Here is a 53,486-nt window from a genome sequence, read left to right as displayed (position 1 = left end):
TGGACAATGCCGACGCCACACGGCAGCTACTACAAACAGTTGAGTGAATTGCTTGACGATCAGGCGCAAACGCCACAGGTCGGCGTAGTCTGCGAGACGTTTTCAGCCTGTATCAGTCTGGTGGCAAAAAGCGATTTTCTCAGCATACTACCTGAAGAAATGGGCTGCGATCCCTTGCACGGACAGGGGCTGGTGATGTTGCCGGTTAGCGAAATTTTACCGAAAGCGGCCTATTATTTGATTCAGCGGCGTGATAGTCGCCAGACACCACTGACCGCGTCATTAATCACGCAATTTCGGCGAGAATGCGGCTATCTGCAAAGTTAAAACTGCATAAAAAAATAGAGTCTGTCGACATCCGCCAGACTCTACAGTACACACAGCAGTGCATCCGCGTCTTAAATCCGGCATTGTCTCCTCTGCGCCGGTGACTGTGTTATAACGGTTTTAACCTTTAGTTGCCAATTTTCTTCAGTGACAGATTTCACGAAAATATAAGTTACATTATTAATATCGTGAATGAATAATCATGCATAAGCATTTTGCTTAAAATATCGGCAATATTTGGAACTTATTACTGGAATTTTGGGTAATACGTTGTTGGACCGACCCGGTCTGGTTATCATATCGCGCTCTTAATTGCGGGAGGATGTAACATGAACCTTGACGACAAATCGCTGTTTCTTGACGCCATGGAAGATGTCCAGCCGCTGAAACGTGCTACAGATGTCCACTGGCATCCAACGCGTAACCAACGTGCGCCGCAGCGTATCGACACGCTGCAACTTGATAATTTCCTCACCACCGGATTTCTCGACATCATCCCGCTAAGCCAGCCGCTGGAGTTTCGGCGGGAAGGGTTGCAACATGGGGTGCTGGATAAGCTGCGCAGTGGTAAATATCCGCAACAGGCGAGCCTGAATCTTTTGCGCCAGCCGGTGGAAGAGTGCCGCAAAATGGTGTTCAGTTTCATTCAACAAGCCCTGGCGGATGGTTTGCGTAATGTGCTGATTATTCATGGTAAAGGGCGGGAAGATAAATCGCATGCCAATATTGTCCGCAGCTATGTGGCGCGCTGGTTGACCGAATTTGATGATGTCCAGGCATATTGTACCGCGCTACCGCATCATGGCGGCAGCGGGGCGTGTTACGTCGCACTACGTAAAACGGCGCAGGCAAAGCAAGAAAACTGGGAGCGCCACGCTAAGCGCAGTCGTTGATCTCGAGACGCATCCGCGGCTTATGCCGCCAGCACGCGGTTGCGTCCATCATTTTTCGCCCGATACAAAGCATCATCAACGCGTTTAAACAGTTCATCGATGCTTTCATTTCCTTCGTGATGCGCCACACCAATGCTGACGGTAAAGCGTGGTAAGCCCGAAATACTCACTTTTGTCACGCTTACGCGGATAGTTTCAGCCAGCGAAAGCGCGGTATCCAGTGGGGTTCTTGGTAGCAATAAGACAAACTCTTCGCCTCCCCAACGAAACACCAAATCGCCTTTGCGAGCGCAACTTTCGAGAGTGCGGGCGAGGGCGCATAACACCTCATCACCTTTAGAATGCCCATAGAGATCGTTAATGTGTTTAAAACGATCGGTGTCGATGAGCAATAAGCTGTAATCCTGAGTGATGGCGAGGTGCTGCATTTGGCCTGGCTCGGTAATGTGATAAAACTGGCGCCGATTCAGTAATCCGGTCATCGCGTCATGGTGGGCAGCATGTTCCAGCTGCTCCTCCAGCCGTTTTTGCTCCGTAATATCATGCACAATACATAACATGAGCTTGTCGCCATAAATTTCAATCGGCCCAGCATAGGTCTGCACATGACGAGTCGAACCATCCGCCAGTTTATGAACAAAATTCAAAGGCTTATGACCACCGGGTAAATGCGAGATTTCATGCATGATAGGCATGACGCGACGCCCGAGCATATTAATTTCCCAGGTATGTTTCTGGCACATCGTTTCATGGTTATAACCATAGAAATTGAGCGCGGCGAGGTTAGCATCGACGATTTGGCCATCTCGTGAGGGGTCAATCAACAACATTGGTGCAGAGTTAGTCAGAAAAAAGCGCGCATAAAAACCTTGTTTTTTGCGCTGATAATTTGCCGAGCGACTGGCTTTTAAACCCAGCGTTGCCGGTGCTTCGATACCTTCGAAAATAATCACCGGTTCTGCTTCTGTCAGCTCTCGCAAAACAAGCCGACAGCTTAATGCTGTTTCCTCTTCTTTACGTTGAACGGTGAGGATTTCGATAATATCGTGTTGGTTTTGCAGATCGGAGAGGTATTTCGGCAGTTCTTTTTGTGAGGAGACGGAATAGGGACCGGTTCGTAGCTGACTAAACGTGAGGTCTTGCATCAACAGTCGCGCCGCGCTGTTGGCATAAATTAACTGTTCCTCAAAGGGCGAAACGATCCAGACAGGACTGGTGAGTAAGTCCAGGGTATTGAAGTTGTGCGTAATCATTGAGATCCCGTTATTTTTATCAATTTTTGTTGCTATCCGATCGCAATAAAGCCACGTCATATGATCAGATAATTCTGATAATGATAGACGCTATTTAACACTTCACACGGTTTGTATATGGAAAAGCATTTTGCTTTTTGTATTCAATTTAGACAGAATTTTATTAATCATTTCAGGGTAATGGGGTGATGAGATGTTGCGTAACAGGGCCAGAAGGCTAGACTACAAAATAATGCGTTGATGATGGAGGCACTGTGGAAGCGATTAAGGGATCGGACGTTAATGTCCCGGATGCAGTATTTGCCTGGATGCTGGATGGTAGAGGCGGCGTTAAACCGCTGGAAAATACAGATGTGATTGATGAAGCGCATCCCTGCTGGCTCCACCTTAATTATGTACACCATGATAGCGCCCAATGGCTGGCGACAACACCGCTGCTTCCCAATAACGTACGTGATGCGCTGGCGGGCGAGAGCACACGGCCCCGAGTCAGCCGTCTCGGTGAAGGTACGCTGATTACATTGCGCTGTATAAACGGCAGCACCGATGAACGCCCCGACCAACTGGTCGCCATGCGTGTATATATGGACGGGCGGTTAATTGTTTCGACCCGACAACGCAAAGTGCTGGCCCTGGACGATGTGGTGAGCGATCTGGAAGAGGGTACAGGTCCGACCGATTGCGGTGGCTGGCTGGTGGATGTGTGCGATGCGTTGACCGATCATTCCAGCGAATTTATTGAGCAGCTGCACGATAAAATTATCGACCTTGAAGATAATCTCCTCGATCAACAAATTCCACCGCGTGGATTTCTGGCGCTGCTGCGCAAACAATTAATTGTTATGCGTCGCTATATGGCACCGCAACGTGATGTTTATGCTCGTCTTGCCAGTGAGCGTCTGCCGTGGATGAATGATGATCAACGCCGCCGAATGCAGGATATTGCCGATCGCCTTGGGCGCGGCCTGGACGAAATTGACGCCTGTATAGCACGGACTGGCGTGATGGCGGATGAAATCGCTCAGGTGATGCAGGAAAATTTAGCCCGTCGCACCTATACAATGTCATTAATGGCAATGGTCTTTTTACCCAGTACGTTTCTGACCGGGTTATTTGGTGTCAACCTTGGTGGGATCCCAGGTGGCGGGTGGCAATTCGGATTTTCAATTTTTTGTATTCTGTTAGTCGTTCTTATTGGTGGTGTTGCTTTATGGTTGCATCGTAGTAAATGGTTGTAACAACAGCAATTTTCCCTACTATCTGTATACAAAAACGCCGCAAAGTTTGAGCGAAGTCAATAAACTCTCTACCCATTCAGGGCAATATCTCTCTTGCAGGTGAATGCAACGTCAAGCGATGGGCGTTGCGCTCCATATTGTCTTACTTCCTTTTTTGAATTACTGCATAGCACAATTGATTCGTACGACGCCGACTTTGATGAGTCGGCTTTTTTTTGCCTGTTATATATCAGCGTCTACCCTTTAAGAGTCCACCCAATGACCGGAGGGAAATATGACGACACTCATTTATTTGCAAATTCCTGTCCCTGAACCGATTCCTGGCGATCCTGTTCCCGTGCCCGATCCAATCCCTCGCCCGCAACCCATGCCTGACCCACCACCCGATGAAGAACCGATTAAATTGTCGCATCGTGAGCGTAGATCTGCGAGGATACGCGCTTGCTAATTTTTGCGTCGATGACCACGAGAACAGATTGTGACCGCTTTTTCTACCCTGAATGTTTTGCCTCCCGCCCAACTCACGAACCTTAATGAGTTGGGTTATTTAACTATGACGCCGGTGCAGGCTGCCGCGCTTCCGGCGATCCTTGCCGGAAAAGATGTTCGCGTGCAGGCGAAAACCGGCAGCGGCAAAACGGCGGCTTTTGGCCTCGGGCTGCTACAGAAAATTGATGCGTCGCTATTTCAGACCCAGGCTTTAGTGCTGTGCCCTACGCGTGAACTGGCGGATCAGGTGGCAGGTGAATTGCGTCGGCTGGCGCGTTTTCTGCCAAATACCAAAATTTTGACTTTGTGCGGTGGTCAACCGTTCGGTATGCAGCGTGATTCGTTGCAACATGCGCCGCATATTATCGTGGCAACCCCGGGGCGTTTGCTGGACCATCTGCAAAAAGGCACGGTATCACTGGATGCGTTGAATATGCTGGTGATGGATGAAGCCGATCGCATGCTGGATATGGGATTTAGCGATGCCATTGATGATGTTATCCGTTTTGCGCCAGCATCTCGACAGACGCTTCTGTTTTCGGCAACCTGGCCGGAAGCCATCACCGCAATCAGCGGACGAGTTCAACGCGATCCATTGGCGATTGAAATTGACTCAACAGATGCTCTGCCTCCCATTGAACAACAATTTTATGAGACATCCAGCAAAGGCAAAATTCCGCTGTTGCAACGGTTATTAAGTTTGCATCAGCCATCCTCTTGCGTGGTGTTTTGCAATACCAAAAAAGATTGTCAGGCTGTCTGCGACGCGCTGAATGACATAGGGCAAAGTGCATTGTCGTTACATGGCGATCTGGAGCAACGTGACCGCGATCAGACCCTGGTACGTTTTGCTAACGGTAGCGCTCGTGTGCTGGTCGCGACGGATGTTGCTGCGCGTGGTCTTGATATTAAATCGCTTGAGCTGGTAGTGAACTTTGAACTGGCGTGGGATCCTGAAGTTCATGTACATCGCATCGGTCGTACAGCGCGTGCAGGAAATAGCGGTCTGGCGATCAGTTTCTGTGCCCCGGAAGAAGCACAGCGGGCCAATATCATTTCTGACATGTTGCAGATAAAACTTAACTGGCAAACGCCGCCAGTTAATAGTTCCATTGTGCCGCTGGAAGCAGAAATGGCAACGTTGTGTATCGATGGCGGGAAAAAAGCCAAAATGCGCCCGGGTGATGTATTAGGTGCGCTGACAGGAGATATCGGGCTTGATGGCGCAGATATTGGCAAAATCGCCGTGCATCCGGCGCATGTCTATGTCGCGGTGCGTCAGGCTGTTGCTCATAAAGCATGGAAACAGTTACAGGGCGGGAAGATTAAAGGAAAAACGTGCCGGGTGCGGTTATTAAAATAATGAAATGTTGAATCGCAGGGTGCAAGAGTAAACATCTTCTTCGGGATTGCCGGATGCGACGCTGGCCGCGTCTTATCCGGCCTCCATAAGAGTAGCCCGATAAGCTTGCGCATCGGGCGCTATCCGGGTTATTTCACTTCAACCACATTCAGTCGTAACTCATCCAACTGATTTTCATCTTCTTCAGGCTGCCAACCCGCCGGTTGTAGAGGGATCTCTTCGCGATCAAACGCCAGATCACCCCCGTTAACCACTTCAGAACCGTGGGTAATGCCTTTGAAATCGAACAGGTTGGTATCGCACAGATGCGACGGCACCACATTCTGCATCGCGCTGAACATCGTCTCGATACGCCCCGGATAACGTTTATCCCAGTCACGCAACATGTCAGCAATCACCTGACGTTGCAGGTTAGGTTGTGAACCGCACAGGTTGCACGGAATAATCGGGAACGCTTTTGCATCGGCAAAGCGCTGAATATCTTTCTCGCGGCAGTAGGCCAGCGGACGAATCACAATATGTTTGCCATCATCGCTCATCAGTTTCGGAGGCATACCTTTCATCTTGCCGCCGTAGAACATATTTAAGAACAACGTTTGCAGGATATCGTCACGATGGTGACCCAGCGCGATCTTCGTCGCTCCCAGTTCCGTTGCGGTACGGTAAAGAATTCCGCGACGAAGACGAGAACACAGTGAGCAAGTGGTTTTGCCCTCCGGAATCTTCTCTTTCACGATACCGTAAGTGTTCTCTTCCACAATCTTGTACTCAATGCCCAGCTTTTCAAGATACTCGGGCAGAACGTGTTCCGGGAAGCCCGGTTGCTTTTGATCGAGGTTAACAGCCACCAGCGAAAAATTGATTGGCGCGCTTTGCTGCAAATTGCGCAGAATCTCCAGCATGGTATAGCTGTCTTTACCCCCGGAGAGGCAAACCATGATGCGATCGCCTTCTTCAATCATATTGAAGTCAGCAATGGCTTCGCCCACGTTACGACGCAGACGTTTTTGTAATTTGTTCAGATTGTATATCTCTTTCTTCGTATTCTTTTGATTTTCTTGCATTATTTCAGTTCTCTGGTACTAAATGGGGCAAATTGGGGGCAAACTTTGCAACTACGATAACCGCGCATTCAACATAGCTACCTGTTCGTCGTTCATGTCATCAATCCACATACCGTAAATTTCATACACCATCTGCGCAGTTTCATGCCCCATCTGGCTGGCTATAAATGCCGGGTTCGCTCCTGCCGTCAACAGCCAGCAGGCAAAAGTATGTCGCGTATGGTACGGATTACGGCGGCGAATACCAGCACGTTTTACAGCTGCATTCCATCTCGCACCCAAACTGCTTACCGAGTAATAAGGTTTCTGTTTTCCGTTACACATCCTGGGCATGAAAACAAAATGCAGTTTTTGCTTTTCGGTTCTGCCGTACTCCCGATGATAAAAAGTGATTTCGCTTTTGCGATGATGCCCGGTCAGTTTGTATTGCTCTTTCAGTGCTTCAAGAGCAGGCTGTAGTAGTGTTACCGTCCGGATCCCCGCATTTGTTTTTGGGGGACCGAACATATCAAGTATCGTCAGGTTTCTTCTGACATTCACAATTCCCTTCTCGAAATCCACATCCTCCCACGCCAGAGCAGCCAGTTCCCCGTGACGAAGCCCGGAGTAAACGGCAAATTTCCACAAGTTCTGGCTCTGTCCTTTTTCACTTTCCATTAATGTATTGAATTCTGTTTTAGATAACGGATCAGGCTTTATTCTGTTTCGCTGTAATTTTTTTACTCCTTCAAATGGTTTGGTTGATATAAATCCCGACTGATATGCAAAACGTAACAACGAACAGAGCAGGGCGATATAGTTATCAACTGTGCGCACAGTTCTTCCTTTTTTGTTGGATCTTGGATTATCCAGGTAAAGCGTTTCTCCATGCAGCAGTTCATTCCGATAGTTTAAGATATCGCTATAACGAATATGTGATATTGGGGTGCTCTCACAAATTATTATTCTGAGTGTTTTTAATTGTGATTTCGTTTTCTTCATTGTGTTTGTTGTTAACTCTGTCTCTTTAATTTTTGTCCAGATATCACAAAGCTCCCCGAACGTTTTTATGATCCTCGTTGTCACCATTTTTGCCCCAGTGCTGGACTGGGGAAAACGTCTTAAATACTCAAATTCACCGGAGTTTATTTCATGAACTATCAGCGCTCTTAAATTTCCGGCCTTTTTAATATTACTGTTTGTAATCTCCCAGCCTTTTAATGTTTCCCGACATCGTTTTCCTCGAAACATGAACCAGATGCGAATGTTTCTACCTCTAATCTCGACACCCGTTGGTAATTTAGACATATCATGAGTCTTTGATAAACTGATTTATCTTTGGATAGTTGTACCAGATAATTCCTCGTTTGCTGTCTGGCTTACCTAAAGGAGATACTCGTTTGAAGTGGAAGCCCTCCACCCAACAGTTCTGGCGGTATGCTTCAATTTGTCTGGCCCCCAGACCAGTGCGAAGCATCAGGCCGTATTCAACCATCCACTCTTCATTAAAAATTACTTGTGCCATCGCATCACCTCTGGCAGGCGCCAATGTTAGACTGAAATTGACGCCTGATGTTGATTATTAATAATCAGCTATGAAGTTTTAATTTGAATACAATGCAATTCACGAGGACTGAAGTTTCTCGCAATTAAAATTTATCAGTTTTACTTTCTGCTCTCTGGAAACGCCTGCTTCTTTTTTACCTGAGAGCATTTTTTCGCATTCTGATTTCGTTAGTTTAGATTTTGAATATCTTGTCCAGTTAGTAGGAGTGCCACCTTCCTTTTCAATTGTAGCGGTAATTTTATACATGAACGCCTCCATTAATATTTTCAGTGGTTCGTTTATTCCATCTTTCGAGCGCTTCTTTTTCACTTCCACCATAGCCAGTTCGGGATTCGCATCCGTTGCATTTTGCCCGGTAATATCCTGAAATGTCTTTCACCGTTACTGATGGACAACCACAAAACGGACATGGTTTAACATCGTCATATCTCAAAGTTTTTGTCATAAAAACTATCTCACGTTGGCGGTGCATTACACCGCCAGGCTGGATTATTCTTCTGGATTATCGATTACACTGTATTCCCCGGCTATAACCGATATGTCGTCTGGATTAATTGTTTCCACCTCTTTTCCATCCATCGATACTGCACGCTGGATTTCAATAGATACCGGCAGATACTTGAACAGTTTTCGTATCACTGTCTTTTTGGCCATGTCTTCAAAGTGTTCATCCCAGATGGACGACGCCCCTTTTGACGCTGCGTTTTTTGCCGCCTTGCTGTGCGTGTCGCGAACTTTTTCTACTTGTTTGCGGGTCATGACTTCAAACTGCACTCCTCCGTCTTTCAGTTTTGCAACAGCATAGACATGGGTTATAGGGGCATCTTCGTTTTCACCGGGACGATGAACCAGTTTTTCATCAAGGCCAAGTTCATAGCTGAATTCATCACATTCACGGACAACACGAGCTGACAGACTGATGATTTGACCTGATCGACGGGCAAGGTCGATCATGCCGCGATAACCGATGATCAGCTGTACGTTCTTCTTACCGTTTTTTGCTTTTCCGTTGCCGAACGGTAGCAGATATGCATGACCGAGGGCGCTACCTGGCTCAAGTCCGAGCTGTGAACACTGTACGATGGCACCGATAAAACTCGTCGAGTCACAGTTTCTTAGTTCCGGTACTTTACGGATTTCTGTTGTAGCAATGCGGATCATGCGTTCCGCTGTCATGTGACGTGGCAGAGCTGCTGCCAGTTGCGCTTTCATTGCCGGGCTGTTAATCACGCACAGCACATCCTTATCGTTAACTGCTGCTGGTGCACGGTTTCCCTGAGTTTTTTGCAGATCGGCTTTTGCGATAGGTGGTTGCTTAGTCATTTGCATACTCCTTAGCCCAGCGGGGCAGTGATAACGTCTTAATAGCTGGCCATTCATCGGTATTTAGGCAGTCAGCCAGGGTCCGCAGATTGCGGTGATATTCCTGCTGGCCTGCCAGTTTTGCTTCTTCGCCCATCATGAAAATCTCAACCGGATAACGTCCGCATTCAACAGTTGTGCTGGCAACCAGAAAAACGAAAGTTGGCTGCACACCAAACTGTGCTTCATAACCGTCACTGTAGAATGCATCCTGAACGTGATAGCGGTAGTCGTAATAAGCCGTTTTGAATCGTTGAATATCCGCTGTGGTTTTCACGTCCATGATCCAGTGAAATTCAGGAATAATTTTGTCCGGACGGCACCGACACAAAATTCCTGTTTCCGGATCTTCCCAGTAAATTGATGATTCAGCGTGTCCGGCGCTTTCAACAAGCCATTGCCCCAGCGGCAAAGCCATAACGCTTTGATACATTAGTTCAATTTTCCGGCCTTCTTCCGCAGTGATAACCGTTTTTCCTGTGCTTGCGCATTCCATCAGAAACGCTTTTTCTTCTTCTTTTCCGGCGTTTGTACGGCGGTTAAATTCAGGTGCTACGATAAAGCGGTTACTGAATTCTTCCGGTTCAAGTACCCGGCAGTGGAAAGCGGTTCCTAAATCGAGCGTTTTTGTCTTTGTAGTGTCCACGGGGGCATTTTTACGCCACAAATACAGTGCCGGAGTATCAGCAATGTCATCGAGCTGAGACTTACTGACACCGGGACCCGCGTGGTAATTCTCATTCGAAATTCCGTAATAAATACCTGGCTCTATGTCTTCTACGATTACGGGATCTGCGACTTCGCCAGTTTCATCACTGCAATCGCGATGCGGATCGCTGCCAGCATTCTCATTGTGCGGATGTTCAGCGCCTTCCATTTCCTCCGGATCTTTTTCCTTAGCTTCAACCTGATTCTCTTCACCGAATGTTTCCTGGTATGTTGCGTCGCCCATTACCGCGCCACAGTCAGGACAGTTGCCGCCGCCAGCCTTACTGCAGGCGGTGCAAACTTTCTCCGTTTCCTGTTGTTGCACTACTGGCTCAGGCTGTTTCGTTTCTGGCTCGTTTTGTTGCGTATTTGGGTCGTTCTGTTCCGCTTTCTGGTCGTTCTGTTCCGTTTCTGGCTGATTCTGGTATATAGAGTCGCGGGTCTGGATCCCCTTAACCCATTTCGGATCATTCGGGTCGCTAATCCCTTCAACAAATTCTCCGCGAGAGGCAGCCAGTAATTTGTCTGCATCGACAGGATTTTTGGGCGGAATGTTTTTCCGGGCTTCATGGAGTTCTGCCCGCAGTTTCTGATATTTCGCATCAACAGAATTTACCTGTGACTGAGCATCCAGCGACTGCGTGTCCTGATGATGTTCAGTTGCATCCGGTTCCACTGTTTCAGCCGTTGCCTGTTCATCTGCCATTGCGCAAGATGGTTGCAGTTTTTCTTCTTCTGTTACACGCTGCGGCATCGGGGCAGAGGAACGACCGCAGGCAATATCCACGATTTCTGGATCAGGGTTGGCATGATCAGTTTCAGTCAGTACTTTGTTCAGATATTCAGTGACGTGTGCGGGGATAACCTCGATCCCAATTGGTGCTTCTTTTACGGACGCAACCACGATAGCGCGGGAATAATCCAGTCCACCAGGCATGGTGATGAATTTGTCGCGGAAAACAGAAAAGGGTGGTTTATTTTCAGCGATAATTTCCTCGACACGTTTAGCGTGTGCCGGATGAAGGTTATAAATGTCCACGTCCATTGAACGAGCTAGTACGCCAGTGGCTACGTCGCGCGCCAGTGACGTCAGATCGTGAACGAAACCTTCGCCGCGATCGGTGAGGTTCCCGCCGCCAGCATTAGCGCCGGAAGCCGTGCGCGTGATGCGTGAAACACGATTTCCTTTTCGCCATTCTTTTGTCAGAAGACCGCGATCAATGTGTTCGGTATCCAGCCAGGCTGAAATGAAATTCTTAAATTCATAGGGCTGATGTTTTTTCGTGATAGAGAACACTGCCTTAATTGCATCAGTCAGGCGGAGCAGGGCGGCATTATCCAGAGTTGTCGGTTCTGCCATGCTGCGTATGGCCAACAGCAGATTCTGGACATAGCTGTTTTCCTGATCCATCTCAAGAGCAGTAATGTGTTTCCGTTGTTCACGGGTGGCATGATGCAGGTATTTCCGATCCCCGGCTGCATACGTAAAAATGTGCAGAAGACGCTGTGTGAACCGCAAAGTGGCTACAGAGACTTCGCAATCCTGGCAATCCTCGTGGGCGTCTGCCTGCGCGTTTTCTTCCTGGCCTCCCGCCAGTTCTTTGGTTTCTTGAGCATTATCCTGGTGGTGAACGTCGTCTGGCGCTGCTCCCGGTTTTAGTTCCCAGGTCATTGAGTCTTTGCTGAGTTGATAGCGTTCACTCCAGGTAAAATCGATCTCACCTTCAGGGGGAAGGTCATTAACGACAGGAAAATTCGTGGCAACAGGTTTAAAATAGCTGCTCAGTTTTTTACCTGACTTAACGAGCAGGTAGTCCAGAGTGGCACAGGTCGATTCAAAATCGTCGCTTGCCCACAGGACGACGTCAGGTTCACCGGATGATTTTTTCGCTTTCCGTAACAGGAAGAGTGGTTTTGTGCTCATTGTTTTTTAACCTCAACTCAGATTAAAATTCGTTTTGTTCAGTGAATGATCTTGCCGGATACACACTGTTCATAGCCTGCGTATGGCGCAGGCTATTTCTTTCAGATTTCACCGCCTAATTTCATTGCAATCAGAGTTGCCAGAAATCCGGCTTTTTTTTCTGCGGGCAGATTCTTTCCGATGTGAACCAGGCACATTTTTGTGACACCTTCATCAAGTGTTTTTACGTTGCCTGATGGACCGTCGATATCAACCACAGTGAATGGGGTTTCTTTATTTTCTGTTTTAATCACGTAGCCAATACGCTTTCCTTCCAGATTAACCTCGTGAACAATGTCATCGGTAGTTACAACAGTGGCTTCATAATTGGTAATCATGTTTTTCTCCTTAATTAAGGTTGAGCGAATCCCTGCCATTGCTGGCATAAATTCAGTTTCGAATAGTCAGTTAATTAAAGTTCGTGTGCCATCTGGTCTTTTTCGGCACAACTTTCACTACAATATTTTTTCATTTCCGTCGTTGGGATAACTCCACGCATGAAATGAAGTGGTCTTTTAATGGTTTTGCTTTCTTCAACGTCTTTATTGCAAAGGTGATAAGCACATTTTATTTTCTTAGTCATTACCATGACTCCGCCTTTACAGGTAAACCATCACGACCGAGGAAGACTTTAATCATGCAGTCAGAAATGCATGTTTTTGTAGTCAGGCTACGAATATAAAGTTTTCGCTTTTTAATATTGTTTGCCGAGGCGATATATGTCCGGCCTTCATGAAGAACATAATCGCCAGGAGTCACACACTGACGTGGTATTTCATCAGTTCCGAAGTGATGAGCAATCATAATTATCTCCATTTTTACAAATGAATTTTGTCGATGCGGTGCCTGGTGCCTCTAGGTGACGTTAACCAGTTAACAATTAACGCCGGATAATCCACCCATAACACTGATGCTTTTAACTGTGCCGCGTGCGCTTAGCCGCATTCACCGCATCACAAAATTCACTTTAAAAAGGGCGGTAGAGCAGTCACGGAGTAAAACTGATACCGCCAAACGTCACCAGAAAATTGATAGCAGAGGGTGTTGCAGCGGAGTTGTCACTTAGGCGTATGGTCAACCTGACAACCCGGTGTCCTCAATGGGGAAGGAATCACCCCGCCATACTTACCGCCGCGCCATTTCGCGGAGCGCCACAACCGGAAGTGCACGGTCGAATTAAATTTAACGACATCGTACAGTGAGACGAACTTCGCCGTGTGCTTTCGTGTTGTGTGCCTGTCTTTTTACCACTTCAGGCTCGGTGGTCTCGGCTATACCCCTACAGCGAGAGTCTGTGATAGCATTTTAATACCCTTACAGTAGAGAGTTATTAATATGCCTGATGTATTCGGCTTGTTGAGCAAGTTATTCAGTAACGAACCCTTAGAGCGCCTTATGTACATGCTTATTATCTTTGTTTTGATATTGCTCTTTATGCCTGATTCTGTGCCGGAGTATGTTCAAGACAAAATCAGCATTCCTTATATTTACCCGGTATTCGTTTTTGCCTTTTCTTTTGTGCTGGCTATAAATCTCCAACGTTTAGCTTTATTTCTTCGTAAGATCTGGCGAAGTCACCGGAACAATACAAGAGAACAAAAAATAATCAGCCATATCAATGCAGTTATCGATTCCTTGACTGCGGGTCAGAAAAAAATTCTCATTACGGCATTATCGAGGAACTATCCTGTGATCCATGCTGTACGCAATGATTCTGATATAAAAAAACTGGTATCTGCTAATATTTTGCTCCCCATGGAAGGGCAACTCCTTCCCGATGAAAATCCATACTGCGTTTTGCACATAAACGATATTTTCTGGCGTGCCCTCATGCTCAGATGGAATGCCTATAGCGGTGAGATTGAGTAATCTTATTGCTCTCAAGCAATAATTTAACGCTCCTTACCTGCCTCTGGTTTATTGAGAGTTTGAAACAAACTCTCAATTCCATTATAAACTTCTCAGTTGTTAGCTTTTGCCGAACTGGAAAGCGCCTGTTTAAACTCACTGAAGCTGAGAGCTTCTTCGCCTTCGGCAAGGCCTTCGAAGTATTCTTCGTAAGCCTTTTCATGATTGTGTCGAAATCCATATCACTCACCTTAGTTTCTTTCCAACCAGCGACGTGCGCCAGCTTCGGTTTTAAACGTTTTGCTTTTGGTATACGTCATGGCGGTGAATGTGCCGTCCTGATTGGGAAACACGCCACATACCAGAGATTCGTTGTTGCCAAGATCGATAGTATCCATGTTGACCTCATTTCCCCTTAACGCCGGGTGGCGGAACTAAAACCTACAGCGCCGTGCTGTTCTTGATAAAAATATTAGTAATGCGGATATTTTAAGTCAACAGTATGGCGTATAATATTTTTGATTTGGTAACTATGTAAATGTTTTTTCAAGGGAAAAATATTAGTTATACAGCTGATTTGCCGAAGTTATGGCACAAAAAAAACCGACTAAGACGTCGGTTTTTTTGTTGTGGATGGGGTAGTGAGCGGTGGCTACTGGTTACGTTTCTTTAGTGCCAGCATGTTCTCGAAGGCTTCCTCGTAGAGCTTGTTTAGTCCACGTAGCTGGTTAAGGAGTTTGGCTTTTTCTGACGCAGGTAGAATTTCGAAGAGGTTAAGCAACTCTGCCTGTTCTTCATTGACCAGCCTCCATCCTTTTCCTGAAAAGCTATCATCATAAGTATCTGATGATCTTACATAATTCATTAAGTCTTTAAGGTCTTCTCGAATGTCCTCTGGTTTTACCTTTAACAGAGCCGCAAATTTTAGCGCAGCGTCGGTATTTACCGGTATCTTGCCGTTCAGATACTGGCTAACGGTGCCTTGAGATTCGAATCCCAACAACTCAGCCGCCAGCTCTTGAGTCAGCTTCAGCTCTTTTTTTCTTGCATTCCATGCGGCTTTTAAATTCTTGCTCGCTTCTGGAGTTGCAATCACTTCGCGTGTTTTTTTCATACATAGAGTTTATTTGTTTTACCAATATTATCAAAGATAGTTTGACTATTGATCTTTAAAATTAGTGGGGCTAATATTTGCTCGAGGCATAACGTAGAAGGTTGGCTATGAACTTAAGAGACTATTTAAAAGAGAAACATATCACCCAGCTACAGTTTGGGAAGCTAACGGGTTTATCTCAGGTGCATGTAAGTCGAGTGCTGGGGGGCTATGAAAGATTCAGCCCTGAAAAAGCATTACGTGTTGCTGAAGTAACGAATTTCGAGGTTACACCTCATGAACTCCGGCCTGATATCTACCCGAATCCAACCGACGGTTTACCTGTTGGATGTAAGGCTAACACACAAAATACACAGGAGTTGATTCATGAAAATCAGGCATGAGCACATCGAATCAGTGCTGTTAGCCCTGGCAGCCGAAAAAGGGCAGGCGTGGGTCGCTAACGCAATTACTGAAGAATATCTGCGCCAGGGGGGAGGTGAATTGTCTCTGACACCAGGCAGGGACTGGAACAATCAGCAGAATATCTATCACCGTTGGTTAAAAGGTGAAACGGAAGCGCAAAGGGAAAAAATTCAGAAACTGATCCCTGCAATTCTGGCAATTCTTCCGCGCGAGCTGCGTCACCGACTCTGCATCTTCGATACCCTGGAACGCCGTGCATTACTGGCGGCGCAGGAAGCGTTGAGTACGGCAATTGATGCGCATGATGATGCAGTCCAGGCCGTTTACCGGAAAGCACATTTCAGCGGTGGTGGAGCGTCCGACGATTCTGTTGTAGTGCATTGATTGAATAGGGTATCCAATAATGAAAATCAAACCGTACATAAATGCCGGAAATCTTACTCCCGGCGAACTACGAGACTGGATCCTGAAACTTGCAAAAAATGCAGAAATTGCGGGTTGGGGTACAGAAACTTCGGTTCGGAAGCTTCAGAGCGCAGAACTTAGCCTGCGCTCAGTTATGGACGATTTATCCCCAAGAATTAATTTTCTGGGGTCAGAGCAAATAATTCGTTCGGAAGGTCACTCCAGCGAAGTTGCGGAAGTTCTGAATACTCTGAGGGTAACTTTTGCTGCCGTTCGCGATATTCAACGAACCATTCTCTCATTGATTTCTCAGCTTCAAGAAATTGATAGTCGCATTCCTGACGGGGGTCATAGAGAGCGTCTTCCAGAATGTGAAGAGCAAGGACAGGGGAAACAGATAAGGGATCAGTAATACGTTTTTCACTTGCCTGGTATAGCAATCTCGCCAGCGAATCATAGCTACTGGGGCTCAGGAGAGAATCCCGTGAGTGATTTGTAAGAATCAGGTGGAAGCGGGTGAGAACTATAGCCCTGCATGTTACCAGGTTAACCATGTCGTGGTCGTGCTGGTTAATTTTGTACACAGTGCGCATGTGATTTTTAATTTTTTGGCAAACAGCCATTAAAGACATGTCGAACCTCCTTTGGTTCTGTTGATTGGGGAATCACAGATTATATCCGGAGGAAGGTTCGACACCAGATGAGGCAATTATGGTTAAGGCTAAAAACATGCCAAATCCCATGCCAAAAACTAAGGCAAACAATGAGCCTTATCGCAAGGTAAAAATAACGATATGGGATGATCCCAAATTTAGGGCGTTATCTCCTCTGCCTCCAAGTGGACAGAGTTTGTTTATTTATCTGCTGACCAGTCCATTTACCGGGATTATTCCTGGGTTGTTTAAAGCCGGGCGGGCAGCAATGGCTGAAGAGTTGGGGTGGGATATCGAAGCCTTTGACTTAGCCTTAGGCGAAGCCATGAATCTTGGCATGGTGAAAGCAGATATCAAAGCCAGAGTTTTTTGGCTCCCGAATGCTGCGAAACACAATCCGCCAAACTCGATAAATGTCATTAAATCCTGGGCAAAGGCATTCGCTTTAATTCCTGATTGCCCTCTCAAATGGGAGGCCAGGGAATCGCTGAGAGCCGCGTCCTACGGGGTTTCTGAGGCTTTGGGGATGGCATTCGATAAGGCAATCCATTTGCCTGAGGATAAGCCTAAGGATAAGGCTAACGCTTTGTCATGCGGTATCCAGATAACAGATAACAGATATATAAACCCCACACATAACGCGCGCGTGCGCGAGAGTGTTCCGGCCAGTGAGGCAAATGGCGTGCCGTTGCAGACAGCGGAACCTGATTACCTGGAAGGCCTGAGCGAACCCATCGGGAAATTTCCGATGACCGATAGCTGGCATCCGTCGCCGGATTTTCGACGACGGGCTGCGCTGTGGGGCGTGGCTCTTCCTGAGCCGGAATTTACACCAGCTGAACTTGCCGCCTTCCGGGACTACTGGGCAGCGGAGGGGAAAGTTTTCACGCAGGTTCAGTGGGAGCAGAAATTCGCCCGTCACGTACATCACGTCAGGGCGCAGGTTAAACCAGTCAGCAAGGGGGTGAGCCATGCAGCCGCACCAGGTGGCACCGCATCACGGGCAGTTCAGGAAATTCGGGCAGCACGTGAGCAGTGGGAACGTGAAAACGGATTTATCAGCGACGGAAACGGCGTGGAAGCTGTGGGAACTCATGGGGGAGGTTTATTCGAACCGCTGGACCCAGAAGAACGGGGCCGCACCTTCGAAGCTCTGGATTGCACAGATTGGCGCGATGACTGAGCAGCAAATCAGACAGGTCTGCCGCCAGTGCATGGACCGCTGCCGGGCGGGTGAAACATGGCCTCCGGACCTGGCTGAGTTTGTGGCACTGATTTCGGAAAGCGGAGCCAATCCATTCGGTCTGACGGTGGATGCTGTGATGGAGGAGTACCGCCGCTGGCGCAATGAGTCCTGGCGATACGACGGAAGTGATAAGTACCCGTGGTCTCAGCCTGTGCTGTATCACATTTGCCTCGAGATGCGTTCAAAGGGGATTGAGCGCCAGATGACCGAAGGGGAATTAAAACGGCTTGCAGAACGGCAGCTGACGAAATGGGCAAAGCATGTAGGTAACGGCCTGAGCGTTCCGCCAGTCCGGCGACAACTGGCGGCACCCAAACGCCCGTCGGGGCCAACGCCAATTGAGTTGCTGAAACAGGAATATGAACGCCGGAAAGCGGCTGGTTTTGTTTGAGTTGATAAGTAATTTTACCGGGAGGAAATTTTAATGGAGACTGTTTTTGACGCACTGAAAGCAATGGGAAAAGCCACGTCGGTAGAACTCGCTGCGCGACTTGATATCAGCCGTGAAGAAGTGCTGAACGAGCTGTGGGAACTGAAAAAGTCTGGCTTCGTTGATAAAAGCGTAAACACCTGGCGTGTGGCTGATAACAACGTTCAGCAGGAGCAGCCAGCGCCGGCAGAACTGCCGGAAGAAACTACCACGGCAACAGTCGCGAAAATTTCAGAGAGCGATTTAACTGCGACGATTGAACAACGTGGACCACAAACGGCGGATGAACTGGCTACGCTGTTCGGTACCACATCCCGCAAAGTGGCTTCAACGCTGGCAATGGCAATCAGCAAAGGTCGTCTGATTCGTGTAAACCAGAACGGTAAATTTCGTTACTGCATACCGGGTGATAATTTACCAGCAGAGCCGAAAGTTGAATCGGTAGCGGAAACCGATGGTAAAGCCTTTCCTCAGCCAGCAGGTGTTGCGTTACCAGTACAGGAAGCTGCAACACAGGAAGATATTAAAACAGAAACTGTGGCGGGCATTGTGCAGTCGCTACCATCGTTTACCGAAACGCGAGCGGATGACCTGGTTTTACCATCGCTGCACATGGCAAACCGTGAACTGCGCCGGGCGAAAAATCATGTCCAGAAGTGGGAGCGTGTCTGCGCCGCGCTGCGGGAGCTGAACAAGCACCGGGATATTGTTCGACAGATTACTGATTCTTCCCGCCGTGTTGTATCGGAAAAGTGATTGCCGGAGGCGCTTATGGCAAAAATTTTTACACAAGAAGAGCGAGAAAAAATTAAAGGGCAGGTTGTTGAGCTGGTACGCCGGAGTGGGCGCGAGACGTTACGGCAACTGGAAGCCAAGACAGGTGCGACAAGATATCTGATGAGCGTTCTCGCCAGAGAACTGGTCGCCAGTGGTGATGTTTACAATTCAGGCTACGGATTATTCCCGTCTGAGCAGGCGCGTAAAGACTGGCAAAACGCCCGCAAAAAACTATCAAGGGCAAAGGTGAAGAAACCGGTTGTGGTTGATCCTGATCTTATCTGGTCATTACCAGACGGAGAAATACGTCGTTACAACAGACGACAGAAAATAATCTGTCGCGAGTGCCGGAATAGTGAAGTTATGCAGCGCGTGCTGGCGTTTTATCAGGGGAAATTTCAGGAGGTGGTGCGGTGAGTGAATCAAAATGCCAGGTTAATGGCAACAAGATAGAACCGTGCGCGGCGTTGACGCAATCCCTGGAGCATGACGCTGAATACACGACGCGAAAAGGTCTGCTGAAATACAAAATCTATGACCATGCATTAATTCATTCACAAGACCTGATCATGCTGCGGTCTGGTGAATTTTCTAAATCGCCGATTCGAGTTTCATTTTGCCCGTTCTGTGGTGAAAGTCTGAAAACGTGGGAAGCGGAGGCAACCAGTGAACGGAAAAAGAATGACTAACAGAGAGCTTGTCGATGCCGCGATTAAGCTTGCTGGTGATTTTTATTCAATGATGGGGTACGCGCATCGCCCTGGATTCAAATATTGGGAATCACCGCATCCGCAAGAGCAGCAGGTATTTCAAATGGCCTGCCGTGCTTTTGAGGTTATTCGCGGTTCTGATGTGATGGACGCCGTTGCCGACCTGGAGGATGAAGAGTGAGCAAGATTGACTATCAGGCACTACGTGCTAAGGCAGAAAAAGCAACATGTGGCGAGTGGTCGCTCGAATATGGAAAGGGCCGATTTGATGGTGATGATGCACTAATTCATCGTGAAGTTGCTGGATATATTCCTGTTTGCAGAATTGAAGGAGCGCATCCAGAAAGCGGTTTCGATGAAGATTTCCAAATGGAACAGCAGGCCAATGCTGAATTCATCGCTGCAGCCAATCCAGCTACCGTGCTGACACTGCTGGATGAACGGGAAGCCCAAAGCAAACGCATTGCAGAGCTGGAGACTAATCTTGTTGCACTTGCGGCGGAGAATGCGGGAATAAAGTCTGCAATTCCTCAACTACGGGATATTGATGCTGACAATGACAATATGGATGACGTATCTCTTGCTGAAGACTTCGGATTCAATCATGCAATAGAACGGATGAAACGACGGGTTACTGAAATTCCGGCTGCTGACGCTTTCCTGGCTGATGTTCGAGCGGGGGCGCTTAACGACCTTTGCAAGGCGTTTGTCAGGCACGCAAAAGTTGCAGGACTGGATGATGCCGATACCGTAACGCTTAAGGAAGTGACAGAAGCATTGTTGCATTGTGCAGAACAGATTCGCGCGCCTGAATAATTAAATTTAGTGTTGTAAATAAAATTTAATCCTTAACCGGAGGGATTTCTGCACCCTCAGAACATCGGGAGGCCGCCTGAAAGGGCGGTAATGAAAAGTGACTGAATTAACCAAAGAGCAATTAATCGAAGAAGCCAAATTAAAAATAGCGATTGCGAAATGCCACCCCAATTCAGGGATGGCACGGGTAGAGGGCGAGTTATTCAAAATTGCACTGGCATCGCTGGTAGCAGAGCCAGCTGGTAAATTGCATGAATACAAACCAGTGGGATATCAGCGTCTGGTCGACGAGTTAACCATGCTGGTAAAGCGGTTAGCCTGGCAACTGAAGAAAGCGAAACCGGGCTGCAAATTGCCGGATAAAGCGATGAACTATCTGGAGCGAAACGGACTGATAGGCGTGGAGAATGTTTTACGATGACCTGGCCTGAAGCATTCACAACGGTAGGAATTGCGATGGCGGTAGCACTGGTGGCGTATTCGATTTGCCGCTGGGGTTGACGTAAACGGAGGTGCAAAGTTATATTTTCTCAGTGTGGTCGGTTACTCGATCACACGGTTTTTGTTCGTAAAAATACCAGATTGTTAGAATGTTGTATGCGGATTCATAAGGATAGATGATGAAATTCACAGGGTTACAGTCCTCGGCGTTACCTGATACTTCTGATTCAGTAAAAGAATGTGTGAATCTCGGGCAGTGGATGCTGTTCAAATCTTATGCGCATGAAATGACCACAACATTTGAAGTGGTGTTTTTTCTGAAAACTGACGATGAAATATTTGGTTTGAATGAAAGAGGACAAATAACGTCCACGCAAATTACTGAACATTTAAGCATAGATGAGCTTTTTTACTTTATTGATTTACCAAAGCCACCATCTTTCAGTAATGCTATGTTTCCTGAATATTTATAAATTTTCAATTTAACACATTCGAATCATAAGGATATGTATGAGCCTTAGGTCTGAGCGTACAAAATGGGTTATGTTTTTGCCTTGTTCTAAAGAAGAGGTTGAGCCGCGCCACGTTTTTGATATTGTTTTTGGTGTGCTATGCCTTGAGAAGGCTGGTATAAATCCCCAAGATATATCAATATATATTGACAGCCCTAACAGGAATTTTGATGGTTTTTTTTCATCAGCCTCGAAGTATCCTTATACGTCGAAAGCATCAGCAGATTTTTTTAATGACTTACATGATAATAACTACAGTAATATCGTTATGTTTGTCACCGGTCATGGTTGCCCGCAAGGGCTCGATGCAAAAAATCCTATCCCGCCTCATCAACTTCTTAAAGCTTTAAAAGGAACGCCTAATTTAAACAATGCTATTGTTTATCTTGGACAGTGTTATGCAGGTACATTCAATTTTGTTGGGGCGGGTAAAAGAAAGGATGGTGAACCCGAAGTTATTTTAATTGGGGCGACTAATCTTACTGAAAGCCTGAGTATAGGGACTACTGAAACGTTTCTTGATGGGAATGAATTTCCCTGGCCAGCCAATATTTTTCTTCTTCATGTTTTTAAATGGATGTCGGAACCGTCTGATATAGATGGCGATGGCCGTTATACCGTAATGGATTCTTATAAGCATGCGGGTATTTTTACTAACCTTGTGAATAAAAAAACAAAAACAGATATGTTTGGTGAGATAATTAATATCCATGCGGAATGTAATAAACTCATGGCTCTGGCTTCTTCGGGTACAGGGAATTGGATAGTTGATACGACAAATGAGTTAAATTATAAGGCCAAAAAAACTCAACTCCAAAACTTATTGATTGCGCACCACACCCATCAAGAATGTTGGATATTAAACGCAAGACCAGCGCAAAAAATTGAATTTTAATTGATCGTCATGTCAATTAATTACAATAACGAGTTATCTCCGTGAGAAAAAACGGTTTGCGTGAAAAGGAGAGTTAAGTAAAATTACTGCGGGTGCTTGAGGCTATCTGCCTCGGGCATGCCACCAAAGGCAGATAGATAAAAGCCCCACCCGACTATAAATCGAAGTGAGGCCCCTATATGCTCGTCACATATAGATTGCCTCTTGCGGACCGAAAGGTCAAGGAGAAGCAGGCTATGAAGCAGCAAAAGGCGATGTTAATCGCCCTGATCGTCATCTGTTTAACCGTCATAGTGACGGCACTGGTAACGAGGAAAGACCTCTGCGAGGTACGAATCCGAACCGGCCAGACGGAGGTCGCTGTCTTCACAGCTTACGAACCTGAGGAGTAAGAGACCAGGCGGGGTAAACCCCCGCCACCTCTGATGTGTCAGGCATCCTCAACGCACCCGCACTAAACTCGCTTCGGCGGGTTTTTTGTTTTTTTTTTCAGTGAGTTTGTTCCGTCTGCCTGTACTGGTGTGGGGGGCTAATTTTGTTATTCAGGTGGCTTATTGCTGTTGATCGGTATGTCTTCACGGCTAGAATCGAGGCTCTTAAGTAGCGCGCAGGGATAAGAGGGATGGACCCTGAGAAGGGGAGAGCTATTTATCTGGAAGGATTCTGAAGATGAAAATCGAAGAATTGCGTGAAATTTTTAGTGAAAATGGCCTCTATGCTGTGCGCGTTGAGAATGGGAAAGTTGTCTACACAACGTTAATTCCTGATGATCATGTGATTTTATCTATCGAGGCATTCATTGAATACCTGGAAAGGCTCGGTTTCAAGGTGGTTCGGGAATGAGTTATAATTCGTAAGCCAGCCTGAACAACTGGCAACCTACAGCGCCATTGGAGATAACAATGGCGCATATACAACTGGTCAAACAAACTTCTTCTGGTTTACTTCTCCCGGCGACGCCGGAGAGTTGTGATTTTCTGCATCAAATCAAAATAGGCGAGTGGATACACGCTGATTTTAAGCGCGTTCGTAACTACGCATTCCATAAGCGTTTTTTCAAACTTCTGCAACTCGGATTCGATTACTGGACTCCGGTCGGAGGGGCGATCACGCCTCGCGAACGAAAACTGGTTTCAGGATTCGTTGATTACCTGTGTGAATCAGTAGGCCGGGAACATACGCCAGCTCTGAGCGAAGCCGCAGAGCAATATCTGAATACAGTTGCGACACGCAGAACCCGGGATACGGCATTGCTAAAGTCGTTTGAGGCTTTCCGCGAGTGGGTAACCATTCAGGCCGGATTTTACACCGAGCATATTTATCCGGACGGTAGCCGCGGGCGTCGAGCGAAATCCATCGCGTTTGCGAATATGGACGAAACCGAGTTTCAGCAGGTTTATAAATCTGTGCTAAATGTGCTGTGGAACTGGATCCTGTTCCGTAAATTTTCCTCTCCGGAACAAGTCGAAAATGTGGCCGCGCAGCTACTGGAGTTTGCGTAATGGTGAATTTACGTAAAGCGGCGCGGGGCCAGATGTGCCAGGTCAGAATCCCTGGATACTGCAATCACAATCCTGAAACGTCTGTGCTGGCGCATTACCGACTGGCGGGAACGTGTGGAACGGCGATAAAACCACACGATATGCAGGCAGCGATTGCCTGTAGCTCGTGCCACGATTTAATCGACGGGCGGGTAATAACCAGCGATTACACCAAAGAAGAATTACGCCTGATGCATGCAGAAGGTGTTTTTCGCACACAAGAAATCTGGAGAAAGGAAGGTTATTTATGATTTACCCAACGAATACAGGAAAAAGCGGAGAACACCTTCGTCTCACCACGCTGGAAAGTGTCTGGATTCAGGGGAAACTGCGTATGTGGGGGCGCTGGTCGTATATTGGTGGCGGTAAGACGGGGAATATGTTTAACCAGATGTTGACCTCTAAAAAGCTGACAAAAACGGCAATTAACGAGGCGCTCCGGAGGATGAAAAAAGCAGGTCTGGATAAACCTGAACTTGAGGCTTTTTTGCGGGATATGATTAACGGCAAGCAAAAGAGCTGGCTGGTACATTGTACCGATTCAGAGGCATTAATAATCGACAGGGTTATTGGCGAAGTACTGGCGGATCATCCCGGGCTGCTTAATGTCCTGAGTCAGCGTTATGAGGGGCGAGGGATGAGTAAGAGAAGGATGGCCGAGTTATTAAACGAACAGTACCCAGAGTGGTGTTTTAGCACATGCGAAAAGCGAATTGCTAATTGGTTGGCTGTTGCTGAGTATGCGCTATACATTCCCATGCGAGAATCATTTGCTCAAAAAATGGCTTGATTTTTTACGCACAAACTGCTTCAATTCCGGTACGCTTCGCAAAGCTGTATCGCGAGGCGAACCAAGCGCATGAACTTTACCAGAACCCGCCATTGAGCGGGTTTTTTATATCTGGAAAGCGGTGCATAACGTTAAACGTGATGGCGATTGCTCAATGAGTTTCTCCTGCTCTGAAGTCTCTTGACTGCATGGAATCTCCTTTGTTATGTAAGGTGAGTTGATGTTTTAAAATTGTTAGAGAGATGGGTATGGATGACAGCACTTTGCTGAGGAACTCTTCACTTTTTATTGCTTATATGGGCTGTCTTGGATGGGGAAGCGCTTATTTCTATGGATGGGGGACTTCCTTTTATTATGGCTTTCCATGGTGGATCGTCGGGGCTGGCGTTGATGATGTGGCCCGAAGTTTGTTTTATGCTGTGAGCGTTATCGTTATATTCCTTACTGGATGGGGAGTAGGTATTGTTTTCTTTTTAGGCATAAAACAAAAAAACAATATACAGAATTTGAGTTTTATCAGACTTTTTCTGGCAATATTGCTGCTTTTTATTCCGCCTGTTCTGGAGTTTTCGGTAATTCATCAGCACGTTGAGCCAGATGTGCTGTTTTTTTGTGTTATTGCTGCCTTTACAATTACGCTTTTTGTCAGGTCAGGAAGAAGACTTATTTCAGTCAAATGTTTTTCGGAAGTGTCTTTTATTCGCCATCACCGGATTGAGTTTATTATGGCTGGATTCATGATTTATTTCTGGACATTCTCTCTTATTGCCGGTTGGTATAAACCCCAGTTTAAGAGGGAATATCAGACGATCCACTATGAGAATACTTGGTATTACGTTCTTGCTCGTTATAATAATCGTCTTGTTTTGTCGGAAAGTTTTGCTCCAGAAGAGGCACGGTTCATTATATTTAACACCGAGAATCATAATGACTATGAAGTCAAAATTGCCAGGGTGCGTTAATGAGTTTTATGAATATGTGTGAATGATTGTTTAGTGTTGATATTATATTGAAGGAATAGTGTGTGAAAAAAGTTCTCTCGATCTTACTTACTACTTTCGTTTTCTTTTCCGGAGCTGTGAAGGCTGAATGGACAGGAGATGTGGCAAATGATTTCTACTCTAATGCTGTGATTACAGACATGCATGTTGGACAAATTGACCAAAGTCCATATTTTTGTATAAAAGCACAACTTAATAACAATGAAACCATATCTGCATGTTCCATTCAAAAGCAAAGCATTTGGGGGCATTCCTATGAGACATTATTTTCACAGGCTCGATTTTTTTACTCTACCGGACAAAAAATAAGATTATATGTTAAGAGCAATGTATGGACATACGATAAGTTTTATTCCGTTTTTACACGAAATGCGTTGGTAGGCTTATCCACATGCGCAAACAATAACACATGCTTTGGTCCTTCGTACTATGAATAAAGCCATATGTCAATTAATTTCATTGATTGTATTTTTTTTTAGTATAACTTCACATGCTGTAGAGTTTGTTTATCGAGTTGATTCCCGACCTCCCGATGTTATTTTCAGAGATGGATTCACCGCACATGGATCAAACAGAAATCTTCAACAACACATCAGGGGAGACTCTTGTGCTGCAGGTAGCCGGGACAGTGCTTTTATAGCCACAACATCAGATATTAACGAAACATATAATATTGCTCGCCAGTATTATTCAAGCTCATTGTTTCATGGAGTGATGTATCGATATCGTATCAGGGCTGATGAAAATTTTTATAGTCTTGCTCCATCTGTTTCATATTTATCACGCAGAGGTGTGAGTTTTAACTCATTTGAACAGATAATGATGCATGAGCAAAGTGAATTAGTTGCTGTTGAGATGATACCAACTGAAAATATTGTTGAAGCAGTTCAGTTAAATTACGACAGATTTAATAGTGTTGTTACTGATGGGGTTGGCACATCTAATGCTCGTTATGTCAGTCTGAGGACCGAATCAAATTCTGGGGTTATTCCTGATTTGCCAGTGCCCCAGGTAAGTGTAAGAGACCGCATTAGTGCCTTTGGCTCGTTACTTACCGTGTGTTTTTCTCTGAGAGGTGTCAATCGGGACAGAGATAACAGGGAAATAATTGATAGTGTAAGTTTTTATGATGCCAGGCTGGTGATTAGCGACTTAATAAATCAGTAAACACCTTATTTAACTAATTCTCAGTAAAGTCCCATCTTTAAGAGCGTAAAGGATATCAATAGATGAACCTACAGGTAATGTGAGCAGTTTTTTATGGCTCGCTGGTGGTCTTTTTTATTTACAGGAGAAAAATGTATGTCTGAACCCTTATCCGGTTCCGGCACGGCTGCGGCGCTCGGCGGGGCGACGGTATTCGGGCTGTTTACCGGAACGGATTTCGGGATTGTGTTTGGTGCGTTCGCCGGGGCGTTATTTGTGGCAACGATGCCGCAGGCGCTTTCAGCCTGGCGTGTGGCGGCGCATTTTCTGGTGTCGTTCATTATCGGCGTGCTGGGGGCAGAGGTTCTGGCATCCTGGCTGGTCAGGCACACAGAGTTTAACGGTGCACCTGTTGACGCATTGTGTGCAGTACTGGTGTCAGTGGTGTCGGTGAAGATTCTCTCGTTCATCCACCAGCAGGATATTGCATCGCTGGTGTCCGGCCTGTTTTCCCGCCTGCGGGGTGGAGGAGGCGGCAATGTTAAGTAACCTTCCCGGATTGCTGAATGTGGCGTTATGCACGGTTATCGTGCTGACGCTCTTTTTTTATCGTCGTCGTGATTCAAGACATAAACCGTTGATGTCATGGCTGGCCTGGCTGTTGATGCTGCTGTATGCCTTTGCGCCCCTCAGCTATCTGTGTGGTCGCCCGTTAGCAACGGGCTGGCTGGAAGTGTTTTTTAATCTGCTGTTCTGCGTGCTGGTGATACGCGCGCGCGGTAACGTCACAAGAATCTTTCCATTGTTGAGGCACTGAGATGAAATCAAAGGACGTCATTTTTGATGAAATCCTCGGAAAAGAGGGCGGCTACGTCAATCATCCGGACGATAAAGGCGGGGCGACAAAATGGGGTATTACGGAAAAAGTCGCCCGCGCTCACGGATATCGCGGCGATATGCGTGACCTGACGCGCGGGCAGGCGCAGGAAATACTCGAGGCGGATTACTGGTTCGGGCCACGTTTCGACCAGGTCGCCGCATTATCCCCTGATATTGCCGCAGAGTTGTGTGATACCGGCGTGAATATGGGGCCGTCCGTGGCATCGAAAATGCTCCAACGCTGGCTGAACGTTTTCAACCTGCAAGGCAAATTGTTCCCGGATATGGACGCAGACGGGCGTATCGGCCCCCGCACGATTAATGCACTACGGACTTATCTGCAAAAACGCGGCAAAGACGGCGAACAGGTGATGTTGAAGGCGCTGAATTGCACGCAGGGTGACCGCTATCTGGAGCTGGCAGAAAAACGCGAGGCCAACGAGTCGTTTGTCTACGGCTGGATGAAAGAGCGAGTAGCAGTTTAAAAACTGACGCTGAAGTGCTGAACACCCTCAACTCATTCAGGCTCTTTTCTGGGGTTACGATGAGCGAAAGTAAGGGGTACAGCATCAGATAGCAAAAACCCCGGCTGCTGGAACAGTCCGGGGTTTTTAGTTTTCACGTCAAAGAGGAAATTGTGAGTAGTGAGTACGGAGAAAATCCTCGTGGGAAAGTATAAAAGATTCTTTTTGAGGTTGTCCATTATGAAAGGTATTGAAGTGGAAACTCCCGTGAGCCTTGATTTGACAAGGGCTGCGGCCTTTGCAATTCGCCTTGTGGCGGTCGCTGTTCTGATTTGGGCTGTGCGTTGGTGGTGATATGAGCCGAAAACACTGGACACACAGAATGTCGCGAACGGCGGCGAAATGGGCACTGGTAGCGGTACTGGTGCCTTTTTTATTGGTGGGATGCGTTAGCCTTGATAAGGCACGCCAGCTTTTCGATACAGCTTCTCAGGTCTGCCAGCTTATTGATGGCATTCGTCGGTGTGCGCAGAACTGATCACCAGCATTACAGCAGCCCTTCATGGTGAGGGGTTGCGATAATGCCAAAGCTCGTCATCGGCACCCGCCGCGCACCTAGCGCATTGGCCGATAGCGGGCTTTTTTATTCATAAAGCGAGGCTGTATGAGCGAGAAATTGAAGATCGTCTATCGCCCGTTACAAGAACTGTCTCCGTATGCACACAATGCCAGGACACACAGCCCTGAGCAGGTGGCACAACTGGTAGAAAGCATTAAGCAATTCGGCTGGACTAATCCGGTGCTGATTGACGAAAAGGGCGAAATTATTGCTGGTCATGGTCGCGTTATGGCGGCTGAAGTGCTCAAAATGGATTCCGTTCCGGTCATCGTTCTGTCTGGTCTGACGGATGATTCAGAAAAAGGCGTACCGCCTGGCAGATAATCGCCTGCCGATGAATGCTGGCTGGGATGAAGATCTGTTACGGATGGAGCTGTCGGACCTAATTAATGCTGATTTTGATGTCTCCCTGACAGGCTTCAGCCCGACAGAAATTGATGAACTGTTGACGGATATTTTGCCTGGTACAGGAAATGAGGAGGAGCCGTATACGACGAAAATTGATACGCCTGTTTATGAACCGTCGGGCGATAAACCGGATATCAGTGAACTGTACGACGATACGAAAACTCAGGAGCTGATCAGCCGGATACGTTCGGCGTCCATTGAGCCTGATATCGAAAAATTCCTCCTGTGCGCGGCAGAACGCCACACGGTGTTTAATTTCAGCAGAATTGCGGACTATTACGCCCACGCCCCCGCTGAAATTCAGTGCCTTTTCGAGGAGTCGGCGCTGGTGATCATTGATTATCAGCAGGCTATTGAAAATGGATTTGTCCGGATGACGCAGCGCATGGTGGAGATCATGCATGGCGGGGAGGAGGAATATGCGTGATGATTTTTGCGCCTTTATTCTGACTCACGGGCGACCGGACAAAGTTCTGACTTACCGGACGTTGCGTCGTGCTGGCTATACCGGGAAAATTTTTATCGTTGTTGATGATGAAGATAAGACACGGCATCAGTACATGGCTGAATTTGGTGAACAGGTGCTGGTGTTTTCCAAAGCAGATATAGCCAGTCGTTTTGACGAAGCCGATAATTTCGGTGATCGCCGCTCAATTTTTTACGCCCGTAATGCCTGTTTCGACCTGGCAAAACTGGTCGGGTGTAAATACTTCATTCAGCTCGATGATGATTATCACGAGTTCCAGTTTCGGGTGGATCGCAACTATGACCAGGCCTATTTCCCGATAAGGAAACTGGATGCGATCCTTTCTGAGATGCTGGCGTATTACGAATCAATACCTGCGCTTTCCATCGCTATGTCGCAGGGCGGGGATTTTCTTGGTGACAATGGCGGCCATGCTTCGTGGGTGAAACGCAAGGCAATGAACAGTTTTATCTGTTCCGTTGATCGACCGTTCTCATTCATGGGGCGCATTAACGAGGATGTGAATACGTACACGAATCTCGGTCGCTGTGGTGAATTGTTTATGACGATCGGTGCTGTCCAGTTAGGGCAGAAACAGACGCAGAAAAACAGCGGCGGAATGACCGAGCTGTATCTGGATTCCGGAACCTACGTTAAAAGTTTTTACTCCGTCATGCATGCGCCGTCGTGCGTAAAAATCTCACTGATGGGTGCCAGCCATAAACGCATTCACCATCAGGTCACCTGGAACAACGCTGCAGTAAAAATCCTTCACAAAAAATACAGGAAGAAGACACCCTGCATATCAATGGGGGTGACAAATGATTCCGTATTCGAAAGTCGAGTCTCTGGCAGCGTGCCGGATGACGGCACAACAAATCGCTGACGTTCTGGATGTTGATCTGAACCGACTGAAAGAAAATCGGGAAGCAATGACAAATTTTTACGCGTCCATCCGTAAGGGCAGAGCGAAAGGTGAAGCCGAGATACGGGCGGCATTGTTTAAGCTTGCCAGAAAAGGGGATGCCTTTGCCCTGCGCGAACTACTCAGGGTGGATAAAAATCAGGACTAACTGATGAGCAGACCAGACTGGGGGGCGTTGCAGCAGGAGTATATTGCTGAATACACCCGCTCCGGTATATCTCCGGTGGCATGGTGTGAAGCAAGGGGACTGAATTACGCAACAGCCCGTCGTTACATCAAAAAACCTCCGAAAAATGCGCAGACAGAAGTGCGCAAAACTGCGCAAAAAAGTGCGCAGAAAAAATTTGCGCAGACTGCGCAAAAGCGGAACGGAAAATCTCAGAAAAAAAAGTCAGTATCCGATGCGTGCTTGAATGAGGGCGACGCGGAGGAAACTTCATTCTGTCCCGATGAATTCGGCATTTCTGACCAGCAGGCAAAATTCGCCATGCTGGTTGCGCAGGGTAAAAACCTCATCGAGGCATACCGCCTAGCGGGTTACGAGGGAACGGGAAACGTAGCAAGTGCCGCAGCCTCACGTCTGTTAAGAAATGTTAAGGTTTATCGGGCTATCTCATGGTTCCGCAATCAGTACCAGAAACGCTATACCGCAGACCTGGATTTACTGGTGAGTCAGTTGATGGCCATTGTCCAGGCCGACCCCAATCAGTTGGCACAATTTCGCCGTGTTAACTGCCGTTATTGCTGGGGCGAGAATCATCTCTACCAGTGGCGCGATATAGCAGAATTCGACAAGGCAGCGGCGCAGGCTTCCAGAGATGGCAAACCCGAGCCGGAATATGGTGGCCTTGGCTTTGTTGATAACGCCATACCCAATCCGGACTGCCCGAAGTGCCGCGGTGAGGGAACGGGGCAGCTTTATATGGCTGATACCACTCTGCTTGATGGGGATGCGCGGCAATTATATGCAGGGGCAAAGCTCGGGAAATTTGGTGTTGAGATCCTGCTGGAGGATAAGGCTGCCGCCCGGCGCGAACTTATCAAGCTGATAATGGCGACGAAAGGAAGTTCTGCTGGTGGTGCAACTGACAGTCGCAATGATCTGGAGCTTGAAGGACTGAAGCTTCGCAATGAAAAGCTGCGCACTGAGATTGAAAACCTCAAAAAAGGCGTGGGTGGTGAGAATAACGAAATAATTATCCACAACTCTCTGCCGATGCCGGGAGTGGATAATGTCGATTGAAATCTACCTCCCAAAACCTCATGAGGGGCAAATAGCTGCATGGACGGCGGCAATAGAGGAACGCTTCCACGCGGTATGCTGTGGTCGTCGCTGGGGTAAAACGGTGATGCTGGTGAACATCGCTACCAGTTTTGCGACGCGGAAATTTGCCGTTCCTACCACCGGGCAGCTTATCGCGGGTAGGGTGGGGATTTTTACCGCACAATACCGCCAGTACCAGGAAATCTGGGATGAAATTAGCGCCGTTCTGCAACCGCTGATCCTCAGCCAGTCAAAAAATGAAAAGCGCATCATTCTCCGGAACGGTGGCCGCATCGACTTCTGGGTTACGGACAACAACAAACTGGCCGGACGTGGGCGTAAGTATCATGCTGTGCTGATTGATGAGGCCGCATTCACTAAATCGCCGGAAATGCTCGAAGAAATCTGGCCCCGCGCTATAAGCCCGACGCTTGTTGATTACCGCGGCTGTGCGTGGGTATTTTCCACACCAAACGGTATCGACGAGAGCAATTTTTTCTACGCGATATGCCACGATGAATCCCTGGGATTTGTTATGCACCATGCGCCAACTTCATCGAATCCGTATATTCCGAAAGAAGAACTGGAGGAAACGGAGAAGAAATCCGATCCGCGCGTCTGGCAGCAGGAATATCTTGCAGAGTTCGTAGACTGGTCCAAAGACGCGTTACTCGATGTCGATAAGCTGCTGGTGGACGGTCAACCAATTGAGATGCCGCCGCACTGCGACATGATTTTCGCAGTGATGGATACAGCGCTGAAAGGCGGGACCGAAAATGATGGTACTGGCGTGGTGTATTTCTCTTATGAGTCAACGTATTCGGACGAGCCAAAACTGACGATTATTGACTGGGATGTGACGCAAATTAAAGCGTCATTGCTTCCTGAATATATCCCCGGCGTTTATGACAACCTCGAGCGCCTCGCGAAATTATGCCGTCCGCGTCTGGGCAGCCAGGGAATTTTTATGGAAGACGCCGCGATGGGGGCAATCCTCAACCAGAAGGCGGAAACCGAAGGCTGGGATATGACGCCGATTAAATCGGCACTAACCAGCAAGGGCAAAGACGAACGGGCGGTGATGGCATCCAGCTACCACTATCAGGGGATGTGCAAAATCGTCCGGGAGGCTTACGACAAGACCGTTTCATTCAAACGCACCACCGCAAACCACCTCATAAAACAAATCGCCGGGTTCCACCTGGCAGACAAAGATGCGCATAAACGTGCTGATGACCTTTTCGATTGTTACACCTATGGATTGATCATCGCGCACGGTAATTACGCGGAATTGTAAAAATCTGGATTTTTTTCTGATGGCTGAGATCGAGATTTCTGTAAATCTCAGTTCTTCGCTGATGCGCATTCTTGAGGCTGAAGAAATTCAGCCGGGAACCGACATTGGCTATGAACTGTGTAAACTGCTGTGGCAGTACCACCCGCTGGGTGGGAAACTTGTCGAAAAACCCATACTTATGGCGATGTGTAAGCCGCGCCAGTACAACGTGGAGACAGACCCTGACGAGCGGGTTGTGCGGCGTTTCCAGGAGGTATGGGAACGTATGAAGGTTAACGAGAAGATTAAAAATCTGTTTTTTCTGTCTCGTTGTTACGGTGCCGCAGCGATCGGCGTGGGCACCGACAGTGTTTCATGTCGTGAACCGCTTCCGACGTTCGGACTGACAGAAGATGACGTGTATATCAACGCGTGGGACCCGTTGAACGCTTCCGGTTCGATGGTGACTGACCAGAACCCCAACAGCCCGTTTTTCCAGGAAGCCAATAAAAAACTGAAGATTGGCGGAAAAGACTGGCATCCGTCACGCACACTGAAAATCTTCAACGGCACACCGATTTATCTGGAGTTTCAGAGTTCATCGTTCGGATTCACCGGGCGAAGCGTGTTTCAGCGAGTTCTTTATTCCCTGAAATCCTATATCAATACGATGGAGGCGAATGATCTCGTCAGCCAGAAGGCAGGCGTACTGGTGGCTAAAGTTGTGCAGAACGGTTCGAAAATTGACGGGATCATGGCTGCTGCCACGGGGCGTAAAAGGGAAAACGTGAAAGCCGCCAAAAATAAAGGCGTGTTGAGTATTGGAAAAGACGAAGACGTAAGTTCACTGAACCTGCAAAACATCGACGGGGCGCTGAATACATCCCGCGACAACATCATTGCTGATATTGCCGCCGGGAGTGACGTTCCGGCCATTATTATCAAGGAAGAAGCGTTCAGTAACGGATTCGGTGAAGGTAAGGAGGACTCGAAAGCTATCAGCCAGTATATCGATGGTGTACGCCAGCAAATTGAACCTGTGATGGATTATTTCGAACGCCTGGTGCAGTACATCGCCTGGAACGAGGAATTTTATCAGTCGCTGAAAAATGATTACCCGGACATCATAACCGACGACTATAAAACCACGTTTTACCAGTGGCGACGTGAATTTACCGCGACGTGGCAGGAGCTGGTGGAGGAGTCGCCGGACAAACGCCGGGAAAGCGACAGTAAAGTGATTCAACAGGCGATAGCACTTTTCTCTGCCGTGTCGCCACAGGTTGATCCTGAAAACCGCGCCGCCCTCGCTGAATGGCTGGCAAGCCTTGTTAATGCCACGCAAACCTATGGCGAAGCTCCACTCATCATTGATGTGGACGCGCTGGCGAATTATGAACCACCGAAGCAGGAGACGCCTGATGGCAATTTCCAGCCGGGCGGTGAGGAAGAAGAAACGGATCAGGACGCTGTATGAGGTTCTGACGGATGCCGTTAACTACTACGTAAATCACGGGTGGGATAGCGAAAAATCATTGCTCGAATGGTGCCGGAAACTCCGTGTAGCCGCTCAGCGAGAAACCCCTGATGATACCGTAGCCAGAAAACATCTCACCGCTATCTACAGCCGTCTTGTCATCGACGGCGGGGCATTACGGGATCAGCCTCCTGATGGCCCTAAAAAAATCACTGTTGAAAAACTGAAACCTGAGTTTCGCAAGGAACTCGACAGGCGAATTTTCGCCAGTGCCAACCTGATAAAACTCAACCGCGAACAGGCCATCGAGAAAACCATACAGCGTTTTCAGGGGTGGGTTACGTCCATTCCGCCTGACGGGGTGAGCGAAATTGATCGCCGGGAAGTGAAGTCCGGTTTTCAGAAGTCCGTGAAGGATATGGATTTTATCAGTCGCCGGGTGGCAATTGACCAGGGACATAAGCTGGCGAGTAACGTTAAGTATCTGCTGGCTGTTCAGAGTGGTGCGATTGCTCTGCGCTGGCATTCTAACTGGCGGCGTCCGGGATACAAATACCGACAGGACCACAAAGAGCGCGACGAGAAAATTTATCTCCTTCGCGATTCGTGGGCGCTGGTGCAGGGGCTGATTAAGCCCGTATATGGTTTTTATGACGAAATCACTGCTGCCGGGGAGGAGGTTTATTGCAGTTGCGATGCAATGCCGATCTACGCCCCTCAGAAACTACCCGACGAATTTTTAACGGAGAAGGGCAAACGTGAGTTTAACCGAGCTTGAAGTGGCAGAACGCATCAGGGACGGAACCGTACCGTCTCCGGTGAAATTCTCCAACATGTGGCTGGTGAATTTGCGCATAACCGGAACCGGGCTTGCCTATCGCGCCGGGCTGAAAGAGCACGTCTGGCGTGATCCAAAGCTCTATCTGAACGAGGAGTTTTTAAGGCGATGCAATGGCCTTCCGGTTATCGCAAACCATCCTGACGACGCAGTTCTGACGGAGGAGGATTTTAAATCGCGGATCGTCGGCAGTGTCATGCTGCCGTATATCCGGGGTGACGAGGTATGGGCGGTGTGCCGCGTTTACCTCCAGAGCATTGTTGAAGAAATCACTGATGGTGATGTTTCGACAAGCCCGTCGGTGGTGTTCAACAGCACATCAGGAAATGTGGAAGTACAGGAAGGTGACACCAATTTTTTAATCGAGGGCGTTCCTTTCCTTGTTGATCACATCGCCCTGGTGACGAAAGACCACGGCTCGCTGGGCGTGTGGGATAAAGATCGGATCCCCGCAGGGGTTGAAGTGACAAACACAGGTGAAATCGAGATGGAAAAAGAAGAACTCCAAGCCCTGTTACAGGGGGTGGTGAGCGATGCCCTGCAAGGCATTAATCAGAAAATCGATGGTGTCGTTACGCGCATGGACTCACTGGAACAGCGGGACAAAGCGCGGGCGGATGCCGAAGAACAGGCGAAAAAAGAGGCCGAAGAAAAGGCCAAAGCCGATGAAGCCGCAGAGGAACAGCGTAAAGCTGATGAAGCTGCGGCAAAGGAGGCAGAAGAAAAAGCCAAAGCTGACGAGGAGGCAGAAAAAGAACGCAATGACTCTGCCCTGGCAGAAGCACAGGCAAAAGCCGACTCTGCATTCAGTGCCTGCGGTAAAAACGCGCCGGCCCCGTTTTCTGGTGAAAATGCGCTGGACTACCGCAAGCGTGCGCTAATCGCAATGCAGAAACACTCTCCGGCACATAAGGACGTCAATATTCGCGCGATTGCGGATTCTGCAACGCTGGCTGTGCTTGAGGACGCAATTTTCAGTGCCGCCCGTCAGTCCATCGAAAAAGAAATGATGAGTACGCAGGGGCAACTGCATAAACGCATCCGCAACGATGAAGCCGGGCGTCGCATTACTGAATATCAGGGCGATCCGAACGTCTGGCTGAGTGCCTTCAAAATTCCGGGGCGTCGTCTGGCAAAAATTAACACTCAAGGGAGCCTGAACAATGGCTGATATTAACTTTCATCCGTTTAAAAACCGTGGGGCGTTTGGTGGCCTTTTTAACGTCGAATCCCGTGGGCTGATGCAGGGCGATGCGCAGGATGATCCAGCAATTCGTCTGCAACTTTGCTCCGGACGACTGGACAGCAAAATCACTGAACCGGTATGGGGTGGCGTTGGAGTTATGGAGTGCATTGCTCCCACGAAAGACAGCGTTAACGGCGCGGTAATTAAGCAGGCTACACAAAACGCATGTAACGCCTTTACGGTCTTTAATCAGGCATTTCATGGCATTACCACGCCGGATAATCCGGTGCCGTTATATCTCGCGGGTGGCTTTGTTCACTATTACCGCGTTGGCTCAGGTGCCCGCATTCCTCTCCCTGTCAGTGCAGAAGTTGTTGCGTTGGCTGATGGCAATAACACCGTTGCTGCCGGTGGTTTTGTGTGGGATCTGACGAAAAACATGGTTGATGTTTATTCGGGATCACCCGGCACTAATCCGAAAGTGGATATTAAGCTGCTGATGGTTTCAGTTGACGGAAACCTGACGGTGAAAAAAGAGGATGGCGGTAACGTTGTCTGGGAAATCGGCAAACCGTGCGGCCTGTTTTTAATTTAAGGGGATATTAATTAATGAGCGCATTTACTCCTGCGACTACTATTGTGTCGCCGTCAATGGTGCTGCCGGAAATGATCGTGCAACAGAGCATGGCTTCCGGTGCGTTTGAAGTCCTGGCTGGCGGTGCTCCAGCGGTAAAAATCAGTTCCAGTGATTTGATGGTCTATCAGAAATATCTGCGCATGACCTCGCAGGCGCAGGTCGGCCAGTCTCTGCCGGGCCAGTTACCGTCTTCCAGTATCTCTGGCGGCTATGACGGGATGATGACTTACCGAATTTCTTCCCGCTCGCAATACAGCTATCTCGATACTGATGCAGCAGATCGCTGGGGCTATTCTCTGATTGAAGGCCTGCGCCTGGCTAACCGTCAGGGACACGCTCAAATGTTGCGTAATATGCTGCTGTATGGCGTGAATGCAGCTAATAACGAGGGGATCACCAACTCCCCGAACGCAGTGACGCTGAATCTGGGCAACGACAGCAAAGGGAATGATTCATATACCACCTGGGATTCCGGTGAGATGGCTAAATTTATGCTTGGCCTGATTGCTGACCAGAAAACCCGCATGTTGCTGCTGGGGCAGCCATTAACGACTGTTATTCTGAGCCCACAGCGATTCATGAAGGCGCTGGAGTGGACAGGAATTGTTGAGCTGACCAGTTACCAGCGTCCTGGTGGTGGTACCGGAACGGTGGGAACGATGGTTAAAGACGTCGCCGATAAGGCGACAGGCGACGACATCATTTTCTGCCAGGACGACACACTGATCGGTAAAGGCGCTGGTGGTAATGACCTGATCATCGTTACGAACCCGACGATTGAGGTTCCGGAAGCGCGTCACACCATTAACACCAATATTTTCTCCACGCTGGTACCTAACCAGCAGGCCGTCAACGTGATGTTCTGTGATATGGCAGCGCCGACGGAAATTCCGTCCCCTATGCCGGATGGCGGCCTGACAACGTTGTATACCATGCGCGCGACGCCGGGCTGGAACTTCCGCCCTGAGGGGATCACCCTGTTGTCTGCCAAATACGCATAAACGTTCAATCTGATAATGCGGGGAGCTGAATGCTCCCCTTTTTTGTGGGAAAAATTTATGAAGCTCTACATCGCTAACTGCTCACGTCAGCCGCACACGTTCAACTACAAACTCCCCGAAAAAACGCAGTCGTTCGGTGTGACAATTCCGTCCGGACGTCAGCATATGATCGAAAATCAGTCCGATATTATCGACCACATCATCCGACAGCATGAGCCTTACGGATTCCAGCGTTGTGACAAGGTGGACAAGAATTTTTCTGGTATCTGCTATTCCATCGATAAACCTGTGAGCGTCGGTCGCATTGAGGATTGCGCGGAGCAGAAAACGGAAAATCTGGAATCCCTGTCAGAAGAAATTCTCGCAGCCAGCGCCGTATCGCTGAATAACGCAGTGGATCAGGCAGTGATTCAGAGTGGCGAAAAACCTCAACCAGGTGGTATTGAAATGGAAATCACCGGGGAAGCGGTTAACACCGAACAGGAAAATCCGCCCAGCACAAAGCGAAATATTAAGGTTAAAAAATAATGACCCTGCGTCCGTCACTGGAGGGGTTTATTCGCTTTGTTCGTGACGACATGAAAGTACCGGTTCACGCTATTGCTGACGATGATCCGACGCTGGAATGTTGCTTTCAGTCTGCGATGGAGCTAATCCCTCACGATCAGGGGCTGGAGCGTTTACCCATCATCTATGTGCGAACGGTTTATAACGCTGCCGCCTCATTTCTCCTGAATTTCGCTCCCGGCTCGTGGTTTGCCAACCTGAGAAAAAAACTCAACCTAGGGAAACTGGCTACCGGGCTTGTCAGCGCGGCAGCAGACCAGGGGACATCGGGTTCGATCACCATCAGCGACGCGCTGAGTAATCTGTCTTTGCTGGATTTGCAGATGTTACAGGATCCGTATGGACGACAGGTTGTTGCGGTGCTGATGCAGATGGGCACGGTATGGGGTTACACGCCATGAAACTTTGTTTTGGGGTTATCGACCAGCCGTATGACTACGGCGACGAACCGGGAAAAACCACGTTTGACGTGGCCTGTGACCTCGAGGAGCGATACGAAATTTTTACGCACTTCTGGGAAATGCATAAGGACGAGATTATCCAGGAGACAGGGGAGATGGTTGCGTTCCAGCTCATTCGCCATCTCAAAAATAAAGTGCCGTTGCCACCTGTGCAGGTTATGGGCGATACCCGCGGGATTTTTCACCGTTTTCTGGAAGCCGAGGAAATGGCCGGGATGACGATTAACGGAAACCCTGTGCCAACTCAGGCCGCGCTACTGGGCGTTAACTCCAGGCTTAAGGACAAATATACCGGGGAGCGGCGTCCGTCATTCATAGACGGTGGCCTGTTTAAGGGCAGCTTTATAGCGTGGATAGATAATAATGCCGAGTCTTGAGGAATTAGCCGAACAGCACAGTTCGCAGCTCTCGTCCGTTCTTAAATCCGCAGTTGAAACCATCTCGTCAGACCAGGAAATCACGTTCAGGCTCTATGTCCGGCAGGTTCTGCCGCTGGATGGCTTTGTCTATTGGGTTAATGCGGAAATCATCAGTTGCGATGAACTGTGTCGCCTGAATATTGAGTCACCAACTCGTCTGAAAATCAAAGGCAGTCTGCATCGTCAGGTTATTGCGATTCAGGACGAGTCTGTCTCGAAGGATGTGAACAACATTATTTTCACGCCTGTTCAGCAGGTTGATGATTTTAATGTGGAAAATCCCGATGCGATCTATCTCGGTGAGTATGGCGGCGTCCAGTTTGCTTTTTCACGAATGGAGAGCCGTTATCAGCAGTCGGGTATTTTTCATTATCGCGGTATGGCGATTTTACCAACCATGCGCTCTCAGATTATCGACTGCGAGGAGGATATCAGCGACGAGCAGATCATCTCCAACAGCATCCCGATCTGGCTGCAAATGAAAGATGCCGCGACCGTGTATCCGTCTTACCTGGTACCGCAGAACCTTCGTCCTCCGTATATCGCAGTGGATGTTCGCAACAGTATTCCTTTGCAGGTGGCTCCTGTTGTTTTCGGCGGTGAGCGGTTTCAGCTCGTCCAGGATTCGGTTCGCCTGACGCTTTACGGATTCAGCAACAAAATGGCGCTGGATCTTGTCGACTCGGTGGTGAACAGGGCGCTGGAGGAGGAAAAGTTTGGCGTAACCAATATTCCGGTGGTTCAGGACGCAAAGTCGGGACAGGTTGAAATCAACGCTCTGGCGAAGAAAAAAATTGTCGATTTTGACGTGAATTACTACCAGAGCACCGCCCGGGAAATATCCCGGCAGTTGATTGAAAAAGTTATTTGTAAATATGAGGTTAAATAATGGGATTTAATATCGTCACGGTGAATGTGTCCCAGACCATCGGGGCCATACCCTCGAATCTGCAACAGATGGCTGCGATTCTCTCGTTTGGTTCCACGACTCATGAGCCGGGAAAGCCTGTATTACTCACCCGTAATCAGGATATTAACGATCTGGTTAAAAATCCGATTGCTGCGTTGTCGGCGGCTGCCGCAGGAAAATCTGCGGCAAACGTCACCGTTACGATGACGCTTCCGGAAGGGAGTAACATCCGACGCGAAAACAGTTCTGAGGTGAAAATTGTGGTGTCCGGGTGTTCGCCCGACGCGTGGAATGGCGAATATACTGCTACCGTCACGGATGAAAAAACACTGACCTGGACGATTGCTGATTCTCAGCTTTCCGGTTCGCCAGTGACACTGGGGCAGTTTTCCATTGTCGGCAGTGAAAATCTGGTGACGGCAGTAAACACGTTTTTTGCCCAGGGAAATTCAGTCGGGATTTACCTGCTGGAGCTGGGAGTACAGAAAGGCGGGGTCAGTAAGGAAATCGCTGCACTGAAAGCTTATATGGAAGATCCGCTCCTGCGTTTTTATGCGTATCTGGTGCCGCAGCCGTGGGATGGTGACGCAGAATTTATCAGTCTGGCAAAACTCCACACCGCCAACGAAGCGATGCAGTATTTCTTCGTGCTGACGAAAACGCCGGACGACACGAATTACGTTTCGCCTTATGCCGGTATTAAGTCGGTTATTGCAACGGCGGATGATACGTACCCGGCGACAAACGCGGCAGCAGCCGTAATGTGGAACTATGTTTCCGCATCACCTTCAGAAATCAACAAGGTGCCGCCGATGGCATTTCGCTATCTGCAGGCGGTAAACGCCCACAAGGGCAAAAATTCCATTCTGGCCACGATGACAAAGCAGAATATTAACTACGTCGATACGGGTGCTGAGGGTGGAATTTCCAACACGATTCTGGTGAAAGGCGTTACCAGTGACGGTAACGATATGACGTACTGGTATTCCGTAGACTGGGTGCAGATTAACGTCGATATGCAGCTCGCCAACACGGTGATCAACGGCAGCAATAACCCAATTAACCCGCTTTACTACAACCAGGACGGAATCGACCGTCTACAGCAGGTCGCACAGGCGGTGTTCAATACGGGCGTATCTTACGGCCTTGTCAACGGCCAGCCTGTCGTCGATGCAGTGCCTTTCCGCCAGTATATCAACACTAATCCGAATGATTACGGTATCGGGCGTTATGCAGGCCTTTCGGCCTCCTATACGCCGATGCGCGGATTTGTCGAAATCATTTTTAACATCAATGTGACAATGCAGCTTTCGTGAGGGACTGAACCGTGCCTAATCCAATGATCCCCGTTGGCACCCTTAACCGGGTTCGCGCCAGCGTTAAATTCACCTCTCATTCCGAACTGAATGTGTCCGCCTCATTTCTGGCAAAAGAAGGCGTCGAATTGTCCTTTCAGGGCAATATCACGGAGTTTTTACCCGCTATGACGGGAGCCGTGCAGTCGCCGCAGCCATACATGATTTTACAGGCGCGTGTTCATCTGTTGCGTAGCCAGGCGCTGGGAAAACAATTCAAGGCGCAATGGGAAAAGAATGCCACGATCGGCGACGCAAAAGTGTATAGCGACAGCACGGTATTCGGTGACTTCGATATCTATAACACGGCGATCACCAACGTGCAGGATATGACCTTCGCCGGGGGCGAGCCGGGTGTGGCCATCACCATTACCGGTACGTATTACATCAACTCTGAAATGTGGGATCTGGTATGAAAATCTCCCGAAATCTGAATCTGATTATTCCTGTCCGGACAGAAAAGGGTAATGGCTGGATCCATGCCACGCCGATCAGCAAAGAGGTGTTTAAAGAGCATTTCTTCATTCTGAGTAAAACTTTTTCTGCCATTTTTTCAGAAGGTCTTGGCGTCGTTGCGGGGCCACGTATCGCTTTTTTGATGCTGGAGCGGATCTCGCGTGATTCTAATGCCTGGGAAGGTGATAAAGGGGTCCGTAATACACTGGTTAATGAGGTCATTCGCCTGGCAAACCTTGTTTACCCAGTAGAGGGAAAAGGCTACGACACAATCCCTCTTGATATGGCGCTGGAGCGTGAAATCATTGATTTGGACGAAGTAGCGGGTGAGCTCATTTTTTTTACATGCGTCTCGTCGATAAATTCACCGGAGCAGGCGAAGGGGACTATGGATGTGGTCAATGGAATATGGAGCACTCAATGCTCGTCATTGAATCTTACGGAATGGATTGCTTCATTGCTGACATTGAAATCAGCCGCCAGTTCTGGCGCGACGGCGAACACGTCATCAGCGACATCCTCGACTACTCAGCCGGAGCCGGATTCAGAGACATCTGTGCAGATTCCGGTCTGAATGTAAAAACAGCAGCTCAGTTTCGTGAGCTGCTCAAACTCAAAAATCCCGCAGGAGTATTGTGATGGCTGGTAACCAGATGCCAGTTCTGACGCTGGATGTTAATGAAGAACACCTCAGGCGGCTTGAGGCGATATTTGAAAAGTATCGCAACGGACTGATGATTGGTCCTGCCGGGACGCCGCTTAAAATACCTTCAAATACAGGTCAGGGAGGTGGCGCCTGGCAGACAACCACAGGCGGAGAAGCCAATCAGGCTCCCAGGAAACCATCTTCACCTGCACCAGTTCCGGCTGCGTCCAGTGATGGACGTTTAAGGGATGAAAAAGGGCGCTTTGTCGGCAGCGGAAAAACAGCGGATTCGCTGGTGAGCAACTATAAAGGTCGCGGCGAAACGATGTTTGATAAGTACCTCAGCGGGCTGGGGAAAAACGCCAAACAGACGCTGAAAACTTACAAGCAGATCAATTCTACGCTACAGACGACCACTTCGAGATTAAACAACCTGTTTAAAACCACCGTATCGTGGGGGACAAAACTTGCGGTTATGGGCGTTGCCGGGCCGTTCGGCTTTGGCATGATGTCCCGTAGTGTTGTAGAGAAACAGAGAAATGCGGATGAATTGACGGCAACACCAGGAGAGTTAAAGGCGGCAGAAAGCACTTATTCGCCTTATTTTTCCGGTGTTGGTAATTTACTCAATACACTGGCAGCCGCGCAAAATGACACTCAGCATCCTGCCTACAACGGGCTAATTGGGTTAGGGATAAATCCTAAAAAAGGGGCAGCAGAAAATCTCCCTGTGTTGTTAGAAAGAGTCGCTGCTCTTGCAAAGGAGTATGAGGGAACAGGATTAACTCAAGGGATGTTAAACGGGATGGGGCTGGGTTGGGTTAACTTTGGCTTTGCTAACCAGTTAGTCAAATATCAGGACAAAATACCTGAACTCAACAAAGAGTTTTTATTGCGGGCTTCTCAGAATGACTCGTTGCTCACATCTGGACATACAAGTCAGTATCAGAATCTTACCAGTAACTTAGAAAATAACTGGGACCGGCTTACCAGCGGATTTCAGGGAGCGCTGGCCGGGAATGCATATCCCTTAATCAGAATGTCTAATGGTGCCACGAATGCTGCCCTGAATTTCATGAATGGTGAGAACTTTAAAAGGATTCTGACGGATGTAGAAACAGGTCTGGATAAACTTGGTAAGTACGTAAATGGCCCAGATTTTAATAACGACCTGAATAATTTTGCCGGAAATGTTGCAAAGGTCACTAAGGCTCTTGGCGGATTTGTAGGTTTTGCGGCTGAGCATCCCTGGCTTTTTGGGGCTGCGGTTATTGCCGGAGGAAGCGGGGCTTTCACTGGAGTGGCGAGTGCGGTTGTAACTGCGATGATGAGGCATCCGTTGATCTCTGCGGCAATGGCTTATGGTGCTTATGCGTATAAGGATCACGAAAATATCATCGCTTCGGCAAATTCATCATGGGACTACACCAAGAGAAATGTTGGTGATGCGCTTCGCTGGATAGGTATTGATACCGATCTTGGGCGTAAAAATACCGTTCAGGGAACGCCTGAAATTGCTATGGATATTCCGGGAGTGGCGACAGTAAACGGGTTGCAGGATTACGTAAGAAAGATAAACCGGGAATCATTATTGCCTGAGAATATGATGGCGGCAATTGCTGAAAAAGAATCAGGATGGAATCCAAATGCAATAAGCAAAGCTGGTGCGAAAGGTTTATTTCAATTTATTCCAGAAACAGCAAAAGCTTATGGGTTAGAGGGAAATGACGTTTTTGACCCAGTTAAGTCAACACATGCCGCTGCCAGATATCTTACTGATAGCATGAAGCGTTATGGTGGTGATATAGCAAAAGTTCTGGCCCAGTATAATGGGGGCAATGTTGCTGTAGGGAAAGATAATAACCTGAGGCTCAAAAGTGAAACGGTGGATTATCTCCTTAAGCTCATGGCACAGATACCAGCCATGAGAGAGCAGAGGCCGATGCTTGAAGGTAAATTACTAAATGCCCAGCAGGTACTTGCCAGTAATCCAGGCGGGAGAGCCCTTATTCAGCTTGAAGTTCTTCAAAAACCAGGTTCGGATATTTCGGCTCAACTGGCTGGGATGCAACAAATTCCGGGGTAAACCATGTCACTTAATTACTTTGGACAGGCTTTCAAACTGGCGTTTGAAGTCTCGCCCATTCTTTTGGTTGACGGCATAGCGTCGAAAATTCCAGGTGGGGTGATGCCGATTGCTGTTTTGACTGAAGGGCTAAGCATCACGAACGGTCTGCTGCATGGCGAGATACGCACACGCTCGATGGCGGCGTTTACCCCGATGGCGGGGACAACGTTAGTCCAGCAGGATCTTTGTAACCTGAATTTCTATAACCAGGTAACGGCAGCGAATGCGACCGTCAGGAAGCCCAATCGGGTAGTCATGCAGATGATCCGTCCGGCATCAACGGAGGACGGTGGCTACACCACGAAGGGAATGACGTTCACGGCTCTGAAAATGGCGCTTGATATGCATAACCAGTATGGCGGTTGTTACACCGTTCTGACTCCCTCGTTTATCTACACGCGCTGCCTGATGCGGTCGTTTATCGATACATCCGGTTTCTCTGAGCAGAACAAGCAGGTTCAGCACACCTGGCAGATTGAGTTTGAGCAACCATTGTCGTCTGTCGAACAAACGGTAAAAACGCTAGCGAGCGTTTTAGATAAATTTGATAAAGGGATGCCGTCAGACGGGCCGCTATCGTGGTCAGGTATTCGGAACCAGGTTGCGCAGGAGTTTGGTATTGGCTTATGACAACGTTAATTCCTTTCAAACCGGACGGGCGAGGTCCGTTTCAGTTCACGGCCAGAATCGGAGAATATGAAACATTCGCCCGCGTTCCGTTTAATCTGTATGCAAATCGTTACTACCTGGAACTGAAAGACAGTTCTGGCGACGTGATTGTGTACACCCCCCTAATTGCTTCCCCTGATGGTTACGACATCAATCTGGCGCTTCCATTTGCTCCGGGAAAGCTCATTTTTCGCGAAAGTACTAATCAGTTTGAGGTTTCGTAATGCGTTATTATCGATTAGAAATTATTAACCCTAAAACTGGAAAGCCACCTGTATGTCGGAATGGAAAGCCCATTGGACCTTTTGATACCAGTGAAACACCAGGATGTGGGTTGCATGTCGAATTTGACTTTGAAGTAACCGCTCTGGATATAGTCAGAGCGGGAACGATGTTGACGATCTACGGACTGCCAATCGACATGCTGGAGCAAAGCGTGAATTTGCAGGGATGTTTAGTTCGTATGAAGGCCGGATTTGTTAAGGGATTACCTTTGGCAAATCCACTGCAACAGGGGGAAGTAATTTATGGCGAAATTTATTTTGCCTACGCAAACTGGATAGGCACAAACCAGACATTAAATCTGGTAATAAACCCCACCATACGTAAAACCGATGATGGAAAACCTTTCATCTTAGAATTTGATGGTAGAACAGGTGAGAAACTGGGAGATGTTATATCCCGTGCTTTAAAAAAGGCATTTCCGAATAAATTGATCGATTGTACCGTCAGTGACAGTCTCGTTTTGCCTGAGCCGTGGAAGGGAACCTACGAAGATATTGGCTCGTTAGCGATGGTCCTTCGTAGTGCTTCGATTGCCATGATTCGCAGCGAAAAATACTGTGGTGTTGGTATTAGCATTCTTTCCGACAGGGTACGGGTTTACGACAACGCATCAGCTGACTGGGGAAAACCGAAGAAAATTGAGCTTTATGAACTTGTCGGTCAGCCTACCTGGATAGCCCCTTTTACCGTCAGTTTTAAATGCCCGTTGCGGGGAGATATACGATGCGGCGATGTGATCGAACTCCCGGAGGGGCTATATTCAGGCGCAGCGTCGATTGTGATGGCTAATACAACGGCACCCAGCGTTATCGCAAAAAATTCGACCACGTTCACCGGGAAATTTCTTGTGAAATCGGTCAGACACATTGGTTCGTATCTGACAGCTGATGGCGATGCCTGGGTGACGGTATTTGAGGCATATGCTGAGAACTGGGCGAGTGTGTAATGTCAAACGCTCAAAAATTACCGTTTCTCCGAACGCTGTCGGAGATGATGACCAGTTCTGGCAACCAGCAAGCCGAGCTTAAAGGCCGTGAATTGCCCTGCCATGTTGTCGGTGTCAGCGGGCAGATAGTGACAGTTCAGTTTGATATGCTGCCGGAGGGGATCAACTTTCCGCAGATAACAATCCCTGTCGCCACATTCCCGTATATTCGTTACCCGATACAGCCGGGCGATCGAGGAGTAACAATTGCCGCTGATGTATCCCTGCGCGGTGTGTCCGGATTGGGAACCGGTATGGCGACGCTCTCTTACTCGATGTCGCTCACTCCACTGTTTTTCGTGCCACTGGCAAACAAGGACTGGTCCGACGAAGATCCGCAAAAAATCGTTTTGTACGGTCCGGATGGCGCGATCCTCAAAACAGAGGACGGTAGTAGCTCGGTAACGGTGGCACCGGAAGAAATCAGGCAAAAGTCGAAAGCTGTTTACCTCGAGGCCGAAGATATTTTCCTTAACGGGAAAATTCACCTCAACGGACCGATCGTCCAGGACAAAGCCCAGATGAAGGATACAACCGCTTCGCTGATTGGCCCTCTCAAAGTCGAGAAGGATGCAGTTATCAACGGCGTGAGCGCCAGCGGTCACAGCCACGATGTGACTGGCGTTCAAAGCGGCAACAGCACGATCACGTCGAAGAAACCAAATCCGGGTTAATACCGGTTCACTTCAAACTCTAGCCATAAAGCAAAAACCCCGGTCTGTTCCAGCAGCCGGGGTTTTCTGTTTCCACACCTTGAAGGGAGCAAGGAGAGAACCTGTGTTCGATTTTAGCAAACTGATTCGGGAGATTCGAGTTATGGCTGAAAAATTATCCACCTGGAAGTTTTTGCTTATTTGGCTGGTCTTTCTGATTCTGGCGTCTGGATATTTTGTTGGGCAGATCCGCTGGTGGTGAGGACACGATGAGTCCCTTCTGATCTCGGCGTTTTCAATACACCTGGATTTTTTTATTCCCTGGTGAAAACCGACAAGTGACTTTCTTTCTAATGGTTCCGTAAACGCGGGGCTGTCTTCTGAATGCGCATTCCGCGCGCACGTTTAACTTCGAGCCTATCAGAAAGCTGAGCCTGAGAACTGCCGTTGATAACGGATCATCTCGAAGGGCGGCTTTTCTGCGGAACTGGCTCAGCTTTCTAATAGGAGTGATCCAAATGAACTATCCAACTTTAGTTAATGGTATTGATTTTCGTGACCTGGTGTTTGTTGCGGAGCATGAGCCGGTGACTGATTCGTTTATGGTTGCAAAGGCGTTTGCGAAGCGACACGACAACGTTGTCCGTGATATTGAACGAACTATAGCGGCCTGCCCTGAAGAGTTTGATACAAAACTCAATTTTGAGGTTTGCTTTAAAAACAATGAATTGCAGAATGGTAAGCCACAAAAATTCTACAGGCTTCGGAAGGATGGACTGATGCTTCTGGTTATGTCTTACACAAAGAAAGAGGCCATGAGAATAAAAGTTGCATACATAAACGCCTTTAACTGGATGTACGAAATGCTTCAGGTTGGCCGCCGTCAGTTTGAAGAGGAGCGCAACGCCGTCATGCTGGAGTATATGAAGGAGAAAGATGTAGCGAGTATGTCAGGTCGTTTGCTTAATCGATGGGGAAGGGTGAAAAAGCCACAATTGCTGGCCCGGATTGAGCGACTTGAGCAGCGGGGGCAAATTGCTTTTCCTGGCTTCGGGAAAGCGATAACACACTGAGATTGTGGGGGGGCGTTTGCCCCCCCAGTCTTTTTCTGGAGCATTAAAGGCATGAGAACATGGGGCCGCGTCACCGACGCGAACGGCAACAAAAAATGGGTTGCTGTAGAATCTGACGCCAACGGTGATTTCTCCTACGGCTGGCTGACGACGCTCATTCAGACGTTAAAGCTGGGGTTGGGGGAGTCGCCGTTTTACGCGAATTACGGTATTCCTGCGCAGCAGTGCATCGTGCAGCAGATTTACCCGGACTACTATGTGAACATGATTCAGCAACAGTTTGCCGGGTATTTTGCATCATTGGCAATTTCAAAGGTAGATGGGGCAGAGAACCCCACCTATAACATCGATGTTGTGTTTTTTAATGGGACCAGTTACCGGACGCAGGTTCCGGTTTGAGGCAAGCTTTCGGGCATCAGTTGGGCCAGTGGCGTGTTAAGAAGTTCATCGCGTGGCATGACAATCCATCCACTTTTGCGTAGTAAGTGAATTGCCCATTCTGTGGTGATAACTGAGCCTGATTTGTGGTGCTCAATGTGGGTAACTGAGCCGTTTCTGACGCGCATGATGATGTCAACATTCAGAGGGGATTGTGTGCTGGTGATATCCTCGCGCAGCTTCTTCTCGCACTCGATGAAGTATCGGCGGATCTGGCGGCCTTTTTCGTTGCGTTCGACCATAGCCAGTTCTTTGGCGGTGTCCAGGGTGAGGTGGTAGTCCTTTTTCCCTCGTCCGTGACCTATTTCCCGTTTTTGGGAAATAGCTATGTAGTCCTGATTTTCTATGAATTCATACTCGCCGATTCGCTCGGTGATCCAAGTAGCAAAGCGTTTACCTACTTCGAGAAAGGTGTGCAGATCGCGAGCGTTGCAGAGAAGGGTAGTTTCGTTTGAAACAATGCCGTTGAATACGGGAATTAATTGGCTGGTCATAGAAACCTCGTGAAATTTTTTCGAAATTGTGGTGCCAGGAGGTTCGAAACGGCTTCACGAAACCGCGGACTTATTTCCCTTTCGGGTGTTGTATTCGTCGCCCTCCCGACATTGATCGGGGATGTGACCGCACATTGTGCCATCACTGAATTGTAGGCATAAAAAATCCAACACTGACGGGGTTGGTCTAGGCCGCGTGAAAGAGGTTTCGACGCCTCATTCGCCCAATCATACTCAATTGGGCGCGGTTGTAAAGTCCAACAACTACTTATTTTCAGCCACACATTTTTCAAAATTTTTTATCGAGTCATTGAAAACTGAATTCATTATCTCATAAGCTTTATGATCTATCTTTTTGTCTAGATAATCTTTATTGTTTTTCTTTATTTTTTCCTTGGTATCTGCAATGGCTTTTTTACAAATTTGATAATTTATTTGCTGATCGTTTAAACCGCCCCCCATTGACAATTAGAGAAATGGCCGTATTCATGTCTTGTATATTGTAGGAATAATGTAATGTGTCATGGGTTGGATGGCTGGGATTATCATAATAAACATTACCGAATTTCATTAACATTATTCCCGATTTCCCATAAACAGAATCAGATAAGTATGCGGCATTCATATTTCCGGCAGTAAAATTATCAGTATGGCATATAAAACGCCGGCCATATTGAAGCTGTAATTTATGCATAGCATCGTTGCAGGCAGCTCTTATTAGACGGGTATGATAATTGTCTTCTTCTTGAGCGCATACTGAAAATGAAAGAGTGGATGCAATTAGCAATGAAATTAATTTCTTCATAAATTACCCTTGAGATTAACTATGTCAGAAATACCAATTACTATGACCAGTGCGGGTGCGCAGCCTACGCCACCCAATGATTTGCTTGCGAATCTTATCACCAGAGTTGCTGAAAAAGTACCTGGATATACAGCCAACCTTCCGGCGGGGCTTATTACGGACCTTGCCAGCACGGCAGTCGGGGCGCTGGCATTAATAGACCAGGCACGGGTGGACCTTATTAACTCCGTAAGCCCATACGGCGCGAATATTCCGTTACTGATGCAACTCGGAAACATTTATGGAGCACAGAAGGGATTAAGTACAAATACGGCGGTATACGTGGTGTTTGAGGCGTTGCCGGGGTTTGGTATCCCTAAAGGGTTTGTGGTTGGTGACGGTAACTACCAGTATGCAGTTTCTCGCGATACGGTGGTGCCGGAAAGTGGGCAGACTGAGCCAGTTTACTGTGTGGCCACAACGTCAGGCTCATGGGCTGTACCGGAAGGGACCGTGACGCAGGTCATTACATCAGTACCCAAAGACCAGCCTGTAAAATGCACCAACCTAACCGCAGGGATGCCAGGTCAGGAGGAGCAGACGTGGGCATCTTACCGCGCCGAAGTCATGGAGTCCGGCATGTTTGGTGTGCAGGGAACACCGGATTGCTTTAAAGCGATGCTCAAATCAGTAAGCGGTGTGCGAGAAAACCTGATTTCTTTCCGGCAGTCGTCGCTGGGGAAATGGGTTGCGGTTGTTGGTGGCGGCGATCCGTATGATGTGGCTTATGCGATTTACAAATCTGTACCGGACATTTCGAAACTGACCAACGATGTTAGCAATCCATCCGGTGCGGCAGTGGAAAAACGCACGGTTTCAATAACCGTTTCGCCGGACGTTTATCAGGTAGCGTTCGTTATCCCGTCATCACAAAACGTCATGGTGCTAATCACCTGGAACACGGTGTCCGATGATTATGTTGATCCGGCGGGTATTGCTATGGCAGTGCAACAAAACGTTGCTGATTACATCAATTCTATTGAAGTCGGTCACCCGATAAATTTGCTGCGAATCCAGGATATTTTTACCAGCTCCGTCAGATTGCTGGTTGATGCAACATTGATCTCAACAATCAGTGTGAGCATTGGCATTAACGGCCATATTGTTCCTCCGGCAAAAGACACAAGCCTGGTTTATGGCGATACATATTCCTATTTTTCAACGGTGGCATCACAGGTTCAGGTCAACAAGTATGCAATATCTGATTGAGAAAATTCTCCCTGCTTATCCATTTGTGCAGTACAGAGATGATCCGAATGTTGTTGCGTTCTTTGATGCATACAATGAAATTGCTCAGGAATACCTCGATTCACTCAACAATCTGGCATTGTCATGCTGGACATCGGAATCAATAACCGGGCAATTGCTGGACTGGATTGCACTCGGGATTTATGGCGTTGAAAGGCCTTTACTACAGGTTTCCGAGGAGGCTATTGCACGAGGCGCATACGATACCATTGAATACAATACGATCCCGTATGCAGCAATGCGGAATTATGTTCCGGGGCAGGCATCGTATGTACCTGATGATTATTTCAAACGAATATTAACGTGGAATTTTTATAAGGCTGACGGTTCGCATTTCTGCATTGACTGGTTAAAGCGACGTGTGGCGCGGTTCATTCATGGAAAAAACGGAATAGACCCGCCGTTGCAGCACACTTTTGATGTGAGTGTGACAGTATCGGACAGCGTTTTTTCTATTCAGATACCAGAGTATGGCGATGGTATAGGCTATTTTCTGAAAGATGCCATTGACCAGAAATATGTAAAACTCCCTTTTATTTATTCCTATGCAACAACGGTGATTCAAAAATGATTCTTGGATTTGGCAATAACGTTGTTTCAGCACTGGCTGGTGATATCACCACGATTCAGACTGATATTCCGGTAATGCCCGGTACAGGGGCCAAATTTGCAAAATTGCTTTCTGCCGATTTTGAAAATAAATCGAACGGGCAACGTGTCTATGCAAAAATTACGCTTACCGATAATAAAGAGTCTGCATTTGAGATTTGTCACCTGGTATCGGTAAGCGGTGATGTGTTGAAAGTCATTCGTGGGCAGGAAGGAACAACCGCGAAAGGTTGGTCCCTTAATGACGTTGTGGCTAACTTTGCCACGCGTGGTTCGGAAAACCATTTCGTACAGATAGCGCAGCTTCAGAGTGGTCATTATATTGCGGGAGTTGCTGGCGGCACTGCAAACGCGCTGACTCTGGAGCTTCCCGCGACGTTTTTTGTTAATGGAGGTACAGACTGGACGCTACGAACCCCGATTATCGTTTTCCCCGTTCAGAACAATACCAATGCCGCGACACTTCAATTAACACTGGGCGGAAAGGTTCTTGGTACGTTTCCACTTTATAAGGGGAACAAGTCCGAGCTGGTAGCGAATGATATCATTAAGGGTATTCCTTTGATTTGCCTTCTTGATAGCGAGAAAAGCTATTTCAGTGTTATAAATCCTGGAAATATCTATTCAGATTTTGATCTGCGATATGTAAAAAAATCTGGTGATTTGATGACCGGGGAGCTGAAAATCCGTGGTGTTAATGCGCTGAGGATTTTCAACGATGCTTTTGGCCTGATTTTTCGTCGTTCGGAAGAGAGCCTGCATCTCATTCCCACCCAGGAAAACCAGGGTGAAGACGGCGATATTGGCCCACTGCGACCGTTCAGCATTAACCTGCGGACGGGTGAAATATCCATGTCGCATAAAGTGTCT

The 53,486-nt window shown here is 48.0% G+C and carries 75 protein-coding genes and 2 pseudogenes (1 of these 77 running past the window's edge); 61 read left to right on the top strand and 16 right to left on the bottom strand.

The features are described from left to right. Both FQ015_RS10805 and smrA read left to right on the top strand, forming a co-directional pair. Nucleotides 1-327 carry the 3' end of a LysR family transcriptional regulator gene (locus FQ015_RS10805; RefSeq protein ID WP_160524047.1) on the top strand. The gene continues 582 nt to the left of window position 1, outside the view, so the window shows 327 of its 909 coding nt (coding positions 583-909); its start codon lies off the left edge, out of view; the stop codon is at nt 325-327. Between the two features lie 329 nt (nt 328-656). Then, nucleotides 657-1,220: a DNA endonuclease SmrA gene (smrA, locus tag FQ015_RS10800; RefSeq protein WP_001046832.1), complete on the top strand. Its 564-nt coding sequence runs from the start codon at nt 657-659 to the stop codon at nt 1,218-1,220. A 20-nt stretch (nt 1,221-1,240) separates the two neighbouring features. On the opposite strand, the gene dgcM is transcribed toward smrA, so the two are convergent. Next, nucleotides 1,241-2,473 (bottom strand): diguanylate cyclase DgcM, encoded by a 1,233-nt coding sequence (gene dgcM / locus FQ015_RS10795; protein WP_001353225.1) that lies wholly within the window; start codon nt 2,471-2,473, stop codon nt 1,241-1,243. Nucleotides 2,474-2,666: 193 nt separating this feature from the next. Between dgcM and ydaN the strand changes: the two genes are divergently transcribed. The 4 genes from ydaN to dbpA all read left to right on the top strand — a co-directional run bounded on the left by ydaN (nt 2,667) and on the right by dbpA (nt 5,563). After that, nucleotides 2,667-2,714: a protein YnaN gene (ydaN, locus tag FQ015_RS24185; protein WP_211180494.1), complete on the top strand. Its 48-nt coding sequence runs from the start codon at nt 2,667-2,669 to the stop codon at nt 2,712-2,714. A 13-nt stretch (nt 2,715-2,727) separates the two neighbouring features. Next, nucleotides 2,728-3,711 carry a zinc transporter ZntB gene (gene zntB / locus FQ015_RS10790; protein WP_000387385.1) on the top strand — a complete coding sequence of 328 codons (984 nt, stop codon included), beginning with the start codon at nt 2,728-2,730 and terminating at the stop codon, nt 3,709-3,711. Nucleotides 3,712-3,985: 274 nt separating this feature from the next. Continuing rightward, entirely contained in the window at nt 3,986-4,159 is a 174-nt protein-coding gene (gene ynaL, locus FQ015_RS24540; RefSeq protein WP_001296046.1) for a proline-rich small protein YnaL, read from the top strand. A gap of 30 nt (nt 4,160-4,189) precedes the next feature. Then, nucleotides 4,190-5,563: an ATP-dependent RNA helicase DbpA gene (gene dbpA / locus FQ015_RS10785; RefSeq protein ID WP_000123713.1), complete on the top strand. Its 1,374-nt coding sequence runs from the start codon at nt 4,190-4,192 to the stop codon at nt 5,561-5,563. A gap of 128 nt (nt 5,564-5,691) precedes the next feature. Here the strand turns inward: dbpA and ttcA are convergent, their stop codons facing one another. From ttcA to kilR, 10 genes are all read right to left on the bottom strand, one after another. Further along, entirely contained in the window at nt 5,692-6,627 is a 936-nt protein-coding gene (ttcA, locus tag FQ015_RS10780; RefSeq protein ID WP_074505624.1) for a tRNA 2-thiocytidine(32) synthetase TtcA, read from the bottom strand. Between the two features lie 51 nt (nt 6,628-6,678). Further along, entirely contained in the window at nt 6,679-7,914 is a 1,236-nt protein-coding gene (locus FQ015_RS10775; protein ID WP_160524046.1) for a tyrosine-type recombinase/integrase, read from the bottom strand. A gap of 1 nt (nt 7,915) precedes the next feature. After that, nucleotides 7,916-8,131 carry an excisionase XisR gene (gene xisR / locus FQ015_RS10770; RefSeq protein ID WP_000079604.1) on the bottom strand — a complete coding sequence of 72 codons (216 nt, stop codon included), beginning with the start codon at nt 8,129-8,131 and terminating at the stop codon, nt 7,916-7,918. A gap of 99 nt (nt 8,132-8,230) precedes the next feature. Further along, nucleotides 8,231-8,419 carry a DUF1187 family protein gene (locus FQ015_RS10765; protein WP_001302840.1) on the bottom strand — a complete coding sequence of 63 codons (189 nt, stop codon included), beginning with the start codon at nt 8,417-8,419 and terminating at the stop codon, nt 8,231-8,233. After that, nucleotides 8,412-8,606, bottom strand: coding sequence for a type I toxin-antitoxin system endodeoxyribonuclease toxin RalR (gene ralR, locus FQ015_RS10760; protein ID WP_072130784.1), 195 nt, complete (start codon nt 8,604-8,606; stop codon nt 8,412-8,414). Before ralR ends, FQ015_RS10765 begins: the two co-directional genes overlap by 8 nt. Nucleotides 8,607-8,662: 56 nt before the next feature. Next, nucleotides 8,663-9,496: a recombination protein RecT gene (recT, locus tag FQ015_RS10755; protein ID WP_000166322.1), complete on the bottom strand. Its 834-nt coding sequence runs from the start codon at nt 9,494-9,496 to the stop codon at nt 8,663-8,665. Next, nucleotides 9,489-12,167: an exodeoxyribonuclease VIII gene (recE, locus tag FQ015_RS10750; protein ID WP_160524045.1), complete on the bottom strand. Its 2,679-nt coding sequence runs from the start codon at nt 12,165-12,167 to the stop codon at nt 9,489-9,491. The genes recT and recE overlap by 8 nt, the downstream gene beginning before the upstream one ends. Nucleotides 12,168-12,268: 101 nt before the next feature. Then, nucleotides 12,269-12,544 carry a hypothetical protein gene (locus FQ015_RS10745; RefSeq protein WP_001351479.1) on the bottom strand — a complete coding sequence of 92 codons (276 nt, stop codon included), beginning with the start codon at nt 12,542-12,544 and terminating at the stop codon, nt 12,269-12,271. 74 nt (nt 12,545-12,618) lie between these two features. Next, nucleotides 12,619-12,789: a YdaE family protein gene (locus FQ015_RS10740; protein ID WP_086590414.1), complete on the bottom strand. Its 171-nt coding sequence runs from the start codon at nt 12,787-12,789 to the stop codon at nt 12,619-12,621. Further along, nucleotides 12,789-13,010, bottom strand: a complete 222-nt coding sequence (gene kilR / locus FQ015_RS10735; protein ID WP_000560226.1) for a killing protein KilR — start codon at nt 13,008-13,010, stop codon at nt 12,789-12,791. The genes FQ015_RS10740 and kilR overlap by 1 nt, the downstream gene beginning before the upstream one ends. Before the next feature lie 531 nt (nt 13,011-13,541). On the opposite strand from kilR, the gene FQ015_RS10730 reads away from it, so the two are divergent. Beyond that, the gene (locus tag FQ015_RS10730) at nt 13,542-14,075 is read left to right on the top strand and encodes a super-infection exclusion protein B (RefSeq protein ID WP_050483990.1); all 534 of its coding nucleotides are present in this window, start codon (nt 13,542-13,544) and stop codon (nt 14,073-14,075) included. 92 nt (nt 14,076-14,167) lie between these two features. Here FQ015_RS10730 and ydfB read toward each other — a convergent pair. The 3 genes and pseudogenes from ydfB to FQ015_RS10720 form a co-directional block, all read right to left on the bottom strand. After that, nucleotides 14,168-14,295 (bottom strand): annotated as a pseudogene (gene ydfB, locus FQ015_RS24535) (protein YdfB). A gap of 10 nt (nt 14,296-14,305) precedes the next feature. Next, nucleotides 14,306-14,452 carry a DUF1391 family protein gene (locus FQ015_RS10725; RefSeq protein WP_000379553.1) on the bottom strand — a complete coding sequence of 49 codons (147 nt, stop codon included), beginning with the start codon at nt 14,450-14,452 and terminating at the stop codon, nt 14,306-14,308. Between the two features lie 254 nt (nt 14,453-14,706). After that, a complete protein-coding gene (locus FQ015_RS10720) occupies nt 14,707-15,168 on the bottom strand; it encodes a helix-turn-helix domain-containing protein (protein ID WP_000753628.1) in 462 nt (153 codons plus the stop codon). Between the two features lie 107 nt (nt 15,169-15,275). Here FQ015_RS10720 and FQ015_RS10715 point away from each other — a divergent pair, with 107 nt between their 5' ends. The 51 genes and pseudogenes from FQ015_RS10715 to FQ015_RS10475 all read left to right on the top strand — a co-directional run bounded on the left by FQ015_RS10715 (nt 15,276) and on the right by FQ015_RS10475 (nt 49,382). Then, nucleotides 15,276-15,551 (top strand): YdaS family helix-turn-helix protein, encoded by a 276-nt coding sequence (locus FQ015_RS10715; protein WP_001053423.1) that lies wholly within the window; start codon nt 15,276-15,278, stop codon nt 15,549-15,551. Continuing rightward, complete coding sequence (locus FQ015_RS10710; protein WP_160524044.1) at nt 15,535-15,957, top strand: toxin YdaT family protein; 423 nt, start codon at nt 15,535-15,537, stop codon at nt 15,955-15,957. Before FQ015_RS10715 ends, FQ015_RS10710 begins: the two co-directional genes overlap by 17 nt. Nucleotides 15,958-15,976: 19 nt before the next feature. After that, nucleotides 15,977-16,390 (top strand): hypothetical protein, encoded by a 414-nt coding sequence (locus FQ015_RS10705; RefSeq protein WP_040092190.1) that lies wholly within the window; start codon nt 15,977-15,979, stop codon nt 16,388-16,390. A gap of 509 nt (nt 16,391-16,899) precedes the next feature. Next, nucleotides 16,900-17,814: a DnaT-like ssDNA-binding domain-containing protein gene (locus tag FQ015_RS10700; protein ID WP_160524066.1), complete on the top strand. Its 915-nt coding sequence runs from the start codon at nt 16,900-16,902 to the stop codon at nt 17,812-17,814. Continuing rightward, nucleotides 17,807-18,268: a replication protein P gene (locus FQ015_RS10695; protein ID WP_000139473.1), complete on the top strand. Its 462-nt coding sequence runs from the start codon at nt 17,807-17,809 to the stop codon at nt 18,266-18,268. The genes FQ015_RS10700 and FQ015_RS10695 overlap by 8 nt, the downstream gene beginning before the upstream one ends. Nucleotides 18,269-18,301: 33 nt before the next feature. Beyond that, nucleotides 18,302-19,063: a DUF1627 domain-containing protein gene (locus FQ015_RS10690; RefSeq protein WP_160524043.1), complete on the top strand. Its 762-nt coding sequence runs from the start codon at nt 18,302-18,304 to the stop codon at nt 19,061-19,063. Between the two features lie 15 nt (nt 19,064-19,078). After that, a complete protein-coding gene (locus FQ015_RS10685) occupies nt 19,079-19,501 on the top strand; it encodes a DUF977 family protein (protein WP_160524042.1) in 423 nt (140 codons plus the stop codon). Then, entirely contained in the window at nt 19,498-19,773 is a 276-nt protein-coding gene (locus tag FQ015_RS10680; RefSeq protein ID WP_160524041.1) for a hypothetical protein, read from the top strand. Before FQ015_RS10685 ends, FQ015_RS10680 begins: the two co-directional genes overlap by 4 nt. Next, a complete protein-coding gene (locus FQ015_RS10675) occupies nt 19,766-19,975 on the top strand; it encodes a hypothetical protein (RefSeq protein WP_001469652.1) in 210 nt (69 codons plus the stop codon). Before FQ015_RS10680 ends, FQ015_RS10675 begins: the two co-directional genes overlap by 8 nt. Next, nucleotides 19,972-20,610, top strand: a complete 639-nt coding sequence (locus FQ015_RS10670) for an ead/Ea22-like family protein (RefSeq protein WP_160524040.1) — start codon at nt 19,972-19,974, stop codon at nt 20,608-20,610. Before FQ015_RS10675 ends, FQ015_RS10670 begins: the two co-directional genes overlap by 4 nt. A gap of 97 nt (nt 20,611-20,707) precedes the next feature. Then, nucleotides 20,708-21,031, top strand: a complete 324-nt coding sequence (locus FQ015_RS10665) for a hypothetical protein (RefSeq protein WP_160524039.1) — start codon at nt 20,708-20,710, stop codon at nt 21,029-21,031. Between the two features lie 196 nt (nt 21,032-21,227). Beyond that, entirely contained in the window at nt 21,228-21,524 is a 297-nt protein-coding gene (locus FQ015_RS10660) for a hypothetical protein (protein ID WP_237427026.1), read from the top strand. Nucleotides 21,525-21,561: 37 nt separating this feature from the next. Continuing rightward, nucleotides 21,562-22,458 carry a hypothetical protein gene (locus FQ015_RS10655; protein WP_160524038.1) on the top strand — a complete coding sequence of 299 codons (897 nt, stop codon included), beginning with the start codon at nt 21,562-21,564 and terminating at the stop codon, nt 22,456-22,458. Between the two features lie 236 nt (nt 22,459-22,694). Next, the gene (gene hokD, locus FQ015_RS10650) at nt 22,695-22,850 is read left to right on the top strand and encodes a type I toxin-antitoxin system toxin HokD (RefSeq protein ID WP_000813254.1); all 156 of its coding nucleotides are present in this window, start codon (nt 22,695-22,697) and stop codon (nt 22,848-22,850) included. Nucleotides 22,851-23,127: 277 nt separating this feature from the next. Beyond that, a pseudogene (locus FQ015_RS24180) lies at nt 23,128-23,205 on the top strand (hypothetical protein); the annotation flags it as partial. Between the two features lie 155 nt (nt 23,206-23,360). Then, entirely contained in the window at nt 23,361-23,960 is a 600-nt protein-coding gene (locus tag FQ015_RS10645) for a DUF1367 family protein (RefSeq protein WP_000940341.1), read from the top strand. Then, the gene (locus FQ015_RS10640) at nt 23,960-24,250 is read left to right on the top strand and encodes a DUF1364 domain-containing protein (protein ID WP_089560801.1); all 291 of its coding nucleotides are present in this window, start codon (nt 23,960-23,962) and stop codon (nt 24,248-24,250) included. The genes FQ015_RS10645 and FQ015_RS10640 overlap by 1 nt, the downstream gene beginning before the upstream one ends. Further along, nucleotides 24,247-24,789 carry a DUF1133 family protein gene (locus FQ015_RS10635; RefSeq protein WP_086590294.1) on the top strand — a complete coding sequence of 181 codons (543 nt, stop codon included), beginning with the start codon at nt 24,247-24,249 and terminating at the stop codon, nt 24,787-24,789. The genes FQ015_RS10640 and FQ015_RS10635 overlap by 4 nt, the downstream gene beginning before the upstream one ends. A 248-nt stretch (nt 24,790-25,037) precedes the next feature. Then, the gene (locus FQ015_RS10630; protein ID WP_160524036.1) at nt 25,038-25,751 is read left to right on the top strand and encodes a hypothetical protein; all 714 of its coding nucleotides are present in this window, start codon (nt 25,038-25,040) and stop codon (nt 25,749-25,751) included. A gap of 62 nt (nt 25,752-25,813) precedes the next feature. Continuing rightward, nucleotides 25,814-26,227 (top strand): subtilase family AB5 toxin binding subunit, encoded by a 414-nt coding sequence (locus tag FQ015_RS10625; RefSeq protein WP_024179138.1) that lies wholly within the window; start codon nt 25,814-25,816, stop codon nt 26,225-26,227. Continuing rightward, nucleotides 26,220-26,957, top strand: a complete 738-nt coding sequence (locus tag FQ015_RS10620; protein ID WP_001469648.1) for a scabin-related ADP-ribosyltransferase — start codon at nt 26,220-26,222, stop codon at nt 26,955-26,957. Before FQ015_RS10625 ends, FQ015_RS10620 begins: the two co-directional genes overlap by 8 nt. A 135-nt stretch (nt 26,958-27,092) precedes the next feature. Then, nucleotides 27,093-27,485: a putative holin gene (locus tag FQ015_RS10615; RefSeq protein WP_053287504.1), complete on the top strand. Its 393-nt coding sequence runs from the start codon at nt 27,093-27,095 to the stop codon at nt 27,483-27,485. Further along, nucleotides 27,475-27,753 (top strand): phage holin family protein, encoded by a 279-nt coding sequence (locus FQ015_RS10610; RefSeq protein WP_000950571.1) that lies wholly within the window; start codon nt 27,475-27,477, stop codon nt 27,751-27,753. Before FQ015_RS10615 ends, FQ015_RS10610 begins: the two co-directional genes overlap by 11 nt. Before the next feature lies 1 nt (nt 27,754). Further along, nucleotides 27,755-28,300 (top strand): glycoside hydrolase family 108 protein, encoded by a 546-nt coding sequence (locus FQ015_RS10605; RefSeq protein ID WP_160524035.1) that lies wholly within the window; start codon nt 27,755-27,757, stop codon nt 28,298-28,300. A 219-nt stretch (nt 28,301-28,519) separates the two neighbouring features. After that, the gene (locus FQ015_RS10600) at nt 28,520-28,633 is read left to right on the top strand and encodes a hypothetical protein (RefSeq protein WP_160524034.1); all 114 of its coding nucleotides are present in this window, start codon (nt 28,520-28,522) and stop codon (nt 28,631-28,633) included. A 28-nt stretch (nt 28,634-28,661) separates the two neighbouring features. After that, on the top strand, nt 28,662-28,817 hold the full coding sequence (locus FQ015_RS23960) for a hypothetical protein (RefSeq protein WP_202385089.1): 156 nt from the start codon (nt 28,662-28,664) through the stop codon (nt 28,815-28,817). A gap of 126 nt (nt 28,818-28,943) precedes the next feature. After that, a complete protein-coding gene (locus FQ015_RS10595) occupies nt 28,944-29,222 on the top strand; it encodes a ParB/Srx family N-terminal domain-containing protein (protein ID WP_160524033.1) in 279 nt (92 codons plus the stop codon). Then, nucleotides 29,188-29,733, top strand: a complete 546-nt coding sequence (locus tag FQ015_RS10590) for a transcriptional regulator (protein WP_160524032.1) — start codon at nt 29,188-29,190, stop codon at nt 29,731-29,733. The genes FQ015_RS10595 and FQ015_RS10590 overlap by 35 nt, the downstream gene beginning before the upstream one ends. After that, a complete protein-coding gene (locus tag FQ015_RS10585) occupies nt 29,726-30,658 on the top strand; it encodes a hypothetical protein (protein WP_160524031.1) in 933 nt (310 codons plus the stop codon). Before FQ015_RS10590 ends, FQ015_RS10585 begins: the two co-directional genes overlap by 8 nt. Next, on the top strand, nt 30,636-30,845 hold the full coding sequence (locus tag FQ015_RS10580; RefSeq protein WP_053507844.1) for a hypothetical protein: 210 nt from the start codon (nt 30,636-30,638) through the stop codon (nt 30,843-30,845). Before FQ015_RS10585 ends, FQ015_RS10580 begins: the two co-directional genes overlap by 23 nt. 3 nt (nt 30,846-30,848) lie before the next feature. Beyond that, complete coding sequence (locus FQ015_RS10575; protein ID WP_160524030.1) at nt 30,849-31,940, top strand: terminase small subunit; 1,092 nt, start codon at nt 30,849-30,851, stop codon at nt 31,938-31,940. After that, a complete protein-coding gene (locus tag FQ015_RS10570; RefSeq protein ID WP_160524029.1) occupies nt 31,930-33,258 on the top strand; it encodes a terminase in 1,329 nt (442 codons plus the stop codon). Before FQ015_RS10575 ends, FQ015_RS10570 begins: the two co-directional genes overlap by 11 nt. A 19-nt stretch (nt 33,259-33,277) precedes the next feature. Further along, nucleotides 33,278-34,714 (top strand): anti-CBASS protein Acb1 family protein, encoded by a 1,437-nt coding sequence (locus tag FQ015_RS10565; RefSeq protein ID WP_000807704.1) that lies wholly within the window; start codon nt 33,278-33,280, stop codon nt 34,712-34,714. Beyond that, nucleotides 34,659-35,492 (top strand): hypothetical protein, encoded by an 834-nt coding sequence (locus FQ015_RS10560; RefSeq protein ID WP_202385088.1) that lies wholly within the window; start codon nt 34,659-34,661, stop codon nt 35,490-35,492. The genes FQ015_RS10565 and FQ015_RS10560 overlap by 56 nt, the downstream gene beginning before the upstream one ends. After that, nucleotides 35,473-36,723, top strand: coding sequence for a DUF2213 domain-containing protein (locus FQ015_RS10555; protein WP_160524028.1), 1,251 nt, complete (start codon nt 35,473-35,475; stop codon nt 36,721-36,723). The genes FQ015_RS10560 and FQ015_RS10555 overlap by 20 nt, the downstream gene beginning before the upstream one ends. Next, complete coding sequence (locus tag FQ015_RS10550; protein ID WP_160524027.1) at nt 36,716-37,333, top strand: hypothetical protein; 618 nt, start codon at nt 36,716-36,718, stop codon at nt 37,331-37,333. The genes FQ015_RS10555 and FQ015_RS10550 overlap by 8 nt, the downstream gene beginning before the upstream one ends. A 14-nt stretch (nt 37,334-37,347) precedes the next feature. Continuing rightward, nucleotides 37,348-38,376, top strand: coding sequence for a hypothetical protein (locus FQ015_RS10545; protein ID WP_085446525.1), 1,029 nt, complete (start codon nt 37,348-37,350; stop codon nt 38,374-38,376). Between the two features lie 57 nt (nt 38,377-38,433). Continuing rightward, nucleotides 38,434-38,904 carry a hypothetical protein gene (locus tag FQ015_RS10540; protein ID WP_000780862.1) on the top strand — a complete coding sequence of 157 codons (471 nt, stop codon included), beginning with the start codon at nt 38,434-38,436 and terminating at the stop codon, nt 38,902-38,904. Further along, the gene (locus FQ015_RS10535) at nt 38,904-39,344 is read left to right on the top strand and encodes a hypothetical protein (protein WP_160524026.1); all 441 of its coding nucleotides are present in this window, start codon (nt 38,904-38,906) and stop codon (nt 39,342-39,344) included. Before FQ015_RS10540 ends, FQ015_RS10535 begins: the two co-directional genes overlap by 1 nt. Next, nucleotides 39,341-39,781: a hypothetical protein gene (locus tag FQ015_RS10530; RefSeq protein WP_160524025.1), complete on the top strand. Its 441-nt coding sequence runs from the start codon at nt 39,341-39,343 to the stop codon at nt 39,779-39,781. Before FQ015_RS10535 ends, FQ015_RS10530 begins: the two co-directional genes overlap by 4 nt. Beyond that, nucleotides 39,768-40,712 (top strand): hypothetical protein, encoded by a 945-nt coding sequence (locus FQ015_RS10525; RefSeq protein ID WP_001139505.1) that lies wholly within the window; start codon nt 39,768-39,770, stop codon nt 40,710-40,712. The genes FQ015_RS10530 and FQ015_RS10525 overlap by 14 nt, the downstream gene beginning before the upstream one ends. Further along, complete coding sequence (locus FQ015_RS10520; RefSeq protein ID WP_063116736.1) at nt 40,712-42,049, top strand: hypothetical protein; 1,338 nt, start codon at nt 40,712-40,714, stop codon at nt 42,047-42,049. Before FQ015_RS10525 ends, FQ015_RS10520 begins: the two co-directional genes overlap by 1 nt. 23 nt (nt 42,050-42,072) lie before the next feature. After that, the gene (locus tag FQ015_RS10515) at nt 42,073-42,504 is read left to right on the top strand and encodes a hypothetical protein (protein ID WP_000613368.1); all 432 of its coding nucleotides are present in this window, start codon (nt 42,073-42,075) and stop codon (nt 42,502-42,504) included. Continuing rightward, the gene (locus FQ015_RS10510) at nt 42,501-43,118 is read left to right on the top strand and encodes a hypothetical protein (RefSeq protein WP_137659416.1); all 618 of its coding nucleotides are present in this window, start codon (nt 42,501-42,503) and stop codon (nt 43,116-43,118) included. Before FQ015_RS10515 ends, FQ015_RS10510 begins: the two co-directional genes overlap by 4 nt. Nucleotides 43,119-43,182: 64 nt before the next feature. Continuing rightward, nucleotides 43,183-45,276, top strand: a complete 2,094-nt coding sequence (locus FQ015_RS10505) for a transglycosylase SLT domain-containing protein (protein ID WP_160524024.1) — start codon at nt 43,183-43,185, stop codon at nt 45,274-45,276. Between the two features lie 3 nt (nt 45,277-45,279). Then, a complete protein-coding gene (locus FQ015_RS10500; protein ID WP_000056326.1) occupies nt 45,280-45,948 on the top strand; it encodes a hypothetical protein in 669 nt (222 codons plus the stop codon). Then, nucleotides 45,945-46,211: a hypothetical protein gene (locus FQ015_RS10495; protein ID WP_000209264.1), complete on the top strand. Its 267-nt coding sequence runs from the start codon at nt 45,945-45,947 to the stop codon at nt 46,209-46,211. The genes FQ015_RS10500 and FQ015_RS10495 overlap by 4 nt, the downstream gene beginning before the upstream one ends. Further along, entirely contained in the window at nt 46,211-47,218 is a 1,008-nt protein-coding gene (locus tag FQ015_RS10490) for a hypothetical protein (RefSeq protein WP_024212671.1), read from the top strand. Before FQ015_RS10495 ends, FQ015_RS10490 begins: the two co-directional genes overlap by 1 nt. Further along, nucleotides 47,218-47,931 (top strand): phage baseplate protein, encoded by a 714-nt coding sequence (locus FQ015_RS10485; RefSeq protein ID WP_160524023.1) that lies wholly within the window; start codon nt 47,218-47,220, stop codon nt 47,929-47,931. Before FQ015_RS10490 ends, FQ015_RS10485 begins: the two co-directional genes overlap by 1 nt. 497 nt (nt 47,932-48,428) lie before the next feature. Beyond that, the gene (locus tag FQ015_RS10480; RefSeq protein WP_160524022.1) at nt 48,429-48,983 is read left to right on the top strand and encodes a Rha family transcriptional regulator; all 555 of its coding nucleotides are present in this window, start codon (nt 48,429-48,431) and stop codon (nt 48,981-48,983) included. A 51-nt stretch (nt 48,984-49,034) separates the two neighbouring features. Then, nucleotides 49,035-49,382 (top strand): hypothetical protein, encoded by a 348-nt coding sequence (locus FQ015_RS10475; protein ID WP_160524021.1) that lies wholly within the window; start codon nt 49,035-49,037, stop codon nt 49,380-49,382. On the opposite strand, the gene FQ015_RS10470 is transcribed toward FQ015_RS10475, so the two are convergent. Both FQ015_RS10470 and FQ015_RS24175 read right to left on the bottom strand, forming a co-directional pair. Further along, entirely contained in the window at nt 49,358-49,915 is a 558-nt protein-coding gene (locus tag FQ015_RS10470; protein ID WP_160524020.1) for an antA/AntB antirepressor family protein, read from the bottom strand. The two genes, FQ015_RS10475 and FQ015_RS10470, sit on opposite strands and share 25 nt — an antisense overlap. Before the next feature lie 415 nt (nt 49,916-50,330). Then, a complete protein-coding gene (locus tag FQ015_RS24175) occupies nt 50,331-50,720 on the bottom strand; it encodes a hypothetical protein (protein ID WP_237427025.1) in 390 nt (129 codons plus the stop codon). Nucleotides 50,721-50,741: 21 nt separating this feature from the next. Here FQ015_RS24175 and FQ015_RS10460 point away from each other — a divergent pair, with 21 nt between their 5' ends. From FQ015_RS10460 to FQ015_RS10450, 3 genes are all read left to right on the top strand, one after another. Then, the gene (locus FQ015_RS10460; protein WP_160524019.1) at nt 50,742-51,968 is read left to right on the top strand and encodes a baseplate J/gp47 family protein; all 1,227 of its coding nucleotides are present in this window, start codon (nt 50,742-50,744) and stop codon (nt 51,966-51,968) included. Further along, nucleotides 51,952-52,578 (top strand): hypothetical protein, encoded by a 627-nt coding sequence (locus FQ015_RS10455; protein ID WP_160524018.1) that lies wholly within the window; start codon nt 51,952-51,954, stop codon nt 52,576-52,578. The genes FQ015_RS10460 and FQ015_RS10455 overlap by 17 nt, the downstream gene beginning before the upstream one ends. Then, a partial coding sequence (locus FQ015_RS10450) for a phage tail protein (RefSeq protein WP_160524017.1) occupies nt 52,575-53,486 on the top strand: 912 nt, incomplete at its 3' end. The genes FQ015_RS10455 and FQ015_RS10450, both read left to right, overlap by 4 nt.

Source organism: Escherichia sp. HH26CH (genome assembly GCF_009820205.1).
Lineage (GTDB): Bacteria > Pseudomonadota > Gammaproteobacteria > Enterobacterales > Enterobacteriaceae > Escherichia > Escherichia coli_F.
This window is presented reverse-complemented; position numbering and strand designations above follow the sequence as displayed.

Bases quoted from the DNA above. Each gene is read 5' to 3' on its own strand.
- recE (WP_160524045.1), bottom strand. From the start codon at position 12,167: ATGAGCACAAAACCACTCTTCCTGTTACGGAAAGCGAAAAAATCATCC.
- FQ015_RS10695 (WP_000139473.1), top strand. From the start codon at position 17,807: ATGACTGAGCAGCAAATCAGACAGGTCTGCCGCCAGTGCATGGACCGC.
- recT (WP_000166322.1), bottom strand. From the start codon at position 9,496: ATGACTAAGCAACCACCTATCGCAAAAGCCGATCTGCAAAAAACTCAG.
- FQ015_RS10635 (WP_086590294.1), top strand. From the start codon at position 24,247: ATGATTTACCCAACGAATACAGGAAAAAGCGGAGAACACCTTCGTCTC.
- FQ015_RS10550 (WP_160524027.1), top strand. From the start codon at position 36,716: ATGGCTGATATTAACTTTCATCCGTTTAAAAACCGTGGGGCGTTTGGT.
- FQ015_RS10495 (WP_000209264.1), top strand. From the start codon at position 45,945: ATGACAACGTTAATTCCTTTCAAACCGGACGGGCGAGGTCCGTTTCAG.
- FQ015_RS10715 (WP_001053423.1), top strand. From the start codon at position 15,276: ATGAACTTAAGAGACTATTTAAAAGAGAAACATATCACCCAGCTACAG.
- FQ015_RS10725 (WP_000379553.1), bottom strand. From the start codon at position 14,452: ATGGATACTATCGATCTTGGCAACAACGAATCTCTGGTATGTGGCGTG.
- FQ015_RS10470 (WP_160524020.1), bottom strand. From the start codon at position 49,915: ATGACCAGCCAATTAATTCCCGTATTCAACGGCATTGTTTCAAACGAA.
- hokD (WP_000813254.1), top strand. From the start codon at position 22,695: ATGAAGCAGCAAAAGGCGATGTTAATCGCCCTGATCGTCATCTGTTTA.
- FQ015_RS10520 (WP_063116736.1), top strand. From the start codon at position 40,712: ATGGGATTTAATATCGTCACGGTGAATGTGTCCCAGACCATCGGGGCC.
- FQ015_RS10530 (WP_160524025.1), top strand. From the start codon at position 39,341: ATGAAACTTTGTTTTGGGGTTATCGACCAGCCGTATGACTACGGCGAC.
- FQ015_RS10730 (WP_050483990.1), top strand. From the start codon at position 13,542: ATGCCTGATGTATTCGGCTTGTTGAGCAAGTTATTCAGTAACGAACCC.
- FQ015_RS10505 (WP_160524024.1), top strand. From the start codon at position 43,183: ATGGCTGGTAACCAGATGCCAGTTCTGACGCTGGATGTTAATGAAGAA.
- FQ015_RS10595 (WP_160524033.1), top strand. From the start codon at position 28,944: ATGAGCGAGAAATTGAAGATCGTCTATCGCCCGTTACAAGAACTGTCT.
- FQ015_RS10700 (WP_160524066.1), top strand. From the start codon at position 16,900: ATGGCTGAAGAGTTGGGGTGGGATATCGAAGCCTTTGACTTAGCCTTA.
- FQ015_RS10705 (WP_040092190.1), top strand. From the start codon at position 15,977: ATGAAAATCAAACCGTACATAAATGCCGGAAATCTTACTCCCGGCGAA.
- FQ015_RS24175 (WP_237427025.1), bottom strand. From the start codon at position 50,720: ATGAAGAAATTAATTTCATTGCTAATTGCATCCACTCTTTCATTTTCA.
- FQ015_RS10775 (WP_160524046.1), bottom strand. From the start codon at position 7,914: ATGTCTAAATTACCAACGGGTGTCGAGATTAGAGGTAGAAACATTCGC.
- FQ015_RS10515 (WP_000613368.1), top strand. From the start codon at position 42,073: ATGATCCCCGTTGGCACCCTTAACCGGGTTCGCGCCAGCGTTAAATTC.
- FQ015_RS10645 (WP_000940341.1), top strand. From the start codon at position 23,361: ATGGCGCATATACAACTGGTCAAACAAACTTCTTCTGGTTTACTTCTC.
- FQ015_RS10455 (WP_160524018.1), top strand. From the start codon at position 51,952: ATGCAATATCTGATTGAGAAAATTCTCCCTGCTTATCCATTTGTGCAG.
- FQ015_RS10565 (WP_000807704.1), top strand. From the start codon at position 33,278: ATGGCTGAGATCGAGATTTCTGTAAATCTCAGTTCTTCGCTGATGCGC.
- FQ015_RS10490 (WP_024212671.1), top strand. From the start codon at position 46,211: ATGCGTTATTATCGATTAGAAATTATTAACCCTAAAACTGGAAAGCCA.
- FQ015_RS10640 (WP_089560801.1), top strand. From the start codon at position 23,960: ATGGTGAATTTACGTAAAGCGGCGCGGGGCCAGATGTGCCAGGTCAGA.
- FQ015_RS10510 (WP_137659416.1), top strand. From the start codon at position 42,501: ATGAAAATCTCCCGAAATCTGAATCTGATTATTCCTGTCCGGACAGAA.
- FQ015_RS10500 (WP_000056326.1), top strand. From the start codon at position 45,280: ATGTCACTTAATTACTTTGGACAGGCTTTCAAACTGGCGTTTGAAGTC.
- ttcA (WP_074505624.1), bottom strand. From the start codon at position 6,627: ATGCAAGAAAATCAAAAGAATACGAAGAAAGAGATATACAATCTGAAC.
- FQ015_RS10560 (WP_202385088.1), top strand. From the start codon at position 34,659: ATGGCAATTTCCAGCCGGGCGGTGAGGAAGAAGAAACGGATCAGGACG.
- FQ015_RS10585 (WP_160524031.1), top strand. From the start codon at position 29,726: ATGCGTGATGATTTTTGCGCCTTTATTCTGACTCACGGGCGACCGGAC.
- FQ015_RS10475 (WP_160524021.1), top strand. From the start codon at position 49,035: ATGAGAACATGGGGCCGCGTCACCGACGCGAACGGCAACAAAAAATGG.
- FQ015_RS10460 (WP_160524019.1), top strand. From the start codon at position 50,742: ATGTCAGAAATACCAATTACTATGACCAGTGCGGGTGCGCAGCCTACG.
- FQ015_RS10480 (WP_160524022.1), top strand. From the start codon at position 48,429: ATGAACTATCCAACTTTAGTTAATGGTATTGATTTTCGTGACCTGGTG.
- FQ015_RS10685 (WP_160524042.1), top strand. From the start codon at position 19,079: ATGGCAAAAATTTTTACACAAGAAGAGCGAGAAAAAATTAAAGGGCAG.
- FQ015_RS10605 (WP_160524035.1), top strand. From the start codon at position 27,755: ATGAAATCAAAGGACGTCATTTTTGATGAAATCCTCGGAAAAGAGGGC.
- FQ015_RS10485 (WP_160524023.1), top strand. From the start codon at position 47,218: ATGTCAAACGCTCAAAAATTACCGTTTCTCCGAACGCTGTCGGAGATG.
- FQ015_RS10740 (WP_086590414.1), bottom strand. From the start codon at position 12,789: ATGACTAAGAAAATAAAATGTGCTTATCACCTTTGCAATAAAGACGTT.
- FQ015_RS10745 (WP_001351479.1), bottom strand. From the start codon at position 12,544: ATGATTACCAATTATGAAGCCACTGTTGTAACTACCGATGACATTGTT.
- kilR (WP_000560226.1), bottom strand. From the start codon at position 13,010: ATGATTGCTCATCACTTCGGAACTGATGAAATACCACGTCAGTGTGTG.
- FQ015_RS10575 (WP_160524030.1), top strand. From the start codon at position 30,849: ATGAGCAGACCAGACTGGGGGGCGTTGCAGCAGGAGTATATTGCTGAA.
- smrA (WP_001046832.1), top strand. From the start codon at position 657: ATGAACCTTGACGACAAATCGCTGTTTCTTGACGCCATGGAAGATGTC.
- FQ015_RS10690 (WP_160524043.1), top strand. From the start codon at position 18,302: ATGGAGACTGTTTTTGACGCACTGAAAGCAATGGGAAAAGCCACGTCG.
- FQ015_RS10590 (WP_160524032.1), top strand. From the start codon at position 29,188: ATGATTCAGAAAAAGGCGTACCGCCTGGCAGATAATCGCCTGCCGATG.
- FQ015_RS10675 (WP_001469652.1), top strand. From the start codon at position 19,766: ATGACTAACAGAGAGCTTGTCGATGCCGCGATTAAGCTTGCTGGTGAT.
- FQ015_RS10630 (WP_160524036.1), top strand. From the start codon at position 25,038: ATGGATGACAGCACTTTGCTGAGGAACTCTTCACTTTTTATTGCTTAT.
- xisR (WP_000079604.1), bottom strand. From the start codon at position 8,131: ATGGCACAAGTAATTTTTAATGAAGAGTGGATGGTTGAATACGGCCTG.
- FQ015_RS10525 (WP_001139505.1), top strand. From the start codon at position 39,768: ATGCCGAGTCTTGAGGAATTAGCCGAACAGCACAGTTCGCAGCTCTCG.
- FQ015_RS10620 (WP_001469648.1), top strand. From the start codon at position 26,220: ATGAATAAAGCCATATGTCAATTAATTTCATTGATTGTATTTTTTTTT.
- dgcM (WP_001353225.1), bottom strand. From the start codon at position 2,473: ATGATTACGCACAACTTCAATACCCTGGACTTACTCACCAGTCCTGTC.
- ynaL (WP_001296046.1), top strand. From the start codon at position 3,986: ATGACGACACTCATTTATTTGCAAATTCCTGTCCCTGAACCGATTCCT.
- FQ015_RS10615 (WP_053287504.1), top strand. From the start codon at position 27,093: ATGTCTGAACCCTTATCCGGTTCCGGCACGGCTGCGGCGCTCGGCGGG.
- FQ015_RS10710 (WP_160524044.1), top strand. From the start codon at position 15,535: ATGAAAATCAGGCATGAGCACATCGAATCAGTGCTGTTAGCCCTGGCA.
- FQ015_RS10540 (WP_000780862.1), top strand. From the start codon at position 38,434: ATGAAGCTCTACATCGCTAACTGCTCACGTCAGCCGCACACGTTCAAC.
- FQ015_RS23960 (WP_202385089.1), top strand. From the start codon at position 28,662: ATGTCGCGAACGGCGGCGAAATGGGCACTGGTAGCGGTACTGGTGCCT.
- FQ015_RS10765 (WP_001302840.1), bottom strand. From the start codon at position 8,419: ATGTATAAAATTACCGCTACAATTGAAAAGGAAGGTGGCACTCCTACT.
- FQ015_RS10545 (WP_085446525.1), top strand. From the start codon at position 37,348: ATGAGCGCATTTACTCCTGCGACTACTATTGTGTCGCCGTCAATGGTG.
- FQ015_RS10580 (WP_053507844.1), top strand. From the start codon at position 30,636: ATGACGGCACAACAAATCGCTGACGTTCTGGATGTTGATCTGAACCGA.
- FQ015_RS10600 (WP_160524034.1), top strand. From the start codon at position 28,520: ATGAAAGGTATTGAAGTGGAAACTCCCGTGAGCCTTGATTTGACAAGG.
- FQ015_RS10610 (WP_000950571.1), top strand. From the start codon at position 27,475: ATGTTAAGTAACCTTCCCGGATTGCTGAATGTGGCGTTATGCACGGTT.
- FQ015_RS10660 (WP_237427026.1), top strand. From the start codon at position 21,228: ATGATGAAATTCACAGGGTTACAGTCCTCGGCGTTACCTGATACTTCT.
- FQ015_RS10720 (WP_000753628.1), bottom strand. From the start codon at position 15,168: ATGAAAAAAACACGCGAAGTGATTGCAACTCCAGAAGCGAGCAAGAAT.
- FQ015_RS10655 (WP_160524038.1), top strand. From the start codon at position 21,562: ATGAGCCTTAGGTCTGAGCGTACAAAATGGGTTATGTTTTTGCCTTGT.
- FQ015_RS10535 (WP_160524026.1), top strand. From the start codon at position 38,904: ATGACCCTGCGTCCGTCACTGGAGGGGTTTATTCGCTTTGTTCGTGAC.
- FQ015_RS10570 (WP_160524029.1), top strand. From the start codon at position 31,930: ATGTCGATTGAAATCTACCTCCCAAAACCTCATGAGGGGCAAATAGCT.